Annotated in this window: 57 protein-coding genes (1 of these 57 cut by a window edge); 36 read left to right on the forward strand and 21 right to left on the reverse strand. The window is 61.4% G+C overall.

The genetic code is table 11. The features are described 5' to 3' along the window. Positions 1-181: 181 nt before the first annotated feature. The 6 genes from I5S59_RS18735 to I5S59_RS18760 all read right to left on the reverse strand — a co-directional run bounded on the left by I5S59_RS18735 (position 182) and on the right by I5S59_RS18760 (position 6,389). Complete coding sequence (locus I5S59_RS18735) at positions 182-1,675, reverse strand: aldehyde dehydrogenase (protein ID WP_197877951.1); 1,494 nt, start codon at positions 1,673-1,675, stop codon at positions 182-184. A gap of 16 nt (positions 1,676-1,691) precedes the next feature. Further along, a complete protein-coding gene (argE, locus tag I5S59_RS18740; protein WP_197877952.1) occupies positions 1,692-2,855 on the reverse strand; it encodes an acetylornithine deacetylase in 1,164 nt (387 codons plus the stop codon). Beyond that, positions 2,848-3,522: a DUF1028 domain-containing protein gene (locus I5S59_RS18745; protein ID WP_197877953.1), complete on the reverse strand. Its 675-nt coding sequence runs from the start codon at positions 3,520-3,522 to the stop codon at positions 2,848-2,850. The genes argE and I5S59_RS18745 overlap by 8 nt, the downstream gene beginning before the upstream one ends. 10 nt (positions 3,523-3,532) lie before the next feature. Beyond that, on the reverse strand, positions 3,533-3,943 hold the full coding sequence (locus tag I5S59_RS18750; protein ID WP_007924833.1) for a RidA family protein: 411 nt from the start codon (positions 3,941-3,943) through the stop codon (positions 3,533-3,535). Next, positions 3,943-5,262, reverse strand: a complete 1,320-nt coding sequence (locus I5S59_RS18755) for a flavin-containing monooxygenase (RefSeq protein ID WP_197877954.1) — start codon at positions 5,260-5,262, stop codon at positions 3,943-3,945. The genes I5S59_RS18750 and I5S59_RS18755 overlap by 1 nt, the downstream gene beginning before the upstream one ends. 155 nt (positions 5,263-5,417) lie before the next feature. Continuing rightward, positions 5,418-6,389, reverse strand: coding sequence for a DNA-binding protein (locus I5S59_RS18760; RefSeq protein WP_197877955.1), 972 nt, complete (start codon positions 6,387-6,389; stop codon positions 5,418-5,420). 282 nt (positions 6,390-6,671) lie between these two features. Here I5S59_RS18760 and I5S59_RS18765 point away from each other — a divergent pair, with 282 nt between their 5' ends. After that, positions 6,672-7,658, forward strand: a complete 987-nt coding sequence (locus I5S59_RS18765) for a zinc-binding dehydrogenase (RefSeq protein WP_197877956.1) — start codon at positions 6,672-6,674, stop codon at positions 7,656-7,658. A 68-nt stretch (positions 7,659-7,726) separates the two neighbouring features. On the opposite strand, the gene I5S59_RS18770 is transcribed toward I5S59_RS18765, so the two are convergent. Further along, positions 7,727-8,512 (reverse strand): SDR family oxidoreductase, encoded by a 786-nt coding sequence (locus tag I5S59_RS18770; protein ID WP_197877957.1) that lies wholly within the window; start codon positions 8,510-8,512, stop codon positions 7,727-7,729. A 167-nt stretch (positions 8,513-8,679) separates the two neighbouring features. Between I5S59_RS18770 and I5S59_RS18775 the strand changes: the two genes are divergently transcribed. Then, on the forward strand, positions 8,680-9,144 hold the full coding sequence (locus I5S59_RS18775; protein ID WP_197877958.1) for a glycine zipper 2TM domain-containing protein: 465 nt from the start codon (positions 8,680-8,682) through the stop codon (positions 9,142-9,144). Between the two features lie 92 nt (positions 9,145-9,236). After that, on the forward strand, positions 9,237-10,199 hold the full coding sequence (locus I5S59_RS18780) for a site-specific integrase (protein ID WP_197877959.1): 963 nt from the start codon (positions 9,237-9,239) through the stop codon (positions 10,197-10,199). Here I5S59_RS18780 and I5S59_RS18785 read toward each other — a convergent pair. Continuing rightward, entirely contained in the window at positions 10,188-11,333 is a 1,146-nt protein-coding gene (locus I5S59_RS18785) for a glycerate kinase (RefSeq protein WP_197877960.1), read from the reverse strand. The genes I5S59_RS18780 and I5S59_RS18785 overlap by 12 nt on opposite strands. A gap of 104 nt (positions 11,334-11,437) precedes the next feature. Next, positions 11,438-12,538 carry a sugar diacid recognition domain-containing protein gene (locus I5S59_RS18790; RefSeq protein ID WP_197877961.1) on the reverse strand — a complete coding sequence of 367 codons (1,101 nt, stop codon included), beginning with the start codon at positions 12,536-12,538 and terminating at the stop codon, positions 11,438-11,440. A 161-nt stretch (positions 12,539-12,699) separates the two neighbouring features. Between I5S59_RS18790 and I5S59_RS18795 the strand changes: the two genes are divergently transcribed. From I5S59_RS18795 to I5S59_RS18865, 15 genes are all read left to right on the forward strand, one after another. Next, the gene (locus tag I5S59_RS18795; protein WP_197877962.1) at positions 12,700-14,034 is read left to right on the forward strand and encodes an MFS transporter; all 1,335 of its coding nucleotides are present in this window, start codon (positions 12,700-12,702) and stop codon (positions 14,032-14,034) included. A 95-nt stretch (positions 14,035-14,129) separates the two neighbouring features. Continuing rightward, positions 14,130-15,137 (forward strand): aldo/keto reductase, encoded by a 1,008-nt coding sequence (locus tag I5S59_RS18800; RefSeq protein ID WP_197877963.1) that lies wholly within the window; start codon positions 14,130-14,132, stop codon positions 15,135-15,137. Between the two features lie 205 nt (positions 15,138-15,342). Next, positions 15,343-16,413, forward strand: a complete 1,071-nt coding sequence (locus I5S59_RS18805) for an enoyl-CoA hydratase/isomerase family protein (RefSeq protein WP_197877964.1) — start codon at positions 15,343-15,345, stop codon at positions 16,411-16,413. A gap of 16 nt (positions 16,414-16,429) precedes the next feature. Beyond that, positions 16,430-17,581, forward strand: coding sequence for an acyl-CoA dehydrogenase family protein (locus I5S59_RS18810; protein WP_197877965.1), 1,152 nt, complete (start codon positions 16,430-16,432; stop codon positions 17,579-17,581). Between the two features lie 642 nt (positions 17,582-18,223). Next, positions 18,224-19,321 (forward strand): 3-deoxy-7-phosphoheptulonate synthase, encoded by a 1,098-nt coding sequence (locus I5S59_RS18815; protein ID WP_197877966.1) that lies wholly within the window; start codon positions 18,224-18,226, stop codon positions 19,319-19,321. Between the two features lie 32 nt (positions 19,322-19,353). Then, positions 19,354-19,635, forward strand: a complete 282-nt coding sequence (locus tag I5S59_RS18820) for a peptidylprolyl isomerase (RefSeq protein ID WP_128325330.1) — start codon at positions 19,354-19,356, stop codon at positions 19,633-19,635. Positions 19,636-19,770: 135 nt separating this feature from the next. After that, positions 19,771-21,582: an extracellular solute-binding protein gene (locus I5S59_RS18825; protein WP_232239857.1), complete on the forward strand. Its 1,812-nt coding sequence runs from the start codon at positions 19,771-19,773 to the stop codon at positions 21,580-21,582. Continuing rightward, positions 21,579-22,637 (forward strand): microcin C ABC transporter permease YejB, encoded by a 1,059-nt coding sequence (locus I5S59_RS18830; RefSeq protein ID WP_197877967.1) that lies wholly within the window; start codon positions 21,579-21,581, stop codon positions 22,635-22,637. The genes I5S59_RS18825 and I5S59_RS18830 overlap by 4 nt, the downstream gene beginning before the upstream one ends. 1 nt (position 22,638) lies before the next feature. Further along, complete coding sequence (locus I5S59_RS18835; RefSeq protein WP_197877968.1) at positions 22,639-23,661, forward strand: ABC transporter permease; 1,023 nt, start codon at positions 22,639-22,641, stop codon at positions 23,659-23,661. A gap of 30 nt (positions 23,662-23,691) precedes the next feature. Next, positions 23,692-25,083, forward strand: a complete 1,392-nt coding sequence (locus tag I5S59_RS18840; protein ID WP_197877969.1) for a sigma-54 interaction domain-containing protein — start codon at positions 23,692-23,694, stop codon at positions 25,081-25,083. Between the two features lie 288 nt (positions 25,084-25,371). Next, on the forward strand, positions 25,372-26,763 hold the full coding sequence (locus I5S59_RS18845; protein WP_197877970.1) for a GntP family permease: 1,392 nt from the start codon (positions 25,372-25,374) through the stop codon (positions 26,761-26,763). Between the two features lie 10 nt (positions 26,764-26,773). Next, a complete protein-coding gene (hbdH, locus tag I5S59_RS18850) occupies positions 26,774-27,544 on the forward strand; it encodes a 3-hydroxybutyrate dehydrogenase (RefSeq protein ID WP_197877971.1) in 771 nt (256 codons plus the stop codon). A 56-nt stretch (positions 27,545-27,600) separates the two neighbouring features. Continuing rightward, positions 27,601-28,080 (forward strand): serine protease inhibitor ecotin, encoded by a 480-nt coding sequence (gene eco, locus I5S59_RS18855; RefSeq protein ID WP_197877972.1) that lies wholly within the window; start codon positions 27,601-27,603, stop codon positions 28,078-28,080. A 26-nt stretch (positions 28,081-28,106) separates the two neighbouring features. Beyond that, positions 28,107-30,068: an acetoacetate--CoA ligase gene (locus tag I5S59_RS18860; protein ID WP_197877973.1), complete on the forward strand. Its 1,962-nt coding sequence runs from the start codon at positions 28,107-28,109 to the stop codon at positions 30,066-30,068. A gap of 34 nt (positions 30,069-30,102) precedes the next feature. Next, positions 30,103-30,378, forward strand: coding sequence for a peptidylprolyl isomerase (locus I5S59_RS18865; RefSeq protein WP_128325339.1), 276 nt, complete (start codon positions 30,103-30,105; stop codon positions 30,376-30,378). On the opposite strand, the gene I5S59_RS18870 is transcribed toward I5S59_RS18865, so the two are convergent. Both I5S59_RS18870 and I5S59_RS18875 read right to left on the reverse strand, forming a co-directional pair. Continuing rightward, positions 30,375-30,635 carry a DUF1652 domain-containing protein gene (locus I5S59_RS18870; protein WP_197877974.1) on the reverse strand — a complete coding sequence of 87 codons (261 nt, stop codon included), beginning with the start codon at positions 30,633-30,635 and terminating at the stop codon, positions 30,375-30,377. The genes I5S59_RS18865 and I5S59_RS18870 overlap by 4 nt on opposite strands. A gap of 143 nt (positions 30,636-30,778) precedes the next feature. After that, a complete protein-coding gene (locus I5S59_RS18875; protein WP_197877975.1) occupies positions 30,779-31,405 on the reverse strand; it encodes a LysE family translocator in 627 nt (208 codons plus the stop codon). 163 nt (positions 31,406-31,568) lie between these two features. Here I5S59_RS18875 and I5S59_RS18880 point away from each other — a divergent pair, with 163 nt between their 5' ends. Beyond that, the gene (locus I5S59_RS18880) at positions 31,569-32,387 is read left to right on the forward strand and encodes an AraC family transcriptional regulator (protein ID WP_197877976.1); all 819 of its coding nucleotides are present in this window, start codon (positions 31,569-31,571) and stop codon (positions 32,385-32,387) included. Between the two features lie 81 nt (positions 32,388-32,468). After that, positions 32,469-33,092: a LysE family translocator gene (locus I5S59_RS18885; protein WP_197877977.1), complete on the forward strand. Its 624-nt coding sequence runs from the start codon at positions 32,469-32,471 to the stop codon at positions 33,090-33,092. Here I5S59_RS18885 and I5S59_RS18890 read toward each other — a convergent pair. Then, complete coding sequence (locus I5S59_RS18890) at positions 33,067-33,765, reverse strand: metallophosphoesterase (protein WP_197877978.1); 699 nt, start codon at positions 33,763-33,765, stop codon at positions 33,067-33,069. The two genes, I5S59_RS18885 and I5S59_RS18890, sit on opposite strands and share 26 nt — an antisense overlap. 76 nt (positions 33,766-33,841) lie before the next feature. Here I5S59_RS18890 and I5S59_RS18895 point away from each other — a divergent pair, with 76 nt between their 5' ends. After that, a complete protein-coding gene (locus I5S59_RS18895) occupies positions 33,842-34,360 on the forward strand; it encodes a DUF3016 domain-containing protein (RefSeq protein ID WP_197877979.1) in 519 nt (172 codons plus the stop codon). A gap of 57 nt (positions 34,361-34,417) precedes the next feature. Then, on the forward strand, positions 34,418-34,699 hold the full coding sequence (locus I5S59_RS18900) for a hypothetical protein (RefSeq protein ID WP_197877980.1): 282 nt from the start codon (positions 34,418-34,420) through the stop codon (positions 34,697-34,699). A 184-nt stretch (positions 34,700-34,883) separates the two neighbouring features. Here I5S59_RS18900 and I5S59_RS18905 read toward each other — a convergent pair whose 3' ends face one another. Together I5S59_RS18905 and I5S59_RS18910 are read right to left on the reverse strand one after the other, a co-directional pair. Next, entirely contained in the window at positions 34,884-35,090 is a 207-nt protein-coding gene (locus I5S59_RS18905) for a hypothetical protein (protein WP_197877981.1), read from the reverse strand. A 113-nt stretch (positions 35,091-35,203) separates the two neighbouring features. Next, positions 35,204-35,632, reverse strand: a complete 429-nt coding sequence (locus I5S59_RS18910; protein WP_197877982.1) for a TOBE domain-containing protein — start codon at positions 35,630-35,632, stop codon at positions 35,204-35,206. A 476-nt stretch (positions 35,633-36,108) separates the two neighbouring features. On the opposite strand from I5S59_RS18910, the gene I5S59_RS18915 reads away from it, so the two are divergent. Then, a complete protein-coding gene (locus I5S59_RS18915; protein ID WP_197877983.1) occupies positions 36,109-37,695 on the forward strand; it encodes an ABC-F family ATPase in 1,587 nt (528 codons plus the stop codon). 174 nt (positions 37,696-37,869) lie between these two features. Continuing rightward, positions 37,870-39,060, forward strand: coding sequence for an MFS transporter (locus I5S59_RS18920; RefSeq protein WP_197877984.1), 1,191 nt, complete (start codon positions 37,870-37,872; stop codon positions 39,058-39,060). Here the strand turns inward: I5S59_RS18920 and I5S59_RS18925 are convergent. Continuing rightward, positions 39,054-40,085 (reverse strand): alpha/beta hydrolase family protein, encoded by a 1,032-nt coding sequence (locus I5S59_RS18925; protein ID WP_197877985.1) that lies wholly within the window; start codon positions 40,083-40,085, stop codon positions 39,054-39,056. The genes I5S59_RS18920 and I5S59_RS18925 overlap by 7 nt on opposite strands. Positions 40,086-40,226: 141 nt before the next feature. Continuing rightward, on the reverse strand, positions 40,227-40,838 hold the full coding sequence (locus I5S59_RS18930; RefSeq protein ID WP_197877986.1) for an FMN-dependent NADH-azoreductase: 612 nt from the start codon (positions 40,836-40,838) through the stop codon (positions 40,227-40,229). Positions 40,839-40,966: 128 nt separating this feature from the next. Here I5S59_RS18930 and I5S59_RS18935 point away from each other — a divergent pair, with 128 nt between their 5' ends. Together I5S59_RS18935 and I5S59_RS18940 are read left to right on the forward strand one after the other, a co-directional pair. Continuing rightward, the gene (locus I5S59_RS18935; RefSeq protein WP_197877987.1) at positions 40,967-41,875 is read left to right on the forward strand and encodes a LysR substrate-binding domain-containing protein; all 909 of its coding nucleotides are present in this window, start codon (positions 40,967-40,969) and stop codon (positions 41,873-41,875) included. Then, positions 41,868-42,227 carry an MmcQ/YjbR family DNA-binding protein gene (locus I5S59_RS18940; protein ID WP_197877988.1) on the forward strand — a complete coding sequence of 120 codons (360 nt, stop codon included), beginning with the start codon at positions 41,868-41,870 and terminating at the stop codon, positions 42,225-42,227. The genes I5S59_RS18935 and I5S59_RS18940 overlap by 8 nt, the downstream gene beginning before the upstream one ends. Here the strand turns inward: I5S59_RS18940 and I5S59_RS18945 are convergent. Together I5S59_RS18945 and I5S59_RS18950 are read right to left on the reverse strand one after the other, a co-directional pair. After that, a complete protein-coding gene (locus I5S59_RS18945) occupies positions 42,220-42,660 on the reverse strand; it encodes a DUF1294 domain-containing protein (protein WP_197877989.1) in 441 nt (146 codons plus the stop codon). The two genes, I5S59_RS18940 and I5S59_RS18945, sit on opposite strands and share 8 nt — an antisense overlap. A 4-nt stretch (positions 42,661-42,664) precedes the next feature. After that, positions 42,665-43,495 (reverse strand): undecaprenyl-diphosphate phosphatase, encoded by an 831-nt coding sequence (locus I5S59_RS18950; protein ID WP_197877990.1) that lies wholly within the window; start codon positions 43,493-43,495, stop codon positions 42,665-42,667. Positions 43,496-43,794: 299 nt separating this feature from the next. Here I5S59_RS18950 and I5S59_RS18955 point away from each other — a divergent pair, with 299 nt between their 5' ends. The 9 genes from I5S59_RS18955 (at position 43,795) to I5S59_RS18995 (ending at position 52,421) form a co-directional block, all read left to right on the forward strand. Beyond that, entirely contained in the window at positions 43,795-45,429 is a 1,635-nt protein-coding gene (locus I5S59_RS18955) for a methyl-accepting chemotaxis protein (RefSeq protein ID WP_197877991.1), read from the forward strand. 101 nt (positions 45,430-45,530) lie between these two features. Next, positions 45,531-46,097, forward strand: a complete 567-nt coding sequence (pnuC, locus tag I5S59_RS18960) for a nicotinamide riboside transporter PnuC (RefSeq protein ID WP_197877992.1) — start codon at positions 45,531-45,533, stop codon at positions 46,095-46,097. After that, complete coding sequence (locus I5S59_RS18965; RefSeq protein WP_197877993.1) at positions 46,094-46,645, forward strand: AAA family ATPase; 552 nt, start codon at positions 46,094-46,096, stop codon at positions 46,643-46,645. Before pnuC ends, I5S59_RS18965 begins: the two co-directional genes overlap by 4 nt. Positions 46,646-46,942: 297 nt before the next feature. Beyond that, complete coding sequence (locus I5S59_RS18970) at positions 46,943-47,380, forward strand: hypothetical protein (RefSeq protein WP_197877994.1); 438 nt, start codon at positions 46,943-46,945, stop codon at positions 47,378-47,380. A 1-nt stretch (position 47,381) separates the two neighbouring features. Then, complete coding sequence (locus tag I5S59_RS18975; RefSeq protein ID WP_197877995.1) at positions 47,382-47,960, forward strand: adhesin; 579 nt, start codon at positions 47,382-47,384, stop codon at positions 47,958-47,960. Positions 47,961-48,012: 52 nt separating this feature from the next. Next, positions 48,013-49,557 (forward strand): heme utilization protein, encoded by a 1,545-nt coding sequence (locus tag I5S59_RS18980; RefSeq protein ID WP_197877996.1) that lies wholly within the window; start codon positions 48,013-48,015, stop codon positions 49,555-49,557. 64 nt (positions 49,558-49,621) lie between these two features. Beyond that, positions 49,622-50,302 carry a C39 family peptidase gene (locus I5S59_RS18985; protein WP_197877997.1) on the forward strand — a complete coding sequence of 227 codons (681 nt, stop codon included), beginning with the start codon at positions 49,622-49,624 and terminating at the stop codon, positions 50,300-50,302. A 33-nt stretch (positions 50,303-50,335) separates the two neighbouring features. Beyond that, positions 50,336-51,094, forward strand: coding sequence for a hypothetical protein (locus I5S59_RS18990; RefSeq protein ID WP_197877998.1), 759 nt, complete (start codon positions 50,336-50,338; stop codon positions 51,092-51,094). 46 nt (positions 51,095-51,140) lie between these two features. Next, complete coding sequence (locus tag I5S59_RS18995) at positions 51,141-52,421, forward strand: hypothetical protein (protein ID WP_197877999.1); 1,281 nt, start codon at positions 51,141-51,143, stop codon at positions 52,419-52,421. A gap of 191 nt (positions 52,422-52,612) precedes the next feature. Here I5S59_RS18995 and I5S59_RS19000 read toward each other — a convergent pair whose 3' ends face one another. Continuing rightward, positions 52,613-53,938 carry a sigma-54 dependent transcriptional regulator gene (locus I5S59_RS19000; protein WP_197878000.1) on the reverse strand — a complete coding sequence of 442 codons (1,326 nt, stop codon included), beginning with the start codon at positions 53,936-53,938 and terminating at the stop codon, positions 52,613-52,615. A gap of 308 nt (positions 53,939-54,246) precedes the next feature. Between I5S59_RS19000 and I5S59_RS19005 the strand changes: the two genes are divergently transcribed. Further along, positions 54,247-54,513, forward strand: coding sequence for a hypothetical protein (locus tag I5S59_RS19005; protein ID WP_128325365.1), 267 nt, complete (start codon positions 54,247-54,249; stop codon positions 54,511-54,513). 130 nt (positions 54,514-54,643) lie between these two features. On the opposite strand, the gene I5S59_RS19010 is transcribed toward I5S59_RS19005, so the two are convergent. After that, positions 54,644-55,261 (reverse strand): vWA domain-containing protein, encoded by a 618-nt coding sequence (locus I5S59_RS19010; protein WP_332262087.1) that lies wholly within the window; start codon positions 55,259-55,261, stop codon positions 54,644-54,646. 47 nt (positions 55,262-55,308) lie between these two features. Continuing rightward, positions 55,309-55,720: the final stretch of an ATP-binding protein gene (locus tag I5S59_RS19015; protein ID WP_197878001.1), read on the reverse strand. It continues 593 nt past the right edge of the window; the window shows 412 of its 1,005 coding nt (coding positions 594-1,005); the start codon falls outside the window, past its right edge; the stop codon is at positions 55,309-55,311.

The raw sequence follows: 55,720 nt of genomic DNA on the forward strand, positions 1-55,720 counted from the left end.
CCGGCGACCCCCGAGAGCTACCCCTCTATATTCGGCGGCAGCGCCCGATGTGTAAACGAGACAGCCGATCGGGGTGGCAACTACTGGGGCGGCCATGCAGCCCATCGCAGGCTTCGCCAGCTCCCACAAAGGTCAGTGCATGCAGATCCTGTGGGAGCTGGCGAAGCCTGCGATGAGGCCCTCAGCCGCGCAGCTGAATCCAGGTGGTTTTCAGTTGCGTGTACTTGTCGAACGAATGCAGGGAAAGGTCCCGGCCAAAACCCGATTGCTTGCCGCCGCCAAAAGGCACGGTGACGTCCAGGGCATCGACGGTATTCACCGACACTGTCCCGGCATTCAGCCGCCGCGCCACGCGGTGCGCGCGGTTCAGGTCGTCGGTCCACACCGACGCTGCCAGGCCATAGATGTGGTCGTTGGCAATCGCGACGGCCTGGTCTTCATCGTCGAAGACGGTGACGGCCAACACCGGGCCGAACACTTCTTCGCGAGCCAGGGTCATGTCGGCGGTGACGCCGGTGAAAATCGTCGGTTCGATGAAGTTGTCGGCGCCGTCGATACTCAACTGGCGGCCACCACACACCAACTGGGCACCCTCGCCCTGGGCCTGTTCGATGTACTGCATGATCCGCCGGGTCTGGCGCGCATCGACGATGGCCCCGGCGGTACTGGCCGGATTCAACGGATTGCCGGGCTGCCAGGCGCGGGCTTTTTCGATCAGGCGCTGGATGAATTCATCGGCGATCGAGCGCTGTACCAGCAGCCGCGAGTTGGCCGAGCAGACTTCGCCCTGGTTGAAGAAGATGCCGAACGCAGCCTTCTCGGCAGCCAGGTCGAGGTCCTGGCAATCGGCGAACATCAGGTTCGGGCTCTTGCCACCGCACTCCAGCCACACCTGCTTGAGGTTCGACTGCGCCGCGTACTGCATGAAGTACTTGCCGACTTCGGTGGAGCCGGTAAACACCAGGGCATCCACGTCCATGTGCAGGCCCAGCGCCCGACCGGCCTCCTCGCCGAGGCCCGGTACTACGTTGAGCACGCCGGCCGGGATCCCGGCTTCCAGGGCCAGTTCAGCCAGGCGCAGGGCCGAAAACGGCGACTGTTCTGCCGGTTTCAGTACCACGCTGTTGCCGGCCGCCAGGGCCGGAGCGAGTTTCCATGCAGCCATGTCCAGCGGAAAGTTCCATGGCACCACAGCGGCGATCACGCCCAGCGGCACGCGGGTGATGGTCGCCAGTGCGTTGCTGGCGGTCGGCGCAACCTGGTCATAGAGCTTGTCGAGGCTTTCGCCGTACCAGGCGAACACATGCGCGGCACCCGGCACGTCGATGTTCCAGGCATCCATGACCGGCTTGCCCATGCTCAGCGAGTCCAGCAAGGCCAGTTCGTCACGGTGTTCGAGCATCAGTTGCGACAGGCGCAGCAGTACTTTTTTGCGTTCGCCTGGCGCCATCTTCGCCCAGGGGCCCTGTTCGAATGCACGACGGGCACTCTTCACAGCCTGGTCGACCTCGGCCTGGCCACAGGCGGCAACGCGGGCCAGCACTTGGTTGGTGGCCGGGTTGATCACATCAAAATGCGCGCCGTTTTGCGCCTGGCACGGTTCGCCGTCGATCAGCGCGGTGTCTATCAGCCGCTGTTGCGCAGCAAGGCTTGTCCAGCCATTGAAATCGTTCACCACAGACTCCTTATTGTTATCCGTTGTGGGAGAGGTACGCTGCCAGCCGGTCCATCAGGCGGTCACAGGCCGCCATCTGATCGACACTGACGTATTCGTCGGGTTTGTGCCCCTGTTCCATGCTGCCGGGGCCACAGACCACGGCGGGGATACCGGCCTGGTCAAACAGGCCGCCTTCGGTGCCAAAGGCCACCGTGCTGAAAGCGTCGCTGCCACACAGTTGCGCGATCAGTTGCGCGGCGGCACTTTCCGGTGCGGTCGCCAGGCCCGGGTACGCCGACAGTGCTTCGAAGCGGATGGTGGTCTCGGCGTTGACCGCCTGCATGGTCGGCAACAACGTGTGCTCGGCGTAGGTTTGCAACTCATCGAGTACCGCTTGCGGCTCGAATGCCGGCAAGGCACGCACTTCAAAGTCGAAGCGGCAGTCGGCCGGCACAATGTTCAAGGCCGTGCCGCCCTGGATCACCCCGACCTGTACCGTGGAGTACGCCGGATCGAAGCGTGCATCGTGGTGCTCTGGCGCCGCCAGGCGTTGGCCGATTTCACCCAGTCGGCCAATCAGTCGCGCCGCCTGTTCGATGGCATTCACACCATATGGGGCATAGGCCGAATGGCACGGTGCGCCGTGTACATGGCAACGCATGGCCAGCTTGCCCTTGTGGCCCAGCACCGGTTTGAGCTCGGTGGGCTCGCCAATCAGGCACAACGCTGGCTGCGGGATGCGCTGATGCAACACCTCCAGCAGGCTGCGTACACCCAGGCAACCCACCTCCTCGTCATACGAAAACGCCAAGTGCACAGGGCGCTGCAGCGGGCTGGCGAGAAACACCGGCACCGCGGCCAGTACCGACGCAAGGTAACCCTTCATGTCCGCTGCACCGCGGCCGTAGAGCTTGCCGTCACGCTCGCTCATGAAGAAGGGCTCGACCGTCCATGCCTGGCCGTCGACCGGTACCACATCGGTATGGCCCGAAAGCACCACACCGCCTTCCACCGCCGGGCCAATGCTTGCCAGCAGGTTCGCCTTGGTACGCTCGGCGTTGTAGATCAGCTCGCAGCTGACACCCAGGCCGTGCAGGTAATCGCGGACGAACTCGATCAACGCCAGGTTCGAATCGCGGCTAACCGTGGCAAAGCCGATCAGCTTGGCCAGCAATGCACGGCTACGCAGCTCACTCATCACCCGGTACTCCGTAACTCGGTGCCAGCGTCGGGTTGAGTGCGCGCGTCAGGTAATCCTGCAATTGAGGCTCATAGGCATTCCAGAGCTTTTGCAACTCGCCGATGGGGTTTTCATCGGCCCAGTCGACCCGCAGGTCTACGATCGGCCAGACCAGCTCGCCGACCACCGATACTGCCGCCGAATGCACCGCACCAGCTTCCCCTCCGGCGTCCTGCCCGGCTTGCAACGCCGTAAGCAGGCGCGCCGCCAGGCAGCCTTCACTGGCTTCGAACGCCGCGACCATGCGCTCGATCACCGCCGTGTTGGCCAGCAGGTTGCCGGCAGCCACACACTGCTCGCCGGCCTCGGCGTTGTGTGTGCCCAGGGTGTGGTTGCCGCTGAACACGGCAGTACGCCCCTGGGCGTCGACGACCGCGACCTGGCGATACTGGCTGTAGCCGTTACGGGTCAGTGCATGGTCCAGTGCCTGATGCGGCGCCAGCCCTTCACCCAGCGCATCCAGCACCTGCGGACCAAGGGCTGGCAAGGTGATGTTCTGGCTCGATACCGCACCGACGCCAGTGCGCAGCCAGGGGCAGCGAGCCCCCACGGCAATGCTTGAAGAGCTGATGGCAATGCCCAGCTGGCCGGTTTCGGCGCAGCGTCCGACGATGGAAAAGGTCATGGCAGGCTCCTTATTCGGGGATGACCGCGATCACGTCGATTTCCATCAGCCACTGCGGCTGGCCCAGGGCGCTGACCACCAGCCCAGTAGAAATCGGGAAAACGCCTTTGAGCCATTTACCGACTTCCTGGTAAACCGGCTCGCGGTAGCGCGGGTCGATCAGGTAGGTGGTGGTCTTGACGATGTGACTGAGGTCACTGCCCGCCTCTTCCAGCAGCTGCTTGACGTTGCGCATGGCTTGTTCGGCCTGCGCACGGGGATCGCCGAGGCCTACCAGTTGCCCGTTGAAGTCGGTGCCGACCTGGCCGCGCACGTACACGGTGTTACCGGCACGCACCGCCTGGCACAGGTCGTTGTCCAGGGACTGGTTCGGGTAGGTGTCCTTGGTGTTGAACATGCGGATACGGGTATGAGTAGGCATCAACGGGCTCCCAGCAGGCTGGCGGTTTTGAGGGGTGTCTTGGTGGTGTCGGCCTGACGCTGCGAGGCGTCCCGGTAATCGAAATAGGCGCGCTGTTTGATGATGTGTTCGGCGATGTGCCGGGCGTCATGCCACACGCCCCAGATAAACGCCGAGCCCCGCCGCGCCAGCCATGGCAGGCCAACAAAGTAGATGCCAGGCTCGCTGCTGACGCCGCGTTGATGCTGCGGTTTGCCGTCGGCCTTGAAGGCATTGACCTTCAGCCAGTCGTAATCGACGCTATCGCCGGTGGCCCAGATCACCGTGGTGACACCGGCCGTGCTCAGGGCCAGTTCAAGGATCGGGTGGGTCATGCACGGCGGATCGGGCAGCATGATTCGCGCCTCGGGTTCCAGCGGCAGGTCCAGCCCGTTGGCCTCGATATAAGCGTCGGCAGCGTCGAGCAGTGCCAGGTAATTTTCGTCTCCGCGAGCGATGTTCTCGGCCAGGTTCGACTCGAAGCTCACCACGTCGCCATTGAAAGCCTTGGTCAGGCCCACCAGGGTCACGCCTTGCTGCGCCAGGCGGCGGAAGTCCACGGTATGGCCACCGCGCGCACCGCTGACAGCGATGGTGACGTGCTCTTTACCTGGCTGCACACCTTCGGCATCCCACAAACCAAGCACGCCCAACCACCAGCAGAAATCACGGTTGCGGTAGGCGCGTGGTGGACGGTCATGGGCACCGACCGAGAGGTACACCTGTTTTCCTGCACGTTGCAGTTCGTCGGCGATCTGCACGCCAGAAGAACCGGCACCGACCACAAGCACGGCGCCTGCGGCCAGCTGTTGCGGGTTACGGTATTGCGCGGAGTGGATCTGGGTTGCGGTGCCATCGGCTGGCGCAATCGCAGGAATCAGCGGGCGCTGGAACGGGCCGGTGGCGACCACGACATTGTTGGCCTCGATGACGCCGTCGGAGGTTTCAAGGGTAAAGCCCGGGCGGCCGACGTTACGTTCTACTTTGGTGACTTCAACGCCGGTACGCACCGGGGCGTTGAATTTTTTTGCATAGGCTTCGAAATAGTCGGCAACCTGGTCCTTGCCGGCGAACGCATCGGGGTCGAGGCCTTCGAATTCAAGGCCCGGGAAGCGGTCATGCCAGGCCGGGCCATTGGCAACCAGTGAGTCCCAGCGCCCGGTGCGCCAGGCTTCAGCGATACGGTTGCGCTCCAGCACCAGGTGCGGGACGCCGAGTCGGCTCAGGTGTTCGCTCATGGCCACACCGGCTTGCCCGGCGCCCACTACAAGCGTGTCTATTACAGTCTTATTGTTTGTCATCGCTGCGCCCTACTGAGGTTACCCACGGGGATGACCGTGGGTGGGTGTAGGACGCATTCTGTGAGCAGACGCTGAAACGCGAAATTATGATTTATGTGGTCGCAGCACAGTAAAAAACTATGGGGTGGTCAGAGGCGGCGCCACGCGCCTTTGTATCAGTCCTTTCCCTGAAGTTGCTCGCGGGCCAGTTCGGCCAGACGCAGCTGGGCTTCTTGCTTGCCGATCAGCTGCAATTGCTGGCGCAGCTCGGTCACCCGCTCAGCCAGACTCAGTGCCAGGTTCTGGTTCTGTTTCTCCAGCTCATCGCGTGAACCATTGAGTTGCGCCAGGTTCACCTCCAGCCCCTGGATCTGTGCCTGGCGCCGGTCATTCTGGGTCTTGAGTGTACGCTGGGCATCCTTGAGCGTGCGGATCTGCACCAGGAAACCTTCGTTGTCGCGGTTCAGCCGGGTCAGCTCGTCCTGTTTGACGATCAGGGTTTGCTGCAGCTGACGTACCTCTACCTGCAACTGCTGCACCTGCGCCTCGTGACGACGCTGGTCCTGGTCGCGCTGTTCGCGGCTGGCATTGCGGTAGTGCTCCAGGGCATCGCGGGCGTGCTGGTGCTTGTCTTCCAGCGACGCTATCTGCTCGTCTTTCTCGGTGAGGCGCAGGTTCAGTTCGCCCACCGCCTGGTTGAGTGTGGCATTGCGGGTTTGCTCGGTTTGCAAGGTGCTGCGGGTGGTGGACAACTCGGCAGACTCGCTGGCGAGCGCCGCCGCCTGGATTTCATGCTGCTGTTGCAGCGCCGCCAAGGCCTGCTGGCTGATCCGTACCTGAGCCAGGAGCGTTTGTCGCTCGGCCTCGAACGCACTGCGCGCTTCCTCGATACGCGCCTCTCCTTCTTCGCGCACCTGTTCGGCCAACTGCTCGACCAATGTCGCCAGCGCGTCACTGAGGTTGGGCGCGCTCACCGGCTTGGCCGGGAACTGGTTGTCGAGCTCTTTCAGGTACCGGTGAATGGTGGTTTTCGAGCCGGTATTGCCCAGTTCGATACGTACTGCATCGATGCTCGGATGGACCCCGCGGGCCAGCAGCGCCTGGCGGGCTTTCTGCACGACTGCCTTGTTGATACCGCCGCGGGCCATGGTTACTCCTACTATTTCGTAATGTGGTATGTACTATGTATTTACATGGTATCTCAATGATAAAAATCGCGCCTTCAAAACAGCTTTCTAAGATCAAATAATCACGGCTTATCGCATGTTACAGCCCAAAAGCAGCACAAAAGTGTCGCCGACAGCCCCCAAGGCCAACGCCGTGCGCCTTTGCAATTGATGCCTTCAAATCAACACTCTTTTGTCCCGGGCCGTCTGTATCCATGCGCCACGCACCGCTACCCTTTGCGCTTGCACCCAAGAGGATTCGTCATGTCCAACACGTATCGTGCCTGGGGCTGGACCCCGGGCGCCGGCCTTGAAGGCCTCAAGCTCATCGACAAACCCATGCCCAAACCCGGCCCCGGCCAGGTCCTGGTGGCGAACCAGGCCATTGCCCTCAACCCGGTGGACTGGAAGATCTGTGAATGGGGCCATGCCGACTGGCATCAGGGTACTGTTCCAGGCGTGGATGGCGCCGGGGTCGTCAGTGCCGTCGGCGAGGGTGCCAACCTGCCGCTGGGCACCCGCGTCGCTTACCACCAGACGTTGTCCCGCGACGGCAGCTTTGCCGAGTACTGCCTGCTCGATGCGGACCTGGTGATGCACATTCCGGCCAACCTCGAAGCCACTGCAGCCGCTGCCGTGCCTTGCCCGGGGCTGACTGCCTGGCAAGCGCTGGCCAAGATCGCCAACGGTGCGTCTCGTGATGTACTGGTGGTCGGCGCAGGCGGCTCGGTGGGCTTCTATCTTGTTCAGTTAGCGGCGCAGCAAGGCTGGCAGGTGTGGGCCACGGCGAGTGAAAAGCACCATGCGCGCCTCAAGCAGCTCGGTGCAGTCGGCGTTTTCGATTACCGCACCAATGACTGGCAGGCAGACGTTCAGACAGCCCTCGGCGAGCGCCCATTGCACGCGGTGTTTGACACTGTCAGTGGTGTGCATGCCGCAAGCCTGGCTTACCTGCTGGGTTACAACGGCCATCTGGTGTGCATCCAGGACCGTCAGGAAAACGCGCCACTACCCGCCTTCAGCACGGCGATTTCGCTTCATGAAGTTGCACTCAACAGCATTCACGCCCACGGACGGCTGCTTGATCGTCAGGCGTTGAAGGTTGAAGGGGAGCGTTTGCTGCAACAGGTTGCCGATGGCCGCCTGTTGGCGCCGCACCGTCTGGATTTTGCGTTCGACGCACTGCCACAGGCGTTGCGCCAGCTCAAGGATGGCAGCACGCCCGGCAAGTGGGTGACACACCTGGTGTAACCCACCAGCGTACATATGGGTGAGAGCCGACGGCCCAGGGCCATCGGCCTTCTTTCAAACACCGGGGATCAGAAGGTCCCAGGGTAAGCCCCGCCATCAATCAGCAAGTTCTGCCCGGTGATGTAGCCACCGTGGCGGCTGCACAGGAACGCACAATACGCGCCAAATTCCTCGGCACTGCCGAAGCGTGCCGCCGGGATCGCCTGGCGGCGCGCCTCGGTGGTTGCCTGCAGATCACCACCAACCTTGCTTGCGGCCTGCAGGGTCTTTTGCAGGCGTGCCGTGTCGAACGCACCTGGCAGCAGGTTGTTCAGCGTCACATTGTGCCCGGCCAGGCGTTGCTGACGAGCGAGTCCGGCGATGAAGCCGGTCAGGCCACTACGCGCACCGTTGGACAGACCGAGAATGTCAATCGGCGCCTTCACCGCGCCCGAGGTAATGTTCACCACCCGCCCAAAGCCGCGCTCGGCCATGCCGTCGACCACCGCCTTGATCAGTTCGATAGGCGTGAGCATGTTGGCGTCCAGAGCCTTGAGCCAATCCTCCCGGCTCCAGTCACGGAAATCGCCCGGCGGTGGGCCGCCGGCATTGTTGACCAGGATGTCGACCTGGGGGCAGGCAGCAAGCAACGCGTGGCGTACCGCCGGATCGGCCACATCACCGACGACCGGGCGCACCTCGATTGCCGGGAACCGGCCGCGCAGCTCGCCAGCTGTCTGCTCCAGTGTGGTGGCGGTACGCGCATTGATCACGAGGTTAACGCCCTCGGCTGCCAGGGCTTCGGCACACCCCTTGCCCAGCCCCTGGCTGGCAGCGCACACAATTGCCCAGCGGCCGCTGATACCTAGATCCATGATCTGCTCCTCGCTTGAGTTAACGGGTCATACATTGCACCGGGGACATTCTGACAGGGATCCCAGACATTTCGTTCAGTAACTGTTCAGGTCAGGTTCAGCAGGCGTTCAGGCTTGGCGGCTTAAGCTTGCCCCATTCCTTTTTGACGCCTTGCGAGGTCATCACAATGAACCGCCCTGCTCTGCTTCTGACTGCCCTGTTCACCAGCGTTGCCCTGCTGTCGGGCTGCGCGTCCAACCTGTCCGGCTCGTCCTATTCCCGCGCCGACGCCCGCGCCGTGCAAACCGTGCGCATGGGCACCATTGAATCGCTGCGCGCTGTGCAGATAGAAGGCACTAAAACCCCGATCGGCACCCTGGCCGGCGCTGCAGTCGGCGGTATTGCCGGCAGCACTATCGGCGGTGGACGTGGCAGTGCTGTCGCGACCATTCTCGGCGGTGTAGCGGGCGGCGCGGCGGGCTCGGCCGTGGAAGAAGGCATCACCCGCACCCAGGGTGTGGAAATCGTGGTCCGCGAAGACGACGGCAGTACCCGCGCCTACGTACAGGCTGTCGACACGTCCCAGCAGTTTCGCGTCGGCAATCGCGTACGCATCATGACCGTGAACGGTGCCAGCCGTGTCTCCCTTTGAATCGGTAACGGTTAAACGGCCGAATTGAATGGCGTCGCTGCCGCCAAGCTCTTACCATCTGCACACAGTATTCCTGGCGGGCAGCGGCACCAATGAACAGCATCGAACGTTACCTGCAGGCGTCTACCCGGGATAACACCCGGCGCAGCTACCAGGCAGCGGTCACGCACTTCGAAGTGAGCTGGGGCGGTTTTCTTCCCGCAACCGCTGACAGCATTGCCCGCTACCTGGCCGATCATGCCGGCAGCCATTCCATCAACACCCTGAAGCAACGGCTGGCAGCCCTCGGTCAATGGCATGTCAGCCAGGGTTTCCCTGACCCGACCAAGGCACCGCTGGTGCGCCAGGTGCTCAAGGGCATTCGCACCTTGCACCCGGCCGACCCCCGGCAAGCGGCACCGCTGCAGATTCAACACTTGCAGCAGACCGTCACGGTGCTCGAAGCACAAGCCCGACTGGCGCGCGAACAGCACAACCTGGGCAAACTGCTACGGGCAAGGCGCGATGTGGCGTTGCTGCTGATCGGCTTTTGGCGTGGGTTTCGCGGCGATGAACTGGCGCGCTTGCAGGTCGAGCATATACAGGCGCAAGCCGGCCGCGGCCTGTCCATTTACCTGCCGCGCAGCAAAGGTGACCGTCAGGCCGTGGGCACGCGGCATCAGGCGCCGGCGCTTAAAGTGCTGTGCCCGGTTCAGGCCTACCTGCAATGGATCGAAGTAGCGGGCATTGCCCATGGCCCGGTGTTTCGCAAACTCGACCGCTGGGGCAACCTCGGCGACACCGCGCTCAACAGCAACAGTCTGATTACCCTGCTTCGACGCATTCTGGAGCGCGGCGGCGTACCGGCTGCTTTATACACCAGCCATTCGTTGCGTCGCGGCTTTGCCACCTGGGCGACCAGTAACGGCTGGGAGATCAAGGCCCTGATGAGCCATGTCGGCTGGAAGGATGCCAAATCAGCACTGCGCTATATCGACGCGTCGGCATCCTTCGGTGAACTGGCCCTGCTCGATGCACCGGCCGAGCTTGCTGCCCTTACCCGTTCAGCGACGTGACTGAAGCGCACACGACCACAGCCGGGCGATATCGCCTGCGCGTGCCTGCAGCAACGTAGCGGCGTTACCACAGGCCTGCTCAAGGCTCATCGGGCCACCCGTCACGGCAAACGCAGCGTCAATGCCATGCTGATAGAGCTGCTCGTAGCCTTCGCCCAGGGTGCCGGCGATCACCACCACCGGAACACCGTGACGTTGCGCGACGCGGGCCACACCAAACGGCGTCTTGCCACGCAGGGTCTGCGCATCGAAGCGCCCTTCGCCGGTAATCACCAGGTCAGCGCCCTGCACCGCCGCTTCCAGTCCGGCCAGTTCCGCCACCACTTCAATGCCGGGGCGGAAGGTCGCCTGCATGAACGCCTTGGCGGCAAAGCCCATGCCGCCGGCAGCGCCACAGCCAGGAAAGTCACGCACGTCGTTATCGAGCACCTGCGCGCAATGATCGGCAAAATGCCCCAACGCCTGATCCAGCAACTGTACCTGTTCAGGGCTCGCGCCTTTCTGTGGGCCGAAGATCGCCGAGGCGCCGTTGCTGCCGCACAGGGGGTTGTCAACGTCAGCAGCGACTTCCAGCTGTACGTGGGCCAGCCGGGGGTCAAGCGCACTGGCATCCACCCGCGCCAACTGGCTCAATGCCAGGCCACCTTCCGCCAACGGCTGCTCACGGCTATCGAGCAAGCGCATGCCCAAGGCGCGCAACATTCCGCTGCCACCATCATTGGTGGCACTGCCGCCAATGGCGAGGATTACCCGCTGTGCGCCGGCATCCAGTGCGGCACTGATCAACTCGCCGGTGCCATAGGTGCTGGTGCGACAAGCATCGCGCTCGGCAACGCCGAGCAGTTGCAGGCCGCTGGCCTGGGCCATTTCGATGATTGCCGTGTGGCTATCGGCCAACCAGCCCCAACCGGCCATTACCGGCTCACCCAGCGGCCCCTGCACCTGCTGGTGGCGCAGCTCGCCCTGACAGGCTGCAATAATGGCTTCCATGGTGCCTTCACCGCCGTCGGCCATCGGGCATTTGACCAACTCTGCCTGAGGCCAGACTGCGGCAAGCCCTGAAGCAATGGCCTGGGCCACGCCTTCGGCGCTGAGGCTGTCCTTGAACGAGTCGGGGGCGATGACGATTTTCATGGCAATTCTCCTGCGGCAGATGGCTGCATGCTGACAGCAAGCCAACGCGCGGGCTTCTGTCGAATGCACAACACCAGGCCCGGCGCTTTGGTCACTTTGCCCAATCAGGCGTTCGCGGGTAGCAGTTGCAGGCCCAGGTACAGGCTCAACATGCCTTCCAGGCGCAACGGGTCGACCTCACTCAGCTCGGCAATACGCTCCAGCCGATAACGCAGGCTGTTGCGGTGGATGCCCAGCGCGTCCGCACACGCCTGGCTTTGCCCGTCGTGGGCACACCAGGCGCGCAATGTCGCCAGCAACTGACCGCTGTTGTCTTTGGCGCGGATGCGCTGCAACGGTTCGAGCAACTCATCCAGAGCATCGTCATTGCGATGACGCCACAGCAGTGCCGGCAGGCGATAGCGATTAAGGGTAAGGATCTGCTCGCCGGGCAGCACCTCACGGCCATAGGCCAACAGATCGCGCACCCGGCGATAGCCACGACGCAATTGATCAACGCTGTGTGCCGTCGAGCCTGTGGCCAGGCGCTGTACCTGCCAGCCATGGCGCTGCACCCGCTCCACCAGGCGCAGCTCTTCGAGCGAGACGCTGGCCGGTCGGCACCACAGCAGCGACTGCCGCGCAGGGCTGACACACCAGCTGTCCGGGTAGCGGCTCATCAGCCAGCTGGCCAAGCCTTCGGCGGCAGGCCCGGCATCCAGTTCGAACAGGCAGGGAATTCGCGGCAGTTGTGGTTTGAGTCCCAGCTGGCGGGCTTCATCCACCAGCCGTGGCGAATCGCCGGAGCCGCCCAGCAGCAGCGCGAGCAGGTCGTCACAACGCTGACGCCGCCATTGCTGCTCTACCTGCAAATGGCGCTGGGCCAGAAGCATTTCGGCAGTCATGCGTACCAGTTGCGCGTAGGTGCGTAAGTGCTGCGGGTCGCCGGTCAGGCCCAGAACGCCCATCAGGCGACCATCGAGCAACAGCGGCAGGTTGATGCCCGGCTGCACGCCCTTGAGGCACTTGGCCGCCTCGACGTCCAGCTCGACGATACGGCCGTTGGCCAGGACCAGTTGCGCACCTTCGTGGCGGGTGTTGATGCGCTCCGGTTCACCGCTGCCCAGAATCAGGCCCTGGCTGTCCATGACGTTGACGTTACAGGGCAAAATCGCCATCGCCCGATCGACGATATCTTGCGCCAGGTCATGGTCCAGTTCGAACATGGGAGGATCCTTGTTGTCGCAATGATTGGTCCGCGGCACAGCAGGCCGCTGAAAATGCTGTGCAAAAGCACAAAGACAGCCACGGTCCGCTCACCGAGACTCATCGCAGCAGCCGCCTCGACGCAGGCTGCGGCGATAAAAATAAACGAAGAGAGCAAATCATGTCATACAGCCCTGCCCCTGACCAAGGCCCAGACGTCACCCGCGATGCGCTGTATCGGCGCATCACCCTGCGGCTGATTCCCTTCATCTTCATCTGCTACCTGTTCAACTACCTTGACCGGGTAAACGTTGGCTTTGCCAAGCTGCAGATGCTTGATGCACTGAAGTTCAGCGAAACCATCTACGGCCTCGGCGCCGGTATTTTCTTCATCGGCTACGTGTTGTGCGGCCTGCCCAGCAACCTCGCACTCAACCGCTTCGGCCCGCGCCGCTGGATCGCGTTGATGATGATCGCCTGGGGCACGTTGTCGACTTGCCTGCTGTTCGTGACCACGCCGATGGAATTCTACGTGCTGCGGCTGTTTACCGGTGCCGCCGAAGCGGGCTTCTTCCCCGGTATTGTCCTGTACCTTTCGCGCTGGTTCCCGGCCACGCGCCGTGGACGGATCATGGCCCTGTTCATGTCGGCTATTCCGGTCTCCGGCTTGCTCGGCGGGCCGTTCTCCGGCTGGATCCTCAACCACTTCGCCGCCGGCCAGCATGGCCTGGCCGGCTGGCAATGGATGTTCCTGATCCAGGGCCTGCCGACCGTGCTGCTCGGCTTCCTCGCCATCTTCCTGCTCAGTGACGGCTACGCCACCGCCAAGTGGCTGAGCCCGGCAGAGCGGGACATGATCAAGCATGACCTGGCCGTCGATGCCGCCAGCAAACCGGTTACTGCCAGCGACAGCCTGTTGTCGGTGTTCACCAACCCGATGATCTGGACCTTCGGTTTCGTCTACTTCTGCATTCAGAGCGGTGTGTACGCGATCAACTTCTGGCTGCCGTCGATCATCAAGAGCCTGGGCTTCAGCGACGCCCTGCTGATCGGCTGGCTGAGTGCGATCCCGTACCTGCTTGCCGGTGTCTTCATGCTGCTGGTCGGCCGCTCGGCGGACTTGCGCAACGAGCGCCGCTGGCATTTGGTAGTACCGATGCTGATGGGTGCCATCGGCCTGCTGATCGCGGTGAACTTCGCCCATAACCCGGTGATTGCCATTGTCGGTTTGAGCATCGCGACCATGGGCGCCCTCACCGGCCTGCCGATGTTCTGGCCGATGCCTACCGCCCTGCTCAGCGCCGGTACCGCCGTTGCGGGCCTGGCGATCATCAACTCGGTCGGGCAAATGGCGGGCTTCCTCAGCCCGTACCTGGTGGGTTTCATCAAAGACCAGACCGGCTCTACCGACGCCGCCCTGTACTCGCTGGCCGGCTTGATCGTGGTCGGCAGCCTGGTGGCCTTGCGCGTGTCTCGGTCGCGGGCTACAGGCTTGGTAGGCGAACAGGCCAACTAAGCAGAATTGCATCGCCGGCACGGCCGGCGATGCTGTTCATCCCCGGTAGAACTGTGTAAAACAGGTCGGATCCCCCTCGCCAAGGATTCTCGATCATGATCTACCGTCCATTGGGCCGCAGCGGCCTGCAAGTGTCCGCCCTGACCTTGGGCAGCATGATGTTCGGCGAACAGACCAGCACCGAAGACTCCCTGCGTATCATCGATAAAGCCTGGGACCAGGGCATCAACTTCATCGACACTGCCGACGTGTACAACGCCGGGCACAGTGAGGAAATCGTCGGCGAAGCCATTGCCCGCAACCGCCATGAATGGGTGCTGGCCAGCAAGGTCGGCTTTGGTCCAGCCGATGGTATGCCCAACCGCAGCGGCTTGAATCGCAAACATATATTCAACGCGATCGAAGCCAGCCTGACCCGCTTGGGCACCGATTACCTGGACATTTATTACCTGCACCGCGAAGACCACAACACGCCACTGGAAGTCACCGTGGCAGCCATGGGCGATCTGCTGCGCCAAGGCAAGATTCGCCATTGGGGCGTGTCTAACTTCCGCGGCTGGCGCATTGCCGAGCTCTGCCATCTGGCCGAGCGGCTCGGGGTGCCCGCGCCCGTCGTCAGCCAGCCGCTGTACAACATCGTCAACCGCCAGGCCGAACCGGAGCAGTTCCATGCTGCGGCTTACCATGGCCTGGGCATCGTGCCGTACAGCCCCCTGGCCCGCGGTGTGCTCAGCGGTAAATACGCGCCCGACGCCGCACCCGATGCCAACAGCCGCGCCGGGCGGCAAGACAAACGCATCCTGGAAACCGAGTGGCGCCCGGCGTCGCTGGCCATCGCCCAGAAGATTCACGCCTATGTCGAGAACAAAGGTGTGGGCATGGTCGAGTTCGCCATTGCCTGGGTACTCAACAACCAGTTGGTCAGCTCGGCCATCGTCGGGCCACGCACCGAAGCGCAGTGGGACACTTACGCGGGCGCGCTGGAGGTCACGATCACCGCCGAAGATGAAGCCTTCATCGACGCGCTGGTAACCCCGGGACATGCTTCTACCCACGGCTACAACGATGTCGCCCACTTCGTCAGCGGGCGCCTGCCACGCTGATCACAGAATTGACGCATGCCCGTGCACCAAACCCTCTACGGCGCGGTCCAAGGGCATGACCACCCATGCAAAAATGCAGGTTCGGCCTGCAGTTTTGTCGATTGTATTGAGCAAATTTGCACTGATAGGATCCAGCGATCCTCTAGCGTCCATCCAGACCGTGACAATTCACCTGGAAAATCAATAACAAAGCAGGGAGACAGCGATGACCGCGCACGTCCACGCACCGACCGAAGCGCCAGTTCTGGCCCAGGTCCGCAACCACATCGGACACTTGACCCTCAACCGTCCTGCCGGCCTCAACGCCATTACGCTGGACATGGTTCGCCGCCTTCAGCAGCAACTCGACGCCTGGGCGAACGACCCTCAAGTGCACGCCGTCGTGTTGCGCGGTGAAGGCCCGAAAGGCTTCTGTGCCGGGGGCGACATCCGCTCGCTGTACGACAGCTACAAAGCCGGCGACAGCCTGCACCGCGATTTCTTTATCGAAGAATACGCCCTCGACCTGTGCATCCATCACTACCGCAAGCCCATTCTGGCGCTGATGGATGGTTTTACTCTGGGTGGCGGCATGGGCCTGGCCCAGGGTGCCGAGCTGCGGATGGTGACCGAACGCAGCCGCCTGGCCATGCCCGAAGTCGCCATCGGCTATTTCCCGGATGTCGGCGGCAGTTACTTCCTGTCGCGCATCCCTGGCGAACTGGGTACATACCTGGGCGTCAGCGGCGTGCAGGTACAAGCTGCCGATGCCCTGTATTGCGGCCTCGCCGACTGGTACCTGGACAGCAGCAAACTGGCCCAGCTCGATGAGCGCCTTGATGCCTTGAGCTTTACTGAATACCCGCTCAAAGACCTGCAGGGCGTGCTGGCCAAGCTTGGCACCCAGTTGCTGGAGGATGCGCCGCTGGCCAAGCTGCGCCCGGTCATCGACCACTTCTTCGCCCTGCCCGATGTCAGCAGTATTGTTGAACAGTTGCGTAGCGTAACCATTGCCGACAGCCACGACTGGGCGGTGAAAACCGCTGACCTGCTGGAAACCCGTTCGCCGTTGGGCATGGCGGTCCCCCTGGAAATGCTCCGTCGTGGGCGCCACCTGAGCCTGGAAGACTGCTTCAAGATGGAGCTGCACCTGGACCAGCAATGGTTCGAACATGGCGACCTGATCGAAGGCGTGCGGGCCCTGATCATCGACAAGGACAAGCAGCCGCGCTGGAACCCGGCCACCCTCGCCGGCCTCACCCGTTCTCGCGTGGATCAATTCTTCGAAGGCCTCTGAGGCCTGGAGTACGCAGATGCAAGACCTGGAACTGACAGAAGAACAGATCATGATCCGCGACATGGCGCGCGACTTTGCCCGTGGCGAAATCGCGCCGTTTGCCCAGGCCTGGGAGAAAGCCGGCTGGATCGATGATCAAGTGGTCAAGAAAATGGGCGAACTGGGCCTGCTTGGCATGGTCGTCCCCGAGCAATGGGGCGGCAGCTACACCGACTACGTCGCCTACGCCTTGGCCGTAGAGGAAATCGCCGCTGGCGATGGCGCCACCGGCGCCCTGATGAGCATCCACAACTCGGTAGGCTGCGGCCCGCTGCTAGCCTACGGCAGCGCCGAACAGCAACAAACCTGGCTGGAGCGCCTGGCGAGCGGTGACGTAATTGGCTGCTTCTGCCTGACCGAACCGCAGGCCGGCTCCGAGGCGCACAACCTGCGCACGCGCGCAGAACTGCAGGGTGATCACTGGGTCATCAATGGCGCCAAACAGTTTGTCAGCAACGCGCGTCGCGCCGGCCTGGCCATCGTCTTTGCCGTGACCGACCCGGACCTCGGTAAAAAAGGCATCTCGGCGTTCCTGGTGCCTACCGACAACGAAGGCTTTGTGGTCGATCGCAGCGAACACAAAATGGGTATTCGTGCTTCCGACACCTGCGCGGTCACCTTGAACAACTGCCGCATCCCGGCCGCCAACATGCTCGGCGAGCGTGGTAAGGGCCTGGCCATTGCCCTGTCCAACCTTGAAGGCGGCCGTATCGGCATCGCCGCGCAGGCACTGGGCATTGCCCGCGCAGCCTTTGAGGCGGCGCTGGCCTATTCGCGTGACCGCATCCAGTTCGGCAAGCCGATCAATGAACACCAGAGCATCGCCAATCTGCTGGCCGACATGCAGGTGCAGATCAATGCCGCACGCCTGCTGATCCTCCATGCGGCGCGCTTGCGCAGTGCCGGCAAGCCGTGCCTGAGCGAAGCGTCACAAGCCAAGCTGTTCGCGTCGGAAATGGCCGAGCGTGTGTGCTCCAAGGCCATTCAGGTGCACGGCGGCTATGGTTATCTGGAGGATTACCCAGTGGAACGCTATTACCGCGATGCGCGGATTACCCAGATCTATGAGGGGTCCAGCGAGATCCAGCGCATGCTGATTGCGCGGGAGTTGAAGCACTACGCTTTGTAATCAGTTCCGCGCACGCCCGCCGGATGGTCGTTGGCGGAAAATCAAAGGATTGCATCGACGACATCAATCACCTCGATTACCTGCGACGATAGTCGGGACTTATCGAACTAATGCAAATTAGCCATTGAAACCACAGCAAAGCCTGAAGTAAGCTCGAACCCATCAACTGGAGAGTCCCATGTCGCCATCCACCCTCATTCACGCTCAACTCGCAGGTCGCTCGACGCGTCCCGAGCTGGCTGTGGCCGAGTGTGCGACAGTCGCTCCCGCTGCGTTTTATTTTGGGTATTGGTTTAGCCACAGGCGCCGCTGATACCCACACCGGCGCCCACTTCAAGGGGCCGCCGAATACGAGAATACTCAACCCCCGGTCGGCTCCCCGACCGGGGGTTTTGCGTTTCAGGCCCCACGAAAACCGAACAGATTACGAGGATTACCCCATGAACTTCACCACCTATTACCGCTACCCAAACTTTACCGCCTGGCGATTTAGCCAATCCCGTTCGGGCCAGTCTGCCGCCTCCGATCGGTCACTTGTTGGTGGCACGCACACACATGACGCCAATCAGGCCAACTGTCGAACACCTCGATAGGGCCGACAGCGCGGGACAGAACCCGCCATCCGCCCAGGGAACCCAGCACATGCAATCGTCCACACTCGCTCTGCCACTGTCCGAACCCAACGCCGCCAACAGCGCCGTTAGCCAACGTCTGCCAAGCCCCCTGTTGCTCAAGCAGCAGATGCCGTTGTCCCCTGCACTTACCGCTCAGGTTGAACGCCATCGCCAGGCCGTGCGCGCCATTCTCAATGGCGAAGATTCACGCCTGCTGCTGATCGTCGGCCCCTGCTCGCTCCACGACCCGCGCTCAGCACGCGAATACGCCCAGCGCCTGGCCCAGCTGGCGGAAGAAGTCAGCGACCAGATGCTGCTGGTGATGCGCGCCTACGTGGAAAAGCCACGTACCACGGTGGGCTGGAAAGGCCTGGCCTACGATCCGCACCTGGATGGCAGTGACGACATGCACGCCGGCATCGCCCTGTCGCGGGGCTTGATGCTGGCCATGCTTGAATGCGGCCTGCCAGTGGCCACCGAGCTGCTGCAACCGATGGCGGCAGGCTACTTCGACGATTTGCTGAGCTGGGCGGCCATTGGTGCGCGCACCACCGAGTCGCAGATCCACCGTGAAATGGTCAGCGGCCTGGGCCTGCCCGTGGGCTTCAAAAATGGTACGGACGGCGGCGTTGGCATTGCCTGCGACGCCATTCGCAGTGCTGCGCACAGCCATCGGCACTTCGGCATGGACGTGCAGGGTTTCCCGGCGATCATCGAGACCCTGGGCAACCGCGATACGCACCTGGTGCTGCGCGGCGGCAACAAGGGCCCGAACTACGACCCGCAGAGCATTGCCCTGGCCCGCCAGGGGCTGGCCAAAGCGGGCGTGTCGCCACGGATCATGGTCGATTGCAGCCATGCCAACAGCGGTAAAGACCCCATGCGCCAACCTGAGGTGTTCAACCAGGTATTGACCCAGCGCCTGCAAGGCGACCGCGCGCTGATCGGCATGATGCTCGAAAGCCACCTGTTTGATGGCTGCCAGGCACTGGGTAAAGAGCCGCTCAAATACGGGGTGTCGATCACCGATGGCTGTCTGGGCTGGGCGGGCACCGAAGCCCTGCTGCGTGAAGGTGCTGCTGCATTGCGTGACATTGCGCAGGAAAAACCGGCACTAATCGGGTAGTCTCGGCACTTTCTTGTAAAGGAGTAACTCCCATGGCCAAAGCCACTGCCCGTCACATCCTGGTTGCCACTGAAGAGAAGTGCAACGAACTGAAGGCTCAGATCGAAGCCGGTGCCGATTTCGCCGAAATCGCCAAAGCCAACTCCACCTGCCCGTCCAGCCGTCAGGGCGGTGACCTGGGCTCGTTCGGCCCGGGCCAGATGGTCAAGGAATTCGACACCGTGGTGTTCAGCGCACCGGTAAACACCGTTCAGGGCCCGGTTAAAACCCAGTTCGGTTACCACCTGCTGGAAGTGACCAGCCGCCAGGACTGAGTCACCTGCCTGAACCGGTCCTGCCGGACCGGTTCAGGATTGCCGGCCTGACCTGCTAAGCTACAGCCACCATCGTGGGTACAGGTAGTCAGGCGCTTGCACATCGGTCGTCCCTCTCTTTTTGCTGTCTTTGCCCTGGCCCTGGCCTGGACCCACAGCGGTCTGGCAGCCCCCAGCCATGCGTTGACTGTCTACGGCGAAGCACCGCGCTATCAGCCCGGTTTCCAGCATTTCGATTACGCCAACCCTGACGCCCCCAAAGGCGGCAGCCTGCGCCGCTCGGCCATCGAGATCGGCCAGTTCGACCACGTGCTGCCTTACATCGACAAGGGCATCGGCGTGGCGGAGGTCGACGGCTGGCTGTATGCGCCGCTGGCGATTCGCTCACAGGATGAGCCCTACACCGTTTACGGGCTGATCGCCCGCCAGATGGAGCGTGACCCCGAAGGCCTCTGGCTGCGTTTCTACCTCGACCCACGGGCGCAGTTTGCCGATGGCCAGCCCGTGCGCGCAGAAGATGTGCGCTACACCTTCGAGCTGTTCATGCGCGAAGGCAACCTCAAGTACCGCACGCAGTTTGCCGATGTCGAGCGTGTCGAAGTCGAAGGCCCGCGCCAGGTTCGATTCGTCTTCAAGAGCAACCAGAACCGCACCCTGCCCCTTGACCTTGCCACTCTGCCGGTTCTGCCCGAGCACTGGTGGAAAATCCGCGACTTTGCCAGCGGTGGCGGCTTTGAAGCGCCTGTAGGCAGCGGGCCGTACCGGATCGGACAAATCGACAACGGCCGCAGTATTACCTTTGAGCGCAACCCGACCTGGTGGGCCCGCGACTTGCCGGTGAATCGCGGGCGCTACAACTTCGATCGCCTGCGCATCGAATACTTCGGCGACACCGAGGTGGCCCGCCAGGTATTGCGCGGCGGCGGCTATGACTACAACCGCGAGTTTTCCGCCACCGGCTATTCCATTGGCTACAACAGCCCGGCGCTGGACGACGGCCGCCTGCAACGCGCCCACCTGGCCAAACAGGCGCCACAACCGGCCCAGGGTTTTGTCTTCAACTTGCAGCGCCCTGTGTTCAAAGACCGTCGCGTGCGTCAGGCGCTGGCGATGCTCTGGGACTTTGAGTGGAGCAACCGGCAGATGATGCGCAACCTGTACATCCGCCAGCAGAGCTTTTTCTCCAACAGCGTCCTGGCCGCACGCGCGTTACCCGACGCCGGCGAGCTGGCGTTGCTCGAGCCGCTTCGCGGGCAAGTACCAGAAGAAGTGTTTACCCGTGTGTTCGAGGCACCACGTACTGACGGCTCAGGGCTGATTCGCGACAAACAGCTGCAAGCCCTGGACCTGCTACAGGCGGCCGGCTGGAAACCCGAAGGCGACCAGTTGGTCAACGCCCAGGGCGAACCGTTGCGTTTCACCTTCCTCAATGGCCAGGCCGGCTTCGAGCGATTGCTGCTGCCGTGGAAGCGCAACCTGGCACAGATCGGCATCACCCTGGACATCCGCCGTATCGACGCCTCCCAGTACGTTAACCGCTTGATGGCTCGCGACTACGATATGATCGTCACCGGCTACCCGGTCACCCCCTCGCCAGGCCTTGAGCTGTACAACTATTTTGGCTCGGCTGCGGCCAACGACCCGGGCTCGAACAACTACATGGCCCTGCAAGACCCGGCGGTCGATCGCCTGATCGATGGCCTGGTCAAAGCCAGCACCCAGGCCGATATGCTCCGCCATGCCCATGCACTGGACCGGGTACTGCAGTGGAACTACTACTGGATCCCCAATTACTACCCGCCGGGCACGTCCACCGTCTGGTGGAACCGTTTCGGCTTGCCTAAGGTACAAGCAAGCAATGACGAAGGCCTGGACAGCTGGTGGGAAGTCAGCCCCACGGCGCTGACCAATGCGCAAATGGCCGAACACCTCAAGGAGAAGCCATGACCGCTTATATCCTGCGACGGCTGTTGCTGATCATCCCGACCCTGCTGATCATTCTGCTGGTCAATTTCGTCATCGTTCAGGCTGCACCAGGTGGCCCCGTGGAACAGGCCATTGCCCGCCTGCAAGGCATTGGCGGCGGCGCGCCGGGGGCCAGTGTCGAGACTGTGCACACCAGTTCCCGTGCCAGTCGCGGCCTGGACCCAAAGCTGATCGAGGACATCAAGCGTCAGTACGGTTTCGACAAGTCGGCCCCGGAGCGCCTGTGGTTGATGCTCACCCAGTACGCCCATCTTGATTTCGGCAGCAGCTTTTTCCGTGGTGCCAAGGTCACTGACCTGATCCTGGAAAAAATGCCGGTCACGCTTTCACTGGGTTTCTGGGCGACGCTCATTACTTACCTGGTGTCGATTCCGCTGGGCATTCGCAAGGCCATCCGCCATGGAACGGCGTTCGATGCCTGGAGCAGCAGCCTGATCGTGATCGGCTATGCCCTGCCCTCGTTTCTGTTCGCGCTGCTGTTGATTGTGGTATTTGCCGGCGGCACGTCGCTGAACTGGTTTCCGGTGCGCGGGCTGGTGTCGGAGGATTTCGACCAGTTGAGCCTGCTGGGCAAGGTGGCCGATTACTTCTGGCACCTGGTGCTGCCCGTAGGCGCCCTGGTCATCGGCGGCTTCGCCACCCTGACCCTGTTGACCAAGAATGCCTTCCTCAACGAGATCACCCGCCAATACGTCATCACCGCGCGGGCCAAAGGCCTGAGCGAGAAACGGGTGCTGTATGGGCATGTGTTTCGCAACGCCATTTTGCTCGTGGTCGCGGGTATCCCCCAGGCCTTGATCAGCGTGTTTTTTGCAGGCTCCCTGCTGATCGAAGTGATCTTCTCCCTCGATGGCCTGGGACGCATGAGCTACGAGGCGGCGGTGTCCCGGGATTATCCCGTGGTGTTCGGTTCGTTGTTCATTTTCACCCTGTTCGGCTTGCTGATCCGCCTGGTCGGTGACCTCTGCTACACCCTGGTTGATCCTCGGATCGACTTTGCAACGAGGGCGCACTGATATGTTCAGCCTGTCCCCGTTGTCGCGCCGACGCCTGCAAAATTTCCGCCGCAATCGCCGTGGCTGGTATTCGCTCTGGCTGTTCGCGGTATTGCTGGTGCTGAGCCTTGGCGCGGAACTGGTGGCCAATGACAAACCCCTGGTCATGGGTTATCAGGGGCAACTGTATTTCCCGGCATTCAAGCGCTACACCGAGCAGACCTTTGGCGGCCAGTTGCCCTTCCAGCCGGATTACCGCAGCCAGTACGTGCAACAACTGATCAAGGATCAGCATGGCTGGATGCTGTTCGCGCCGATCCCCTTCAGTGCCGACACCCCCAACTACGACCTGCAGCAGCCAACGCCCAGCCCGCCGACCACGACCAACTGGCTGGGTACCGACGACCAGGGCCGTGATGTCCTGGCGCGGGTGTTGTACGGCACCCGCGTGTCGATCCTGTTTGCCCTGGCGCTGACGCTGATCAGCACCGTGATCGGCATCGCGGCTGGCGCCCTTCAGGGCTACCACGGTGGCTGGGTCGACCTGATCGGACAACGCCTGCTGGAAGTCTGGTCAGGCTTGCCAGTGCTTTACCTGCTGATCATCCTCAGCGGCTTTGTAGAGCCCAATTTCTGGTGGTTGCTGGGGATCATGGCGCTGTTTTCCTGGCTGGCGCTTGTTGATGTGGTTCGCGCCGAGTTCCTGCGCGGGCGCAACCTTGAATACGTGCAGGCGGCACGGGCCTTGGGGCTGGAGGACCGCGGGATCATCCTGCGGCACATCCTGCCCAATGCCATGAACGCCACCTTTACTTACCTGCCGTTCATTCTCACTGGCGCCATTACCACCCTCACCGCGCTGGATTTCCTCGGCTTTGGCATGCCGGCCGGCAGTGCTTCGCTGGGCGAACTGGTGAACCAGGGCAAACAGAACCTTCAAGCGCCGTGGCTGGGCTTTACCGCGTTCTTCGCCCTCGCGTTGATCCTGTCGTTGCTGGTGTTCATTGGCGATGCCTTGCGCGAAGCCTTCGATCCCCGGGCATAATCCCAGCCTTTGACCTTCAGGGAGCGGCCCATGCCTGCCAACGACAGCCTCAAGGACTATCAGCAGGTTCGCCTGCTGGCGATCCGTTCGCTGTTCGAGATCATCGAGCAGTCCAGCGAAGGCACCATCATTGTCGACCGCGACGCGCGCATTGTCTGGATGAACGAGCGTTACGCCCGGCGCTTTGGCCTGGAGGACGCCGTCAGCGCTATTGGCCAGCCCTGCGAGAGCGTGATTCCCGGCAGCCTCATGCGTGAGGTGGTGAACAACGGCAAGCCGATCCTGCTGGACATGCTCGATACGCCGAAGGAGCCGCTGGTGGTGATGCGCCTGCCGGTTCACGACGGCGATGGCGCGCTGATCGGCGCCATCGGCTTTGCCTTGTTCGACGAACTGCGCAGCCTGTCGCCACTGCTCAAGCGCTACGCCAGCATGCAGCAGGAACTGGCCTCGACCCGCTCGCTGTTGCGCGCCCGGCAAGCCAAATACAACTTTGCCAAGTTCATCGGCACCAGTGCCGCCAGCCTAGAGGTCAAACGCCGGGCCCGACGCGGTGCCAGTACAGACTCGGCGGTGTTGCTGCTGGGTGAAACCGGTACTGGCAAAGAATTGCTGGCCCACGCCATCCACGCCGCCTCATCACGGGCGCACAAGGCCTTCGTCAGCATCAACAGCGCAGCCATTCCGGACACCTTGCTTGAAGCCGAGTTCTTCGGTACCGCGCCGGGTGCCTACACCGGTGCCGACCGCAAGGGCCGGCCCGGCAAGCTGCAACTGGCCGAGGGCGGCACGCTGTTTCTCGACGAAATCGGCGACATGCCCTTGCCGCTGCAGAGCAAATTGCTGCGGGTGCTGCAGGAAAAGGAATACGAGCCGGTGGGCTCCAACCAGATGATGCACAGCGACGTGCGCATCATAGCCGCGACCTCTACCGACCTCAGTGCGGCCATGGCCCGCGGCGAGTTCCGCGCCGACCTCTATTACCGCCTCAATGTATTGCCGATCCAGGTGCCGCCGCTGCGTGAGCGGCTGGACGATCTGCCAGCCCTGACTGAAGCCATCCTGGAAGAGCTGGGCAGTCAGCATGAGCTGGACGATGAGGCGCTCATGTTGCTCGCGCGCCATGCCTGGCCTGGCAACATCCGCGAGCTGCGCAATGTGCTTGAGCGCGCCACCTTGCTCGCCGACCATGCTCACCTTGGCGCACGCGACATTCAGTCTGCGCTTGGCAACCTGGCGCCGCTGCAGGTGACAACACCGCAACTGGACTACAAGCAAGCCTGCGCGGCGTTCGAACGGCAGTTACTGACCAACACACTGGCCCGTTGCAGCGGCAACGTACCGGAAGCGGCACGGCAGCTGGGGCTGGGACGGTCTACCCTGTATAAAAAGTTGGTGGCATTGGGCGTCTCGTCTCAATAAAGAGAACGCCGTCTCCATACAGAGACACCGCCTGTAGGAGCCAGGCTTGCCGGCGATCGGCTGCGAAGCAGCCGTAAAACCTGGCGACTCGACACCGGATTTGCTAACGCCGTGCCAGCGGTACAACTGACGAACATTGCCGGACCTGTCTCTATTCGGAGACCGACTTTGATGATCTTTTATGAAAATACAATAAAAACCTTACATTTCAATAAGTTATAAAGTTGGCACGATTCCCGCTATCTCCTTGCCATCAACAAAAACAAGATTCGCCCAAGGAGACACTCGATGAGTGTGATCATTGCCCTGGCAGCCCTCGCGCTGCTCATGCTGGCTGCTTACCGTGGTTATAGCGTTATCCTCTTCGCTCCCATCGCTGCCCTTGGCGCGGTGCTGCTCACCGATCCTTCCGCTGTCGCCCCGACCTTCACCGGGGTGTTCATGGAGAAGATGGTCGGCTTTATCAAACTGTACTTTCCGGTGTTCCTGCTCGGTGCAGTGTTCGGCAAGCTGATCGAACTGTCCGGTTTCTCGCGCTCCATCGTCGCAGCGGCGATTCGCTTGCTGGGTACCCGCCAGGCCATGCTGGTGATCGTGCTGGTGTGTGCCTTGCTGACCTACGGCGGTGTGTCACTGTTCGTGGTGGTGTTTGCGGTTTACCCGTTTGCCGCCGAAATGTTCCGCCAGAGCAACATCCCCAAGCGCTTGATCCCGGCAACCATCGCCCTGGGCGCGTTTTCGTTCACCATGGATGCCCTGCCCGGCACCCCGCAAATCCAGAACATCATCCCCAGTACTTTCTTCAACACAACGGCTTGGGCCGCGCCCTGGCTTGGCCTGATCGGCACCCTGTTCGTGTTCTGCACCGGCATGCTCTACCTGCAGCGCCAGCGCAACAAAGCCCAGCGCGCAGGCGAAGGTTACGGCACAGCGCTGCGTAACGAACCTGAAACCGCAGCCGACCTGACCCTGCCCAACCCGCTTCTGGCGCTCTCACCGCTGCTGCTGGTGGGCGTCATGAACCTGCTGTTCACCCACTGGATTCCCGCCTGGTACGGCAAGACCCACACCCTGCAGCTACCGGGCATGAGCGCACCGGTACAGACCGATATCGCCAAGCTCACCGCTATCTGGGCGGTCGAGGCAGCGTTGCTGCTGGGCATTATGCTGGTGCTGGTGGCAGGTTTCGGGGCAATCAAAAGCCGTCTCGCCGAAGGTAGCAAAAGTGCAGTAAGCGGCGCGCTGCTGGCGGCGATGAACACCGCCTCCGAATACGGTTTCGGCGCGGTGATCGCCTCGTTGCCGGGATTCCTGGTGCTTGCCGATGCCCTGCGCGCCATCCCCAATCCGCTGGTCAACGAAGCCATCACCGTCACCTTGCTGGCCGGTATCACCGGGTCCGCCTCTGGCGGGATGAGCATTGCCCTCGCGGCGATGTCCGACAGTTTCATTGCGGCTGCCAATGCCGCCAACATTCCGCTTGAAGTCCTGCACCGGGTGGCCGCCATGGCCAGCGGCGGCATGGATACCCTGCCACACAACGGCGCGGTGATTACCTTGCTGGCCGTCACCGGGCTTACCCACCGGGAAGCCTACAAGGACATTTTCGGCATTACCCTGATCAAGACCCTGGCGGTGTTCGTGGTGATCGCCACCTTCTACGCGACCGGTATCGTCTAAGGAGCAGCAGATGAATCTCAACGGTAAAACAGCAGTGGTCACCGGCTCCACCAGCGGCATCGGCCTGGGCATCGCCCATGTCCTGGCCAAAGCGGGCGCCAACCTGATCCTCAACGGCTTCGGCGACATCAAGGCAGCGATTGCCGAAGTCGCCCGCCACGGTACCCGGGTGGGCCATCACCCCGCCGACCTCGGTAGCGTGGAGCAGATTGAAGACCTGTTCGCCTACGCCGAGCGCGAGTTCGGTGGCGTCGACATCCTGGTCAACAATGCCGGCATCCAGCATGTCGCACCGGTTGAAGAGTTTCCGGTAGAGCGCTGGGACGCGATCATCGCCATCAACCTTAGCGCCGTCTTCCACGGTACCCGGCTGGTACTGCCTGGCATGCGTCAACGCAACTGGGGGCGAATCGTCAACATCGCCTCCGTACATGGTCAGGTCGGCTCCACCGGCAAGGCGGCCTATGTGGCAGCCAAGCACGGGGTCGTCGGGTTGACCAAGGTGGTCGGGCTTGAAACCGCTACAAGCAATATCACCTGCAATGCCATCTGCCCGGGCTGGGTGCTCACCCCACTGGTGCAGAAACAGATCGACGACCGCGCGGCCAGCGGGATCGACCCGCAACAGGCCCAGCACGATCTGCTGGCCGAGAAGCAGCCTTCATTGTCATTCGTCACTCCCGAGCACCTGGGTGAACTGGTATTGTTTCTCTGTAGCGAAGCTGGCAGCCAGGTTCGCGGCGCCGCCTGGAACATCGATGGCGGCTGGTTGGCCCAATAAAGGGAACCCTGGGGATCTGGCTGCTGCATCGCATTTTTTACCTGCAAGGAGGCCCTATGCGCCCGATCCCTTTCACTGCGTTGCTCACCCTGACCCTGGCTGTTGGTACTTCGGTACAGGCTGCCAGTCTCAAAGACGTAGCGCCCTACCCTGAAGCCGAAAAAGGCTTCACCCGCCAGGTGATCCACCTGCCGCCGCAGGCCGATGAGTCGGCGTTCAAGCTTGAAGTGCTGGCCGGCAAGCAGTTGCTGGTCGACTGCAACCGCCAGCACCTGGGCGGCACACTCGAAGAAAAGACCCTGCAGGGCTGGGGCTACAACTACTACCGCCTGGAAAAAGTCATGGGGCCAGCCTCGACCCTGATGGCCTGCCCGCAAAACACCAAGCAAGAAGCCTTCGTGCCCGTGGTGGGTGATGGTTTCCTGCTGCGCTACAACAGCAAACTGCCCGTGGTGGTGTACGTACCTGAAGGTGTGCAGGTGCGCTACCGCATCTGGTCGGCATCAACCGACGTGAAAAACGCAACCGTGGAATAACACCGCCCGGCTAAGGAGAACGCGGCATGAACGAAGTGCTCTGGCGCCCTTCCGAGGCACGCATCAAGGCCAGCCGTATGGATGCCTTTCGCCGTGAAGTCAATCGCAGGTACGGCATAGCGCTTGCCGACTACGTTGACCTGCATCGCTGGAGCATCGACCAGCGTGCCGCGTTCTGGCAAACCCTTGCCGACTATTTTCAGGTGTGCTGGCATCGGCCGGCCACCGAGGTCCTCATTGAAGGACCACAGATGCCCGACGCCCGCTGGTTCAGCGGTGCTACCCTGAACTTCGCCGAACACCTGCTACAACGCCGTGACGCTCATCCGGCGTTGATTTCTGTTGGTGAAGACCGCGAGCGCAGGGTCATCTCTCATGCCGAACTGGCCGAGCAGGTAGCCGGCCTGCAACGCAGTTTCAAGGCCGTCGGTATCGGCGTCGGCGACCGTGTTGCCGCCTGCATGCCCAATACCTGGCAGACGGTGGTGGCGATGCTTGCCTGCACCAGCCTGGGCGCGATCTGGTCGTGCTCTTCACCCGAGTTCGGTACCCAAGGCATCATCGACCGTTTCGGCCAGATCGAACCCAAACTGCTGATGGTGTGTGCGGGCTACCAGTACGCGGGCAAAACCATCGATCAGGTCGACAAGATCAACGAAGTGCTGGCGCAACTGCCTGGCCTGGAACAGCTGTTGGTGGTGCCTTACACCCGCGAGCATACGCGCGCTGAAGAATTCCACAGCACGGCCAACGCCTGCCTGTGGGACGATTTCTATCAAGCCGGCGGCGAGCTGCAGTTCACCCCGCTGCCATTCGATCACCCGCTCTACATTCTTTACTCCAGCGGTACCACTGGCGTGCCCAAGTGCATTGTGCACAGCGCCGGCGGCGTGTTGCTGCAACACCTCAAGGAGCACGGCCTGCACAACGATCTGGGTAGCGACGATGTGCTGTTCTACTACACAACCTGCGGCTGGATGATGTGGAACTGGCTGGTCAGCGGCCTGGCGGTCGGCGCCACGCTGGTGTTGTACGACGGCTCGCCGTTTCACCCCGGCCCCGAGCGTTTGCTCGACCTGATCGACAGCGAACGGATCAGCGCCTTCGGCACCAGCGCCAAATACCTGACGGCCCTTGAGCACGCGCACCTGCAGCCGCGCCTGAGTCACCGGCTCACCTCGCTCAAGCTGCTGCTGTCCACCGGCTCGCCGCTCTCGCCAGAGAGCTACGACTATGTATACCGCGAGTTCAAGCATGACCTGTGCCTGGCCTCGATGTCTGGCGGCACCGATATCTGCTCGTGCTTTGTCATCGGCAATCCGCTACTGCCGGTGCGGCGCGGGCAGATCCAGTGCAAAAGCCTGGGCATGGCGGTAGAAGTGTGGGATGACCAGGGTCGCCCGCTGATTGGCGCAAAAGGCGAACTGGTCAACACCCGGCATTTTCCGGCCATGCCGCTGGGCTTCTGGAACGACCCGCATGGCGAACGCTTTCGCGCCGCCTATTTCAGCCAGTTTCCGGGCGTCTGGGCCCAGGGCGACTTTGCCGAACAGCTGCCCGAGGGCGGCATGATCATTCATGGCCGCTCGGACGCTGTGCTCAACCCCGGCGGTGTGCGCATTGGTACTGCGGAAATTTACCGGCAAGTTGACACGATCGACGACGTACTCGAAAGCGTTGCCATTGGCCAACGCTGGCATAACGATGTACGGGTCGTGCTGTTCGTGCGTTTGCGTGAAGGGTTGCAGTTGGATGAGTCCCTGCAAAAACGGATCCGCCAGGTAATCCGCAGCAATACCACCCCGCGACATGTACCCGCGGTGATCCTCGCGGTAACTGACATCCCGCGCACCATCAGTGGCAAAGTGGTAGAGCTGGCCATCCGCAATGTGGTGCATGGAGAACCGGTGAAAAACACTGACGCCCTGGCCAACCCCGAGGCGCTGGCGCAATTTCGTGACCGCCCGGAGCTGCGCGATCAGGCATAATGTGCGGTTTTACTGCTTTGCGAAGGTACCCGAGATGAAAGCACAGGCCCGGCATATTCTGGTCAAGACCGCTGAAGAAGCCGAACAGCTCAAGCAACGCATTGCCAAAGGCGAGGCGTTCGATGTGCTGGCCAAAAAGCATTCCACCTGCCCGTCCGGCAAGCGCGGTGGCGACCTGGGCGAAGTGCGGCCGGGGCAAATGGTCGGCGCCATTGACCAGGTCATCTTCAAAAAGCCGCTACGCGTGGTGCACGGCCCGATCAAGAGCAAGTTCGGCTATCACCTGGTACAGGTGTTCTACCGCGACTAAAGGGCATCGCTTCGCCGCCCGGCGCGTTGCAGGCGCTGGTCGGCCAGATCGTTGCGCAACCCCAGGATCAGATTGGAAATCGCCCGGCTGCTGGTTAATTGATCGGCACTGATGCCCGTCACCAGCAGGTCGACCCGCTCGCAGCTGCGGTCGAACACCTTGACGGTCAACGAGCGATCGGCTGCCTGGGTGCACTGGCAGCGGGTGGGTAAAAAACTGCTTTCTATGATATTGCGCAACTCCAGGGTCGAGAGCATCGGTACATCTCCTTGGCAGATGGCGGACAGCGGTCCCGTGTTGCCCGGTCCACCCACCAGCCTAGGCGATATTTCCCGCCGAATCAGACCCTTTCACTATAAGGACCTGCGCACTTCACCCCGTGCGCAGCCCGCCAGCGCTCCTAAGCACGTCGAGCAGCCAGCAAACCGATCCCTGCCAGACTCAGCAACGTCGCACTGACCCGGTTGAACACCCGCCGCGGCCCCGGCTGGTTGAACCAGCGTTGCAGGTAGGCGCCCAGCCAGGCGTAAATGGCAATCGCCGCCCACTCCAGCAAGAGGAACAGCCCGCCCAACCAGGCGAACTGCTCCGACACCGGCACCGGGCTCGCGACCTGAACGAATTGTGGCAAAAACGCGGTAAAAATCAGAATCGCCTTGGGATTGCCCGCCGCCACGAGAAATTCCTGACGCGCCAGGCGCATCGTGCCAACGTGCTGTTCACTGCGCACCGCCGTGACTGCCACTGGCGCGCGCCACAGTTGCCAGGCGATGTAGAACAGGTAGGCCGCACCCAGCACCTTGATCGCCAGGAACAGGTACTCGCTGGTGTAAAGCACCACCGCCAGCCCCATGGCCGCCAGCGCAATCATGCCGGCAAAGGCCAGCAAGCGCCCGGCACCGGCCGCACAGGCGGTACGCAAGCCATAACGGCTGGCGTTGTTGAGGGACAAGAGGTTGTTCGGGCCCGGTGCCATGTTCAGGGCAAAACAGGCAGGTACGAACAAAGCGAGGGTGGACAGGTCCATGACAGGCTCCGGTGGTGTGAGGCTTAAGGGTCTGTTCAGGGCACCCATGGGGTCAAGGTACAGTTAACCGAAAAAACTGTGCGCGGTATGATTGCCCCACGTCATTGACTTGCCTGCGTCGATCCACTTGCATAGCCCTTACCCCAACCACCTGGATAACCTCATGGTCAGCAGCACTGAACGGCACCGTGCTTTCTGGCGTGACCCGGCCCTGCCCTTCGTGGAAAGTCGCCAGGCCTGCCACAGCCGGGCCTGCTACAAACCCCACAGCCACCCGACGTTCTCCATCGGCGCGGTCGATCAGGGCAGCAGCCTGTTCACCGGTGCCGGTGAAGGGCAAACCCGTTTGCTGCCAGGCACTCTGGTGTTTGTTCCGGCGCGGTGCGTTCATGCCTGCAACCCCGAGCCGGGCGCCTTCTGGAGTTATCAGATGCTGCACCTGGATGCCACGTGGCTCAAGGCCTTGCGCCTCGAGTCGGGCCTGGCGAGCCGCGACGGCGAGCCAGCCCGGATCAGCCAGGATGCGCAAACCTATCAGCGCTTCTGCAAGCTCAACCGCGTGCTGTTCTCCTCTGTCGGTGCCACAGAAAAAGAAGCGGCATTGATCGAGTTTATGGCCGACTACGACACAGGCGCCCTCTTGCCACTGGCCAGCTCAGGGTTGGTGAAGTTACCCGACAGCAAGCTCAACGCTGTACTGCAGTGCCTTGAGGAAGAAACCAATCAACTTCTGCCGCTGGCTGAACTGGCGACGCTGGCGGGCATGGGCCGCTACCAGCTGATTCGTGCCTTTCGCGCTGCCACCGGCCTCACGCCTCATGCCTACCAATTGAATCAGCGGGTCAACCTGGCTCGCCGTTGGCTGCGCGGCGCTACACCGGTCGCGGAGATCGCCTATCGCCTGGGCTTTGCCGACCAGAGCCATTTCCAGCGGGTGTTCAAGGCCCATACGGGCATCACGCCCGGCAGTTATCGCAGCTGAAACTGCGCAATTTTCTTCAATACCGCCACCGCTCCCTACGCAGACAATCGCCAGCCCTGTAGCTGAACAAGATTGCCTTCCATGGAACAGTTTCTGATGCTTGCCGCCGCTCATTTCCTGGCCTTGCTGTCACCCGGCCCGGACTTTTTCCTGGTGACACGCAATGCCTTGAGTGCCGGCTGGCGCGTTGCCAGCGGCGCATGCCTGGGGATCGCCCTGGCCAATGGCGTGTTCATTTTCGGCGCATTTGCCGGCCTCTCGGCGCTGCGTGCGGACAGTACGCTGTTCGTCGTCATCCAGTTGGCTGGCTGCGCCTACTTGCTGTACATCGGCACCCTGTTCATCCGCCATGCCGGCAGTAGCTCACTGGCTGGCGTCGACACGCCCCAGCCAGGCGCTGCACGCGCCTCCTGGTGGCAAGGATGGCGGATGGGGTTGCTGTCGGGCTTGCTCAATCCGAAAAACGCACTGTTCTACGTTAGCCTGGCGAGCATGCTCGGCAACCTCTCGCCTGGTTGGAAGCTGTTCTATGGCGCCTGGATGTTCGCGGTGGTGCTGGCCTGGGACTTGCTCATTGCCATGGTCATCGGCAACCCGCAGGTTCGTCGCCAGTTCTCCCGCTCGCTGCCCTGGCTGGAGCGGGTCTCCGGCGCCTTGCTGATTGCCCTGGCACTGGGCGTCATCCTTCATCTGTTGCGGCATTGACCAGGCTGAGGCTGTCCAGAGCCAAAAGGCTGAAGTGCCCGCGGGACCAGCCACCGGTGTCGATATGCCAGATGTTGCCCAGCACGCGGATCTCGCGCAAAGGTGTGTGCCCCACGATCAGTGCCCGGAGTCCTGCAATAGGTGAGGCGTCATCCACCTGCAAACGATGACGCGACCACTGGCAGTACTCCTCAAGCGCTTGCGGCATCTGACCTTGCAATTGCTCGCATAACTCACACCAGCTGGCGAATGGGCAATCGGCGTGCACAAGGCCGACCAACCCTTGCGCTGTCTCGACCTCCATCGCCAGAGGCATACGGGCAAACCGCTCGGCAAACCGCGCTTGCTCACGCTCCGGCAGATCGAGAAACCAGCCGCCACCTGCGGCACGGTATTGACCATAATCGAGCCAGCCGCCATTGACGTGGGTAACCGCCAGGGCTTCATGGTTTCCCTGCACGGCGTGGAACCAGGGCTGGTCCAGCCAGTCCAGCGCGTCGGTGCACTCCGGGCCACGGTCGACCAGGTCACCTACGCTAAATAGCCGGTCAACCTTGGGGTCGAAACCGACACGCATCAATTGGGCCCGCACACGCTGAAAGTGCCCGTGAATATCACCGACGGCATAATCCCTGCCCTGGTGGTTGGCGGCGAACCGCTCGATCCTGCTCACTGTGTTCTCCCCTCACCCGCCATCCCTGGCAGGCGTACAATAAAACCGTGCAGACGCTTGCACCCGGAGGTGAATCATGCGCGCTGTCCTGAACGTACTCATCCTGAGCCTGTTGGCTTCATACAGTTTGGCTCAAACGCCGCCAAGCGCATCGGTTGAAGTCAATTACGTCAATCCGGAGCAATTTCGCGATGCCAGCCTGGACAGCAACGGCTATGAGCGCGGCGCCGACGAACAGGTCATGAAAACCTTGCGCAGCTACCTACTATCGCTGGGCGAGCGCTATTTGCCCATGGGCCAGACGTTGCGCATCGACATCCGTGACATTGATCTGGCAGGTCGCTACGAGCCCTGGCATACACAGGCGTACAACGTGCGCTTCATGCGTGACATTACCTGGCCGAGTATCGAGCTGCACTACGTACTGACGCAAAACGGCCAGCCGGTGAGCGAGGCTGATGCCCACCTCAGCGACAAGTTCTACCTGCAACGCCCCGGTCGCAGCACCACCAGCGACCGCCTGTATGCGGAGAAAGCCATGCTCAACGAATGGTTCCGCAAACAGTTTGCCGTGCAACACCAGACGTCGTCGTGAACCAATTGGACCAGCGCCGCGTCTGAACCTGTGTGTACCGAGCAGAGGACAATGATAATGGTCACTCACTACAAGGTCGCCGGCCACCTGGCTTGCGGCCACCACGGCACCAACCTGATCTCCACCACCGAGCTCAACCGCGTGAAATGCCGCAGCTGCCGCAACACCGACGCCTACAAGGACGCCCGTCGCGATCAGCGCAACGCTGCCCGCCGCGCAGCACGCAAAGCCAAGTCGCACACCGCCACTGACTGGCGCAGCGCCTGGACAGAACGCCTGACCGCCATGCCCGGGTTGCAGCGCCTGCCCCGGGGTTTTCATGATCAGGCGTTTGTTTAGCGTAACGGGTACAACGGACTGCGCCCTGTGAGCCGTTAGCAATTGAATGGGGTATTGCGCCCACTGTGTTGAGGTATTGAAAAACCCGATGCCAGTATCTGACATCGGGTTTTTGGGGCAGGCTAAATTACAAGGGTATCACTACGTTGCAATCCAAACGCCCCCTTGGTTACCAACGCCGGGTTCAGGGCTGGATGCCGGCAATTTTCTCAAGGCGAATGGGGTAGCCTTGCCCAGGCTGAACGACCGTTTCGGTTTCTACAGTCTGGACCACGCGCCCGGTTGCATCCTTGGTGACCGCGACCGATTTGCTGTAGGTGCTTTGTACAACACAGCCAGTCAGTGTGGTAGCCAGTGCTACTGCCGATGCAAATGTAAGAACGGCCTTCATGCGGGATCTCCTTCCCATGTAAATTTCGGGCCGCACTTTACCAGTACTGTATAAAATTAATAGCCATTTGATATCACTGCGCGTTTATCATCAGCTACCGAGTGATCGTAGTATCAGGCCGGAACACCCAGAATGATGTGGGACGCCTTGATCACAACCGTGGTGCTGACGCCGGTTTTCAAGCCAAGCTCTGTTACCGCATCACGGGTTACGATCGAGTACACTTTTGAACCACCACCAAGTTCCACCACCACTTCGGCGTTCACCGCACCATCGGTGACGCTCAGCACCTTGCCTTCCAGACAGTTGCGCGCCGACAGGCGGATGTCGCTGGCCTCAGTCATCAGCATTACCCAAGGCGCCTTGACCAGGGCGACGGCGTCTTTGCCGACAGCAATCCCGAGGCTGCGGATGCTTTCCATGGTGACCACTGCAACCAGCCGTTCGCCACCCGGCAGGGTCAATACCACCTCGGCATTGACCGCACCTGCCTGAACCTGACTGACCTGGCCTTTGAACACGTTGCGTGCACTGACTTTCATGTGACAGTTCCTTTTTCTGACTTTTGAGTTAGGTTTTGTCACATCATCACGTTTATCGTCATGTAGTGACAACTACAGCGCTCGGATCAGGCGCCGATTTGCGGCGGTTCGAACCGTTATAGCCCAATAGTAACGCTGCAGCGCTCAAAGGCCTGATGTGGATCACCGCACCAAGTGGTACAATCGCGCCCCTCATGCCCCGCGCCCGATGCGTCGGGCAGCCTTGAGCGTCAACAGTCCGACACGCGCCACCCCCACGCAAGCATGTGCCTGATGGCTGGGATGAACCCGGGTTCATCGCCAATCCACTCGGCCATGTGTCGCGCTGCTGCGCTGAATCGACGAAAAATGGATCAGCTCCTCCTCGGATTGGAAGGAGCTGGAAAGCTGCCGATCCCTGACGATTTGGCCAAAAACAGTGCCACGATCGTTGCCGGCACCTAAACACACTTCTGGATACCCCGCAGGAACATCACTTGATCTCCACCGCTAACATCACCATGCAGTTCGGCGCCAAGCCGTTGTTCGAGAACGTCTCGGTCAAGTTCAACAACGGTAACCGTTATGGCCTGATCGGCGCCAACGGCTGCGGCAAGTCGACCTTCATGAAAATCCTCGGCAACGACCTGGAGCCTTCGGCCGGTCAGGTCATGCTCGAGCCGAACGTGCGTCTGGGCAAGCTGCGCCAGGACCAGTTCGCGTACGAAGAATTTACCGTGATCGACACCGTGATCATGGGCCACGAGGAGCTGTGGCGGGTCAAGGCCGAGCGTGATCGCATCTACTCGCTGCCGGAAATGACCGAAGAAGACGGCATGGCCGTTGCCGAACTGGAAACCGAGTTCGCCGAAATGGACGGCTACACCGCCGAGTCCCGTGCTGGCGAACTGCTGCTGGGCCTGGGTATTCCCCTGGAACAGCATTTCGGCCCGATGACCGAGGTCGCGCCAGGCTGGAAGCTGCGTGTATTGCTGGCCCAGGCGTTGTTCTCCGACCCTGAAGTGCTGCTGCTCGACGAACCAACCAACCACCTGGATATCAACACCATCCGCTGGCTGGAAAGCATTCTCACGGCGCGTAACAGCACCATGATCATCATTTCCCACGACCGTCACTTCCTCAACAGCGTGTGCACCCACATGGCTGACCTGGACTACGGCGAGCTGCGCCTGTTCCCGGGCAACTACGATGAGTACATGACTGCCGCCACCCAGTCGCGTGAGCAGCTGCTGTCGGACAACGCCAAGAAGAAAGCCCAGATCGCCGAACTGCAGACGTTCGTCAGCCGCTTCTCGGCCAACGCCTCGAAAGCCAAGCAGGCTACCTCCCGCGCCAAGCAGATCGACAAGATCCAGCTGGCCGAGGTCAAGCCATCGAGCCGTGTCAGCCCGTTCATCCGCTTCGAGCAGACCAAAAAGCTGCACCGTCAGGCCGTGACCATCGAAAAGCTGTCCAAAGGCTTCGAAGGCAAGACCCTGTTCCAGAACTTCAGCTTCACCGTTGAAGCCGGCGAGCGCGTAGCGATCATTGGTCCGAACGGTATCGGCAAGACCACCCTGCTGCGCACCCTGGTCGGCGAACTCACTCCAGACGCCGGTGCGGTGAAATGGACCGAAAGCGCAGAGCTGGGTTACTACGCCCAGGACCATGCCCACGACTTCGAAGACGACGTCAGCCTGTTTGACTGGATGGGCCAGTGGACCCAGGGCGAGCAGATGATCCGTGGCACCCTGGGCCGCATGCTGTTCTCCAACGACGAGATTCTCAAGTCGGTCAAGGTGATTTCCGGTGGTGAGCAAGGCCGCATGCTGTTCGGCAAACTGATCCTGCAAAAGCCGAACGTGCTGATCATGGACGAACCGACCAACCACCTGGACATGGAATCGATCGAGGCACTTAACCTGGCGCTGGAGAACTACCCGGGCACGCTGGTATTCGTCAGCCACGACCGTGAGTTCGTATCGTCCCTGGCCACCCGCATCATCGAGCTGAGCCCAAGCGGCGTCGTCGACTTCAGCGGCACCTACGATGACTACCTGCGCAGTCAGGGCGTCGTGGTTTAACCCGGCCATAACGTGAATGATCGCCGGCAAGCCGTCCCCTACAGGTCATCTGTAGGGGACGGCTTGCCGGCGATGCGTCGCCATAACAGCGTTAAAATTAGTTAGCCTGCTTTCTTTTAGCCTCGCCGCCAGCGATCATGGGTGCTCTCCCACCGCCCGCCAGCGAACGAGCTCATGTCCGCGTCACACCCCGCACCTGCCCACACCGTCTCGATCACCCTGCAGATCCTGTCGATCGTCTTCTATACCTTCATTGCCTTCCTCTGCATCGGCCTGCCGATCGCGGTATTGCCCGGCTATGTGCATGACCAGCTGGGGTTCAGTGCCGTCATCGCCGGCCTGACTATCGGCCTGCAATACCTGGCCACCTTGCTCAGCCGTCCGTTCGCCGGGCGGGTTGCTGATGGTCAGGGCACCAAGCGCGCCATCATCTACGGGTTGATTGGCATTGCTGTTAGCGGGCTGTTGACCTGCGCCTCGGCGCTGACGGTCAGCGCGCCGCTGCTGAGCCTCTTTACCCTGCTCGCCGGGCGCGTGTTCCTCGGTATTGCCCAAGGTTTGATTGGTGTCGCCACGTTGAGCTGGGGCATCGGCGCAGTCGGTGCCGAGCACACCGCCCGGGTCATTTCATGGAACGGCATTGCCTCCTATGGCGCTATCGCCATCGGCGCGCCGGTGGGTGTGATGCTGGTCGATCAGGTCAATTTCGCAACCCTGGGCCTGGTGCTGAGCGTGCTGGCGGTACTGGCCCTGTGGGTGATTCGCAACAAGCCGTCGATGCCGGTGGTGCGCGGTGAACGCCTGCCGTTCTGGGCGGCGTTTGCGCGGGTTGCGCCTTGCGGCGCAGGCCTGACCCTGGCCTCGATCGGCTATGGCACCCTGACCACGTTTGTCACCCTGTTTTACCTGGAGCAAGGCTGGACCGGCGCGGCCTGGTGCCTGAGTGCGTTTGGTCTGTGTTTCATTCTCTCGCGGCTGTTGTTCGTCAACGCCGTCAATCGCTTCGGCGGCTATCAGGTCGCGATTGTCTGCATGACAACCGAAGCCCTGGGCCTGGCGCTGTTGTGGCTGGCGCCGAGCCCCGTGTTGGCGTTGGTCGGTGCCGGGCTGACAGGCTTCGGCTTGTCGCTGGTGTACCCGGCGCTGGGGGTGGAGGCCATCAAGCAGGTGCCCGTGTCCAGCCGAGGCGCGGGTCTTGGCGCCTACGCGGTGTTTTTCGACCTGGCCCTGGCCATTGCCGGCCCCTTGATGGGTGCTGTCGCCCTGCACCTGGGCTACGCCTGGATCTTCTGCATCGCCGCCCTGTTGTCATTGGCCGGCGTCGGCCTGACTCTGCTGCTGTCGCGTCGGGCGCAGCATTATTGATTAGCAGTGTTGAGCCCCGCGCGCCCGGGATGCTTGAGTGTGCGGTTGAAAAAGTGCGCGGCTTCGCTTTGCAGTGACAGATGAATGCCTTCGCGGTCGACGCCTTCCGGATCGTTGCACAATGCAGCCATGTGCTCGCGTTGCTCATCGTCACACGGCGCCATGAACACGAAATGCCCGGCACCCGCCAGCAGCCGGTAGTTGGGAGTCACTGGCAGTTTGCGCGCCAGGGCCTGGGCATTCTTGTCGATCGCCAGCAACTGGTCGTTGTCGCCGCTGTAGATCAACGCGGGCACCTTTACATGGGCCAGTGCCTGGCGACCGAACATCAGGCTCAGCGGCGCCATCAGCAGCAATGCATGAATTCGCGGGTCGGCTTCGGCGCCCAGGTCGTCACGGTCGGCGATCAGCACGCCCTGGGTCTTGCAGGCATCAGCGTCCTGAGGGCGTTCCTCGCAGTAGCGGCGCAAGCGCTCAAGATCAGGCTCTGCACCGGAAAGGATCAGCGCGGTTTCGCCACCGGCCGAGTAGCCGATCATACCCACCTGCTTGCCGTCGACATAGGGTGACAGCAGCGGATCGGCAAGGCTTGCGGTAATTGCCGCACTGATCTGCAGCGGCCGCCCATAAAGATTGCTCAAGGTGCCCAGGCGGCTATGGTCGTGGGCGTTGTCGCCGGGGTGAGTGACTGCCACCACAATAAAACCGCGGCGCGCCAGTGCAGTGGCGAGGTCATGCAGAGCAAGGGGGGTGCCGGTGTTGCCATGCGAAAGCATCAGCAACGGATAGCGGCCAATGGCGATCGGTGCACCGGCAACCGCATCGACCCGATAGCCGTCAATGCGGCTGCTGCGCTCCGGGCCACTGGAAGGATAGAAGGCCAATGCCTGGACCGGGCGCGCATCCAGCGGGTCGGCGAACTCCATGTGGTGCAGGCCGACACTCCAGTGCTGTGCGGGCTCTGCGTGCACCACACTGACCATACCCAGCCAGCACATTATCCAGAACGCCGCCAATTTGCGCATTTTGCCTTCACCCTGCCCGGCTGATGATCTACCGGGTACCGGTCAAGCATAGAGCGCGCCAATGCGCCGCGGATGAAAGCTCAATGAAAAAACCGACAGCAGACATCGCCTGCTGTCGGTTTCGGTCACGCTATCGGGCGCTTAAGCTGCGGCGAACAACTCGGTGCTGATATGCGCCTGGGCAGCACTCATGGCGTTGCTGCGGTGCTCGTCACCGTAGGCCAGGCCATGGGCGCGGACGATTTCAAGATCAGTGACACCGATGAAGCCGAGGAACACCTTGAGGAATTCTTCATGGCCGACACCGGTCGGCTGGCCCGCGTGCAGACCACCGGCGGTGGACACCAGGATTACCTTCTTGTCGCCACACAGGCCTTCAGGGCCGGCTTCGGTGTAGCGGAACGTCTTGCCGGCTACGGCGACGCGGTCGATCCAGGCCTTGAGTTGGGTCGGGATGGTGAAGTTGTACATCGGTGCGCCAATCACCACGGCGTCAGCATCGAGGAACTCCTGCAGAGTTTCGCTGCTCAGCGCGGCTTCGTGTTGCTGGGCGGCGTCGCGCAACGCTTCCGGCGTGCCAGCGGCAACCAGGGTGGCGGCCGAGAAGTGGCTGATTGCGTCGCTTGCCAGGTCGCGGTAAACAACTTCCAGCGAGGGATCGGCAGCCTTCCAGGCCTCAACCACGCTGCGGCTCAGCTGGCGAGAGGCGGAGTTGTCGCCCAGGATGCTCGAATCGATATGCAACAGTTTCATGGTTCTCTCCTGAATGAAGACCGCGTCTGGGCGATCACAATGGAGACAATCCTACTTGAGTGACCAATAGCTGATAAGTCAGCAAATTTGCGTTAGTTTGTCCTACTGACAGGACAATGGTGAACACCATGCAAGACCTCAACGACCTCTTCTACTTCGCCCGCGTGGTCGAAGCCGGCGGTTTTGCTGCCGCCGGACGCCTGCTCGGGATCCCCAAATCGCGGTTGTCGCGGCGCATTGCCGAGCTGGAAGAACGACTCGGCACACGCCTGCTGCAACGTACCACCCGCCAGCTCAAATTGACGGCAGTGGGCGAACGTTACCTGCGTCATTGCCAGGCGATGCTGCTGGAGGCGGAAATGGCCGACGAGGCAGTTGCCAGCATGACCAGCGAGCCGCGCGGGCGGCTGCGCGTCTCCTGCCCGGTAGGCTTGGCCCATACCCTGCTGCCACAAGTGATCAGCAGCTTTCTCAGTCTGTATCCCCAGGTGCAACTGGACATGGTGCTGCTCAATCGCCGGGTCGACCTGATTACTGAAGGCATCGATGTTGCCCTGCGGGTACGCGACCTGGGCGATGAAGACCCGGCGCTGGTCACGCGCCGTCTACGCCAGGCCCAGATGTACCTGGTTGCGTCGCCCGAGTTTGCTGCCACTCACGCCCCGCGTACGCCTGATGAGCTCAGCGGCCTGCCCATGCTCGGTGCCGTGGACGCCGACCGCCTGGTCCATCTGCGCCTGCTCGACCAGCGTGGCCACAAACACGAACTGGCCATGGAGGCGCGCCTGGCCATTGACGATTTTGTCGTGCGCAAGGAGGCTGCCATCGCCGGGCTGGGCTTCACCGCCCTGCCGATCATGCACTGTGAAGCTGAGTTGGCTCGTGGCACGCTGGTACGGCTACTGCCAGACTGGTCGCTGCCTGGCGGTTACCTGCAGGCCGTCTACCCTCACCGGCGCGGTCTGTTGCCAGCCGTGCGGGTATGGATCGACCATCTGGTGGCAGCGTTTGCAGAGTGTGGGGAGCGATATGTCTGAGCGGCGCATGAGTGAAGAGCAGGTAGCGCAGTTCTGTTTGAGCCTGCCCGGCGCACGGGAAGATTACAAATGGGGCGGCATCCGGGTGTTCTCGGTTGCCGGCAACAAAATGTTCGCGGTAATGGATCTGGCCGGTGCGGGGGTGTCGTTCAAAGTCGACAGCGAGCTGTTTCTTGGCTACGTCGACCGCCCCGGCGTACGCCCTGCCCCGTACCTGGCGCGGGCGCACTGGATCAGCGTGGCGCGCCCCTACTGCATGGGCCGCGATGAGCTCTGCGACCTGCTGCAACGCTCCCACCAACTGGTGGTTCGGCGCTTGCCCAAGCGCCTGCAACCGGGCCTGCTTATCTGAGCAGCGGCCCCAAGGCACTGCCCAGCCAATGACCGCCGAGCACCAGCTGGTCGACCCAGAATACCTGGTGCAAAGCCACAATGGCCCAGAAGCTCAGCTGAAACGACACTTTGCGGGTTTTATGCCGATACAGCTGCTGGGCCACCAGCGCACCGGGCCAGCCGCCACACAGCTCGCAGGCGTGCAGGACCTTTTCCGGCGTGCGCCAGCCCTGGTGGCGGGCCTGTTGTTTGTCACGCCAATACAGCGCTACGCATACCAGGCTCACGACGGGGTACATCACTGCAGGCAGCCAGGACTGGCCGCTGACGAGCATCTGAACAGCGCCCGCAAATGGCAGCAGGCACAAGCCTGCGAACACCAGCAATTTGCTGCGCAGGTGCTGAATTGCACCGCTGTTGCTCGCCGCGCGCTGCGCAGATGCCCTACTCATCGATTCAGCCTTGCGCCGTAGCCCAGTCAACCCAACCGAACTGCCAGGTCGCGAGAATGATCAGGCCGAACACGATGCGATACCAGGCGAACATGGCGTAGCTGTGGTTGGCAATGAAGCGCAGCAAACCGCGCACTGCGATCATGGCGAAAATGAACGAAACCACAAAACCGATGGCAAACACCGGGAAATCGTCAGGCTGGAACAGGTGGCGGTATTTATAGCCAGAGTACACCGCAGCACCGACCATGGTCGGCATGGCCAGGAAGAACGAGAACTCAGTGGCCGCTTTACGCGACAGCCCGAACAGCAAACCGCCGATGATGGTCGAGCCGGAGCGCGACGTACCCGGGATCATTGCCAGGCACTGTGCACAGCCGATCTTCAGGGCGTCGGTCCAGCGCATGTCGTCCACCTGATCAACCTTGATCACATGCTGGCGGCGCTCGGCCCACAACATGATCACGCCGCCCACTACCAGCGCGACCGCGACGGTGATGGGGTTGAACAGGTATTCATGGATCACATCGGCAAACAACACGCCCAGCACTACCGCCGGTATGAACGCGATCAACAGGTTGGTGGTAAAGCGCTGTGCCTCACGCTGCTTGGGCAAGCCCACGACAACATCGATGATCTTGCGCCGAAACTCCCACACCACCGCCAGGATCGCACCCAGCTGAATGATGATGTTGAAGGCCATGGCCCGCTCGCCACCGAAGTTGATCAGGTCAGCGACAATGATCTGGTGACCCGTGCTGGAGATCGGCAAGAATTCGGTCAAGCCTTCGACAATACCCAGTATGACGGCCTGCAAGCCTGTCCAAAGATCCATTATTTCCCCACGCAGCAATGCCCAAGGCATGCCCTTTTCTAGTTTGAATAAGCCAAAGGCGATTCGAGTAACCGGTTGTTGTACAGCGGCTGTCGGTCGCAATTTCGACAAAAAAGTGCTGCCACCCTTCAGGTTTGTCGCGACCGGGCCGAAATCCTATCAGACCTCCGGTGTAAACGCTGCTGCTCAGCGCTACACATCTTGGCAGAAACAGCCTTTAGGCTTTGGTCGAGTGGGTGGTTGGACAAAAGCATGCTGGGATGTACCTGACAATAAAAAGAATCCGGGGTGAGCGTTGCATGAAGACTCTACGAAGCATGTCGATCAGCCGTCGTTTGTGGCTGATTCTGGTGGTGGCCGTGGTAATGCTGCTGACCTTGGGCCTGTTGATGCTCAGGCAGATCCACGGTGACCTGTACCAGGCCAAAGCGCAGAAAACCCGGCATGTGGTAGAAACGGCCGCCGGCGTACTGGCCTACTACCAGGGCCTTGAGGCCGCCGGCACCCTGAGCCGCGAAGCGGCGCAACAGCAAGCCTTGAGCGTGGTGCGCGGCCTGCGTTATGACCAGAACGACTACTTCTGGATCAATGACCTGGGGCCCACGATGATCATGCACCCGGCCAACCCCAAGCTCGACGGTCAGGATCTGTCTGCCGTACGCGACCCGGACGGTTTTGCCGTGTTCAACGAGATGGTTGCACTGGCCAAGGCCGAGGGCGCCGGCAACATTGGCTACCGCTGGCCCAAGCCAGGTGCCAGCGACCCGGTGGAAAAGACGTCCTACATTCAGTTGTTCAAGCCCTGGGGCTGGATCATCGGTTCAGGCGTGTATATCGACGACATGCAGGCCGAGTTCATGCGCCAATTGCGCGACGCCTCATTGCTGGGGCTGGGCATTGCGCTGGTCATGACCCTGCTGGTGGTGTTGATTGCACGCAGTATCTCCCGGCCGTTGCAGGATGCCGTGCACGCGATGGCCATGATTGCCAGTGGCGACAGTGACCTGACCCGCCGTCTGGACACCCATGGTCACGATGAGGTCACCCAGCTTGGCGAACACTTCAACCGCTTCACCGGCAGGTTGCAGGGCGTGATCGGCCAGTTGCAGGGCGCGGCCCATGCCCTGGGGCAGTCGGCGCTGGATGTCAGCAGCAATGCCAACCAGGCTCAGCAGCGCAGCGAGCAGCAATCGCAACAGATGGAGCAAGTGGCAACGGCAATCAACGAAGTGACCTACGCGGTGCAGGACGTGGCCAGGAATGCCGAGCAAGCCTCGACAGAAATGCACGATGCCCAGCAGCGTGCCCAGCAGGGCCAGCACAGTATTCACGGCAGCCTGCAACAGATCGATCAGTTGTCGGGCACTATCGATGAAGCCGTCAAAGTGATCCAGACCCTGGCCAGCCAGAGCACGCGCATTGGCAGCGTGCTGGAAGTGATCCGCTCAATTGCCGAACAGACCAACCTGTTGGCACTCAACGCGGCCATCGAAGCGGCACGCGCCGGTGAACAAGGCCGGGGCTTTGCCGTGGTTGCCGACGAGGTGCGCCTGCTGGCGCAGCGCACCCAGCAATCAACGGCTGAAATCCAGTCGATGATCGAGCACCTGCAGGGTCAGTCCGAAGCCGCGGTAAAAGCCATCGACGCCAGCAGCGAAGCCTCGCGCCAGACCATTGCCCAGGCCAGTGAAGCCGGTGTCAGCCTTGACGCCATCAGCCAGGCCCTGCACAACCTCACGGCGCTGAACGCCTCGATCGCCAGCGCCACCTTGCAGCAGTCCCATGTGGTCGAGGAGATCAACCGCAATGTCACCGATACCGCCGACCTGTCGCGCCAGACGGCAACTGCCGCGCTGCAGTCGAGCAGTGCCGGTGCGGCGTTGAATCAGTTGCGTGAGCAACTGGACAGCTTGCTCGGGCAATTCCGCGTCTAGCTCTCCCCCAGGGGGCTGCCTGGCGGCCCCTTGCAAACTACGCATCCAGCGTGGCACGAGGTACAATCCCCGCCCTTTCCCGAACCTGCCTAGGAACGCCGATGTCCGGCCTCGAATTGTTCGCCGCCGTGCTCGGCGTTATTGCCGTATGGCTCACCACCCGGCAGAACCCCTGGTGCTGGCCGATCGGCCTGGTCATGGTATTGCTCTACAGCTGGATATTCTTCGAGGTACGCCTGTACTCGGACATGCTCCTGCAACTGGTATACGCCGTGCTCCAGCTCTACGGCTGGTGGCAATGGACCCGTCCCGGCAACGAGCAACTCGCCCGCCAGGTCAGCTACCTACCCGTCCAGCCGATGCTGTTCAGTCTCGGCCTGGGTTTACTGGGCAGCCTGGCCCTGGGCGTTGCCATGTCGACCTGGACCGATGCCGCGCAACCCTGGCTAGACGCCGCCCTCACAGGCTTCAGCCTGGTCGCGCAATGGTGGATGGCACAAAAGCGCGTACAGTGCTGGCCTTTGTGGATAGTGCTGGATGTGATCTTTGTCGGGCTGTTCCTTTATAAAGGGCTGTACCTGACCGCCGCACTCTATGCATTGTTCACCCTCATCGCCGTGCAGGGCTGGTACGCCTGGCGGCGTGATCCGGCGGTATCTGCCTCATGAAAGTACTGGTGCTGACCGGCCCCGAATCCAGTGGCAAAAGCTGGCTCAGTGGCGAGATCCAGGCGCATTTCGGTGGCGAGTTGGTGGGCGAGTACGTGCGCCACTTTATCGACGAACAAGGCCGCGACACCTGCTACGCTGACATACCAGCTATTGCCCGCGGCCAACTGGCCTGGGAAGACAGCGCCCGTGCCCACCGGCCTGAACTGTTGATTCTCGACACGCACCTGCTGAGCAACATGCTCTGGAGCCGGGCGTTGTTCGGCGATTGCCCCGGCTGGATCGAACAGGCGTTGCTTGAACGTACCTATGACCTGCACCTGCTGCTTGATCCCGTTGGCGTCAGTTGGGTCGGCGATGGTCAGCGCTGCCAGCCTGAACTGGGCCAACGGCAGGCATTCTATGCCGACAGCCTGCACTGGCTGCAGCGCCATCGCCAGCCGGTACAGATCATTGGTGGCGACTGGCCCCAGCGCAGTGCCGCAGCGCTCAGCGCGGTACAGCAATTGCTAGGGGGAAAATCCCCTGCTTGCCCCACCGAGTGTTAAGCCACTGACACACCCCTGTGGGCGATAGTCCCCGTAAATGCGCATCAGCCCCCAGTTCTGGGGGCGTTGTTACACCCGTGATACATCCCGCCAAAAACCCCTTCGGGTAAGCCCACCAGCGGGCTAAGCGCAAACGCGCAGAAATTCTGTCTCAGTGGTGATACAGCAAAATACCGGTACGTTTAGCTTGGCGCGTCAACCCATTGATTCCACTGTAAATGTCAAAACCGGCACACCTTCTGCTCTCCTCCTTGCAACGCTGAACAGGGCCAGCGCACCCAAGAAGGAATTGCCATCGTGAGGAATTTGAACAAAGGCATAAATCGCCTCCTGTTGATCGGCTGTGCACTGGGGTCAAGCTTATGCTTGCCTGTCCAGGCGGAGAACGGAATTATCATCATTACGCGTGATGTGCAGCCGCGTAATGCGATGCGCCCGCCGCTCGCGCCCGACCCCTACCCCGTCACCGCCAATGCCAATCCGTCCGCACAAATTCTCAAGCAGACCAATGAACTGAGTGACGGCGACTTCGCCAACATCAGTAGCGGTGCGGGCATCTCCTCGCTGATCACCCAACAGACCAACAACCTGGGCGGCAACATCAACCACCAGAGCCAGTTGCCCAACCTCGCCGGCGGACGCTCCACCGGGTCAGGAAACGGCATCTCCAACATGGTCAATTCAAGTGTCCAGAAAGGTCTGGCGCCCTTGCAGATCCTGACCGGAGGCAAGTGAGATGAGGCACACGCTGCTGATTCTGGCCACGTTATGCAGTGCACCGGCCTTCGCCGAATCCCTCGTACCCGTCATCAACACCGCCACCATCGACAACTCCGGTGCGCAATACCAAGGCAACATGGCGGTCAACCAGGCGGCCGGCGACCTCCAGCAACAGGCCAATGCCCGGGCCTTTGCGGTGGGGCATGAAGCCAGCGCAACCACCGAGATCCGACAACGGCTACGTTCCGAGGTCGATCCCAGGATGGATGCCCAATCCAGCATCCAGGGCAATTCCTTCAGCAACGGCAGCGGTGCGCTGGGTGTCAACCAGAGCGCAGGCGCCAGTACCCAGCAAGCGAATGCGGTGCGCATCAGTATCAGCACCCAGCCGCAAAGCATCGACGACAGCGTCCTCATGCAACAGAACGTGGCGCTGCTCAACACCTCCGACTCGACTGACTCTGCACTCGGCAACCGCCAGGTCACTACCAGTGACCAGGCATTCACCGGTAGCCGCGGGGTGATTCAGTTGAATCAGAGCGCCGGGGTGGGAAACCGCATGGCAAACACCCTCAGCGTACGGGTCGCGGACTGACCCAAACAGGTAAGAACAACACTTAACCTAAAATAAAGTACGGAGAATCACCATGAAACCCTCGATGGCACTCAAGCCTCTGGTTTTCGCAATTGCTGCGGTCATGGCTGTTGCTGTACAAGCGGATCAAAACGACAAGCGTGGCAACGGCCACCACCACAACAATAACAACCACACTCCACCGGCAAAAATGGTCCCGATCAACGCGACCGCCAATGCCAACGACAGGCAAAGCAGCACCAACAACAAAATCGTCAACCAAGGTACTGAAAACTCGGCTGAGATGAGTTCTTCCGCCTCGGGCACCAGCGGCAACGTTGGCGTCAACGTGGCAGCAGGCGCAGGCAACCAACAAGACAACGCGGCGGCCATTGCCAACGCGTCCTCTGACAACAGTGCCATCGACAACAGTTTTGTCTTTGGCACTTCCGAAGCCACCTCACGCGTGACCCAAACCAGCAACAACAACAAGGTCTACAACTACGGCAGCACCAACTCGGCAGTCATGAGCGCGTCGGGTAGCGAAGGCAGCGGCAACATGGGCATCAACATTGCTGGTGGCGATCTGAACCAGCAGAAAAACACCATGGCAATCGCCAACACCAATGCACCGCTCGGCAACGCCACGGCTACCGCTTCGGCTAACCAAAGCGGCCCTGGCCTGGTTGTAGAAAACAACGCCGACCGGACCTACCGTGTCGATACGCTGACCTTCACCACCAGCTCCAGCGGCTCGTTCTCCCGCGATGGGACCTTCGATGCCAGCGTAGACAAGAGCTCGTCGTCGAGCTCGAGCGAAAACGGCTCGTGGAACACTGCCTCCAACGGCTCCAACAGCTGGAGTGCCAATGGCTCCAACAGCTCGTCGGCCAGCGGTTCCAACAGCTCGTCGGCAAGCGGGTCCAACAACTCGTCGTCCAGCGGTTCGCTCACTGCGAGTGCCAACGGCACCAACAGCTCCTCGTCCAGCGGCACTAACAGCAGCGATCATAGCTCTTCGTCGAGCTCTACCCTCACCGCTTCGCTTGATGCCGCTGCCGGGGCCAGCGTGACCAATACCCGTGACAACAACGGCAACGTCAATACGCGCACCCAAAGCATCGATGCTTCGGCAAACGCCAACCTCAATGCATCGCTGGAAACCTCGCACGAAGGCTCGTCGAACTCGTCGTTCGACAGGACCCGTGACTCGTCGTTTGATCGCTCGCTGGACGTGTCGTATGACAAGTCTCGCGAATCGTCCTATGACAAAACTCGCGAGTCTTCCTACGACCGGTCGCGCGAATCGTCGTTCGACAAGTCGCTAGAGTCCTCGTTCGACAAGTCGGCCTCGGCCTCGTATGACAAAGCCAAAGAAGCGTCTTCGGAGTCTTCGGACAGCATCTCGAAGAGCTACAGCGAAGCTAACTCGTACGACCTGAGCAACACCATCTCGTTCCAGGTGTTGACCCCTACCGGCTGGGCTAACCCTGTAACCAACACTGCAACCCTGAGCGGTTCGGTGAATGGTGGCAGCGGCAACCTCGGCGTCAACGTGGCTGCCGGTGTCGGCAACCAACAAAGCAACTCGCTGGCCATCTCCAACCAATCGTTCTGATTGTTTTGGCCTGGAGGCCCCCTTCGGGGGGCCTTTTCTCAACAGAACCAGAAGGCAGCTGAACATGCGCATTATCGCCTTGGCGTTGTTGCTCTGCGTGACCAGTCTGAGCGAAGCAGCACAAATGCCCCTTTCCGTTCTGCCGGGTGGCGCGGTGGTGTTCAAACCCATCCAGAGCGTGCGCGAGCGCAAATTTGCCGACCTGGTGCAACAAAAAACCGACTTCAGTTGTGGCGCCGCTGCGCTGGCAACCATCTTGCGTCAGGCCTATTGGCTGGACGTGAATGAAGAACAGATTATCGAAGGCATGCTGGCGCACGCCGATCAGGACCTGGTCCGCGTTCAGGGCTTCTCCATGCTCGACATGAAAAAGTACGTGGAAAGCCTCGGCATGCGTGCCCGCGGTTACCGGGTAGCCCCGGAAACCCTGCAAAGCGTGCGGATTCCGGTGGTGGTCCTGATGGACATCCGCGGCTACAAGCACTTTGTGGTGATGCAAAAGGTCGACAAAGGCTGGGTGTATATCGGTGATCCGGTGCTTGGTCACAAGCGCTACACCGTCGATGACTTCGTAAAAGGCTGGAACGGCATCATCTTTGCCATCATCGGTCAGGGTTACGACAAGACCAATGCCTTGCTCGACCCACCGCTGCCGCTGACCGCCAAGAACCGGATTAACAACTTCACCCCGGTTCAAGACGCAGAGTTGATGGATTTCGGCTTTATTCAAAGCGACTTCTTCTAATGACAAGGGAGCACGACGCTCCGGGAGCATCCAATGAAGACTCCACTCTGGCTGGCCGTGGTCTGCATGGCCGCCAGCCTGCCGACCCAGGCACAGTCGTTCAAACCCATCGAACTGAAAGACCAGGAGCTGGCGAACCTGCGCGGCCGCTATGTGTTGCCCGGACGCATCGTCAGCTTCGGTATTGTCATGACCAGTACCTGGCAGAACGCTAATGGCGAAGTAATCGGCGCCACATCCTCGATGCAGATCCAGCAATCGACCATCAAGCCGCAGTTCTATGTGTCGATGATCAACGAAAAAGGCAATGGCGCGGCAAGCACACAAAACAACAGCACAGGCGCCGTAACCGGCACCGTTACCGGCGGCAGCGGCCTCAACACCACCGAGGGCGTCACCCAGGTGGTGCGAGCTGCCGGCGATAACAACACGGCCTACAACAACGTTGATATCAACGTCAGCAAAGCCAACCAGGCACCCGCCGTGCAACAGCAAGGCGAAGCACTGGCCGCAGGCTCCACCCTGGTGGGTGCCAACGGCGCAGGCTCGCTGAGTGTTTCCTCAACCGGTACCGGTGTGCAGCTCAACATTGTCGCCAACAACAACCAGGGCAGCACCGTGCAACGCCTGGCCCAGGGCGGGCTGATGCAGAACACGACATTGCTTGGCGGTGGCAACCGAGTGAACAACCTGACCTCCCTCAACGTCGTGCTGCGTGACAACGTGCCGACAGCCGGGTCGCTGAACAGCAACCTGGACCAGCTTAAAGGTCTTCGCACTCTCGGATACTGATCTACGCTCAGTCTCATCAATTGCAGTCAGAAGGGACGGCTAACCCATGCAACGATCGTTGACGCTCAGGGCTATTGTCTGTTTGAGCACCCTGACTCCAGCCACATTGCTTTACGCAGCGCCAGACCCTCAGGTCGAAGCACTAAAAAAAGAACTCATGGAGCTGAAACAGCGGTACGAAGCACAACAGAACGCGTTGATGGTCCTCGAACAGCGCGTTCGCCAAGTCGAAGAAGCACCGGCAACCCCGGTCCCCAAACGCCTGACCAAATCCCCCGCGGAAACCACCCGGGGTGGCCAGACGGTTGCCGCCGGCGCACCAGGGACCACAAGCAGTTCCTACGGACAGTCGCTCAAAGACGACTCGGAGCCGGCGCAGAGCGTTTCCAACCTGTATGACGAAGCCAGCGGCTTCTTCGGTGGCGGCAAGTTCAGCGTCGAAACCGGCCTTACCTATACCCATTACGATACCCGTGCCCTGGTACTCAACGGTTTCCTGGCGCTGGACTCGATTTTCCTCGGCAATATCAACCTGGACCGGATCAAGGCCGATAACTGGACCCTGGACCTGACCGCCCGCTATAACGTCGCCCAGCGTTGGCAATTCGACATTAACGTTCCGGTGGTCTACCGCGAGTCGACCTATTCGTCCGGCGGTGCCGGCGGCGCCGGCCCGGTCACCTCCGATGCGACCGTGACCCGCGACCCGACCATCGGCGATATCAACGTCGGCGTTGCCTACAAATTCATCGATGAGTCGGAAAACTGGCCTGATGCGGTCGCCACCCTGCGCGTCAAGGCGCCAACCGGTGATGATCCCTACGGCATCAAACTGGTCAACGACCCCAGCAACGACAACCTGTCGGTACCTCAAGACCTGCCGACCGGTAATGGTGTCTGGGCGATCACGCCCGGTCTCTCGCTGGTCAAGACCTTCGACCCGGCCGTCCTGTTCGGCAGCCTGTCGTACACCTACAACATGCAGGATTCGTTCAGCGACATCAGCCCCACGATCAACACCAAAGTGCCAGGTGACGTGAAACTTGGCGATTCCTGGCAGATCGGTGCGGGTATTGCCTTTGCCCTGAACGAGAAGATGAGTATGTCGTTTTCGTTCTCAGACCAGTTTGCCCGCAAAAGCAAGATCAAGCCCGATGGTGGCGACTGGCAGTCGGTACCCAGCAGCGACTACAACGCCGCCAACTTCAACATCGGCATGACCCTGGCCGCCACCGACAGCCTGACCATCGTGCCAAACCTGGCCATCGGCCTGACCGACGATTCGCCGGACTTCTCTTTCAGCTTGAAGTTTCCGTATTACTTCTAACGCTGACGCCCATGAAAAAGCCCGCTTCTGCGGGCTTGTTCATGGTTCTTCACGGAATCGCGGGGGGACTGTGATTCTTGGGTTGGGTTGGGTTGGGTTGGGTTGGGTTGGGTTGGGTTGGGTTGGGTTGGCGAGCTTATCCATTTGATGTGGCGACGCTCACAGCCTCAGCCTATCAAACAACCAAACGTTCACCGTATCTGATGCTTGTGCAACAACCGGTAGAACGTGGGCCGGGAAATACCCAGCACCTTGGCGGCAATGCTCAAATTGTCACTGTGCCGGTTGAGCACATCACACAACGCCTGGCGCTCGGCCAGGTGCTTGTAGTTTTCAAGCGTTCCCATGCTGGGCACAAATGCATTCTGACTGTGCAACCCCAGGTCCTGCGCCTCGATCTGCCGGCCTTCGGCCAACACCAGGCCCCGCCTCACGCGGTTGGCCAGTTCGCGCACATTGCCCGGCCAGTCATGTTTGCCCATCGCCATCAACGCGTCTTCGCTGAAACTGCGAGGGCGCCGTCCGGTTTCCAGGCTGTAGAAATGAGCAAAGTGATTCGCCAGCATCGACAGATCGCCATGCCGGTCACGCAACGGTGCAGTAACCACCTGCAAGACATTCAGCCGGTAATACAGGTCCTCGCGAAAGCGGCCACGGGCAATGGCCTGCTCCAGGTCGACGTGGGTTGCAGCCAGTACCCGCACATCAACATCAATCGGCTGGCTGCCGCCCACCCGTTCGATGTGTTTTTCCTGAAGGAAACGCAGCAGGTTGGCTTGCAGCTCCAGCGGCAGGTCACCAATTTCATCGAGAAACAACGTGCCACCGTTGGCCGCCTCGATACGGCCGATCTTGCGTTGGTGGGCACCGGTAAAAGCGCCTTTTTCGTGGCCGAACAGCTCGGACTGGATCAGGTGCTCCGGCATTGCGCCGCAATTGATCGCCACAAAGGGTTTGTCCCGTCGCTGTGACTGGCGGTGCAGGGTCCGCGCCACCAGCTCCTTGCCCGTCCCGCTTTCGCCGCGGATCAGCACCGGCGACTCGGTCGGCGCAAGCTTGCTGAGCCATTTGCGCAGCTCGCGAACAGGGCGGCTGTCACCCAGCAGCTCATGATCGGCCTCATCGACGTGCACGGTACCCTTGCCACGCAGGCGCGCCATGCCGAATGCGCGCCCGATGGTGACCTGCACCCGCGACACGTCAAATGGCAGGGTGTGGAAATCAAAGAACCATTCACAGACGAAGTCGCCAACGTTCTGCATGCGCAGTTCGTCGGCGCCGAGTACGGCGATCCACTCGGTTTTGCTGCGTTTGATCAGGTCTTTGACCGCATCCGGATGCTTGAGGTGTGACGCCTGCAGGCGCAGCAAGCCGACATCACAGGGATGCTCCAGGGCAGAGGCCAATGTACAGCTGTGAACATCCCAGCCGACATTGCGCAGGCCCGGTAATAAACGATGACAATCATCGCAAGGATCGACGATCAGCAGGCGGCGGTTGGATGCAGGCTCAAGCATGACCTTTCCTTGGCGCCAATTGATGGATTTTTAATAGAAACAGCAAGTTGGCGGACCCGTTTGTAACAGTAGCAACGATGCGTCAAACGCCCAGTACCGTCTGTCAGTAAAGCAATGACATGCGATAGCAGCCGGGAATCTTTTTTAACTTTCAGCGTCACAGCCGCCAAGTGTTACAACTTTTTGCGACATGTGAAAAAAGTTTCGTTTTGTTGTGACTTACCCCGGTGCTGCGTGCATCAGTACAAGTAACCCACCGCCAACGCGGTTGTTAATTATCTTGTTTGGCCCACAGAGAGACCGAACCCATGAACGCCCCGCTCCGTGTCAACGAAGCACTGCTGATTGCCGACCACGCCTTCGAACCGTTCCAGTGTGTTGCCTGGGACTCGCCGAACGGCACGGGTGAACTAAGCCTGACAGTGATCGACCGGACCAGCACGCGCATTGGCAGCAAGCAAGTGCCAAGCAGCACCTACTCCGATCCTGCGCAACTGGCCAGCCTGATTGAAGAAATGCGTGCCGAATTGAAAAAACAAGGGTGCGCTCTGCAACCCTGGTCGATGCCAGCATAAAGCGTGGCAGTACTTCAATTGCCAATGGTTGCGCACCGAGTCACGGTGCGTACCAGGCAATTAAGTTGTTACATTTATATGGCTGCGACACATAGCCGCAGTATTGCCAACAGCATGTTGCGCGCGCGGCTTAATTAATTAAAACCTTGAAACTTTCAATTGAACGGTAGTCGGCCTCCAACTGCTGCGCCAATAACCGTGCACGCCCTAATCGCACCGGCGAACACTCCATGTCCACCAGTACACTCGGACACGGCAACGGCAGTAGTGGCTCCCAGGCCTTCAATCGACCATCGGTCAGTACCAGGCAACGTTGCTGTTCATCCGGATGACGCCGTTGGCGCGCCAGCAGCCAATGCCGTGCCTGTTCAAGGGCGGCGAGTAGCGGAGTCCCCCCACCTGCCCCGAGGTTTTCAAGCCAGGGCTGCAAAGCCATTGAGGCTTTCAGGCCATGACGCTGCCAACGTGGTGCATTACCGCTGGCGGTAAGCAAGGTCAGCCGTGCGCGCTGGCGATAAGCGTGATCAAAGAAGCTGGCCAACAGGCCCTTGGCCTGGCTCAAGGCCTGATAGCGACGGGTAGACGCCGAGGCATCGACGATCACCAGCCACAGTTCATTGGCGCTGGCCGTGCGTTGCTGCCAGCACAGGTGACGGCGCTGCGTCGGGCGGCCTTTGAGCAAGGTGGCCGGCCACGCTACCTTGCCCTGCTCGGCCTCGCGGGCACGCCCGCGCTGCCCCTGCTTGATCGCGCCTGCCCGAGGCTTGGCATCCGTTGTCTGCGACCGACGGATGCTCAGGGCTTTTTTGCCCAGTTCGGCACCTCGCGCCGGGCCCCGGTCGCTGTGGCCTCTGGAGGCATTTCGCCCCAGGCACCCTGGCCTTGTTGCGTGCTGCCAGCATCGCCGCCCTGTGGTGGTTCGGCCGAGCGCTGCGGCGGCGATTGAGGCGTTTCGCGGCGCCGGTGACGCAGGGCAAAATCAGCGACTGCGTCAATATCCTGCGCTTCGATAGCGATCCCACCGCGCCAGGCCGCATGGGCCCGGGCGGCACGCAGCCAGACCAGGTCGGCGCGCACGCCATCGACACCTGCGGCAAAGCAGCGCTCGGTGATCTGCGCCAGGGCATGATCGTCCAGGGCAATCTGCGTCAGGCGTTCGCGCGCACCCTGGCAGCGGACGCGCAATTGCTGTTGTGCCCCGGCCCAC

Origin of the sequence: Pseudomonas alkylphenolica (genome assembly GCF_016009175.1) — a bacterium.
GTDB classification, from domain to species: domain Bacteria; phylum Pseudomonadota; class Gammaproteobacteria; order Pseudomonadales; family Pseudomonadaceae; genus Aquipseudomonas; species Aquipseudomonas alkylphenolica_B.

Excerpts from the sequence above, each read along its gene's own strand:
- I5S59_RS18785 (WP_197877960.1), bottom strand. The coding sequence starts at position 11,333 with ATGAAAATCGTCATCGCCCCCGACTCGTTCAAGGACAGCCTCAGCGCC.
- I5S59_RS18840 (WP_197877969.1), top strand. The coding sequence starts at position 23,692 with ATGCCTGCCAACGACAGCCTCAAGGACTATCAGCAGGTTCGCCTGCTG.
- I5S59_RS18815 (WP_197877966.1), top strand. The coding sequence starts at position 18,224 with ATGCAATCGTCCACACTCGCTCTGCCACTGTCCGAACCCAACGCCGCC.
- argE (WP_197877952.1), bottom strand. The coding sequence starts at position 2,855 with ATGAGTGAGCTGCGTAGCCGTGCATTGCTGGCCAAGCTGATCGGCTTT.
- I5S59_RS18955 (WP_197877991.1), top strand. The coding sequence starts at position 43,795 with ATGAAGACTCTACGAAGCATGTCGATCAGCCGTCGTTTGTGGCTGATT.
- I5S59_RS18950 (WP_197877990.1), bottom strand. The coding sequence starts at position 43,495 with ATGGATCTTTGGACAGGCTTGCAGGCCGTCATACTGGGTATTGTCGAA.
- I5S59_RS18780 (WP_197877959.1), top strand. The coding sequence starts at position 9,237 with ATGAACAGCATCGAACGTTACCTGCAGGCGTCTACCCGGGATAACACC.
- I5S59_RS18765 (WP_197877956.1), top strand. The coding sequence starts at position 6,672 with ATGTCCAACACGTATCGTGCCTGGGGCTGGACCCCGGGCGCCGGCCTT.
- I5S59_RS18790 (WP_197877961.1), bottom strand. The coding sequence starts at position 12,538 with ATGTTCGAACTGGACCATGACCTGGCGCAAGATATCGTCGATCGGGCG.
- I5S59_RS18930 (WP_197877986.1), bottom strand. The coding sequence starts at position 40,838 with ATGAAACTGTTGCATATCGATTCGAGCATCCTGGGCGACAACTCCGCC.
- I5S59_RS18935 (WP_197877987.1), top strand. The coding sequence starts at position 40,967 with ATGCAAGACCTCAACGACCTCTTCTACTTCGCCCGCGTGGTCGAAGCC.
- I5S59_RS18880 (WP_197877976.1), top strand. The coding sequence starts at position 31,569 with ATGGTCAGCAGCACTGAACGGCACCGTGCTTTCTGGCGTGACCCGGCC.
- I5S59_RS18875 (WP_197877975.1), bottom strand. The coding sequence starts at position 31,405 with ATGGACCTGTCCACCCTCGCTTTGTTCGTACCTGCCTGTTTTGCCCTG.
- I5S59_RS18995 (WP_197877999.1), top strand. The coding sequence starts at position 51,141 with ATGCAACGATCGTTGACGCTCAGGGCTATTGTCTGTTTGAGCACCCTG.
- I5S59_RS18770 (WP_197877957.1), bottom strand. The coding sequence starts at position 8,512 with ATGGATCTAGGTATCAGCGGCCGCTGGGCAATTGTGTGCGCTGCCAGC.
- I5S59_RS18860 (WP_197877973.1), top strand. The coding sequence starts at position 28,107 with ATGAACGAAGTGCTCTGGCGCCCTTCCGAGGCACGCATCAAGGCCAGC.
- I5S59_RS18755 (WP_197877954.1), bottom strand. The coding sequence starts at position 5,262 with ATGACAAACAATAAGACTGTAATAGACACGCTTGTAGTGGGCGCCGGG.
- I5S59_RS18745 (WP_197877953.1), bottom strand. The coding sequence starts at position 3,522 with ATGACCTTTTCCATCGTCGGACGCTGCGCCGAAACCGGCCAGCTGGGC.
- I5S59_RS18795 (WP_197877962.1), top strand. The coding sequence starts at position 12,700 with ATGTCATACAGCCCTGCCCCTGACCAAGGCCCAGACGTCACCCGCGAT.
- I5S59_RS18900 (WP_197877980.1), top strand. The coding sequence starts at position 34,418 with ATGGTCACTCACTACAAGGTCGCCGGCCACCTGGCTTGCGGCCACCAC.
- I5S59_RS18800 (WP_197877963.1), top strand. The coding sequence starts at position 14,130 with ATGATCTACCGTCCATTGGGCCGCAGCGGCCTGCAAGTGTCCGCCCTG.
- hbdH (WP_197877971.1), top strand. The coding sequence starts at position 26,774 with ATGAATCTCAACGGTAAAACAGCAGTGGTCACCGGCTCCACCAGCGGC.
- I5S59_RS18920 (WP_197877984.1), top strand. The coding sequence starts at position 37,870 with ATGTCCGCGTCACACCCCGCACCTGCCCACACCGTCTCGATCACCCTG.
- I5S59_RS18945 (WP_197877989.1), bottom strand. The coding sequence starts at position 42,660 with ATGAGTAGGGCATCTGCGCAGCGCGCGGCGAGCAACAGCGGTGCAATT.
- I5S59_RS18870 (WP_197877974.1), bottom strand. The coding sequence starts at position 30,635 with ATGCTCTCGACCCTGGAGTTGCGCAATATCATAGAAAGCAGTTTTTTA.
- I5S59_RS18805 (WP_197877964.1), top strand. The coding sequence starts at position 15,343 with ATGACCGCGCACGTCCACGCACCGACCGAAGCGCCAGTTCTGGCCCAG.
- I5S59_RS18760 (WP_197877955.1), bottom strand. The coding sequence starts at position 6,389 with ATGGCCCGCGGCGGTATCAACAAGGCAGTCGTGCAGAAAGCCCGCCAG.
- I5S59_RS18905 (WP_197877981.1), bottom strand. The coding sequence starts at position 35,090 with ATGAAGGCCGTTCTTACATTTGCATCGGCAGTAGCACTGGCTACCACA.
- I5S59_RS18990 (WP_197877998.1), top strand. The coding sequence starts at position 50,336 with ATGAAGACTCCACTCTGGCTGGCCGTGGTCTGCATGGCCGCCAGCCTG.
- I5S59_RS18975 (WP_197877995.1), top strand. The coding sequence starts at position 47,382 with ATGAGGCACACGCTGCTGATTCTGGCCACGTTATGCAGTGCACCGGCC.
- I5S59_RS18980 (WP_197877996.1), top strand. The coding sequence starts at position 48,013 with ATGAAACCCTCGATGGCACTCAAGCCTCTGGTTTTCGCAATTGCTGCG.
- I5S59_RS18810 (WP_197877965.1), top strand. The coding sequence starts at position 16,430 with ATGCAAGACCTGGAACTGACAGAAGAACAGATCATGATCCGCGACATG.
- I5S59_RS18750 (WP_007924833.1), bottom strand. The coding sequence starts at position 3,943 with ATGCCTACTCATACCCGTATCCGCATGTTCAACACCAAGGACACCTAC.
- I5S59_RS18940 (WP_197877988.1), top strand. The coding sequence starts at position 41,868 with ATGTCTGAGCGGCGCATGAGTGAAGAGCAGGTAGCGCAGTTCTGTTTG.
- I5S59_RS18845 (WP_197877970.1), top strand. The coding sequence starts at position 25,372 with ATGAGTGTGATCATTGCCCTGGCAGCCCTCGCGCTGCTCATGCTGGCT.
- I5S59_RS18775 (WP_197877958.1), top strand. The coding sequence starts at position 8,680 with ATGAACCGCCCTGCTCTGCTTCTGACTGCCCTGTTCACCAGCGTTGCC.
- I5S59_RS18865 (WP_128325339.1), top strand. The coding sequence starts at position 30,103 with ATGAAAGCACAGGCCCGGCATATTCTGGTCAAGACCGCTGAAGAAGCC.
- I5S59_RS18830 (WP_197877967.1), top strand. The coding sequence starts at position 21,579 with ATGACCGCTTATATCCTGCGACGGCTGTTGCTGATCATCCCGACCCTG.
- eco (WP_197877972.1), top strand. The coding sequence starts at position 27,601 with ATGCGCCCGATCCCTTTCACTGCGTTGCTCACCCTGACCCTGGCTGTT.
- I5S59_RS19000 (WP_197878000.1), bottom strand. The coding sequence starts at position 53,938 with ATGCTTGAGCCTGCATCCAACCGCCGCCTGCTGATCGTCGATCCTTGC.
- I5S59_RS18925 (WP_197877985.1), bottom strand. The coding sequence starts at position 40,085 with ATGCGCAAATTGGCGGCGTTCTGGATAATGTGCTGGCTGGGTATGGTC.
- I5S59_RS18965 (WP_197877993.1), top strand. The coding sequence starts at position 46,094 with ATGAAAGTACTGGTGCTGACCGGCCCCGAATCCAGTGGCAAAAGCTGG.
- I5S59_RS18885 (WP_197877977.1), top strand. The coding sequence starts at position 32,469 with ATGGAACAGTTTCTGATGCTTGCCGCCGCTCATTTCCTGGCCTTGCTG.
- I5S59_RS18820 (WP_128325330.1), top strand. The coding sequence starts at position 19,354 with ATGGCCAAAGCCACTGCCCGTCACATCCTGGTTGCCACTGAAGAGAAG.
- I5S59_RS18895 (WP_197877979.1), top strand. The coding sequence starts at position 33,842 with ATGCGCGCTGTCCTGAACGTACTCATCCTGAGCCTGTTGGCTTCATAC.
- I5S59_RS19005 (WP_128325365.1), top strand. The coding sequence starts at position 54,247 with ATGAACGCCCCGCTCCGTGTCAACGAAGCACTGCTGATTGCCGACCAC.
- pnuC (WP_197877992.1), top strand. The coding sequence starts at position 45,531 with ATGTCCGGCCTCGAATTGTTCGCCGCCGTGCTCGGCGTTATTGCCGTA.
- I5S59_RS18910 (WP_197877982.1), bottom strand. The coding sequence starts at position 35,632 with ATGAAAGTCAGTGCACGCAACGTGTTCAAAGGCCAGGTCAGTCAGGTT.
- I5S59_RS18835 (WP_197877968.1), top strand. The coding sequence starts at position 22,639 with ATGTTCAGCCTGTCCCCGTTGTCGCGCCGACGCCTGCAAAATTTCCGC.
- I5S59_RS18985 (WP_197877997.1), top strand. The coding sequence starts at position 49,622 with ATGCGCATTATCGCCTTGGCGTTGTTGCTCTGCGTGACCAGTCTGAGC.